General features: G+C 32.7%; 38 protein-coding genes (1 of these 38 running past the window's edge). 25 read left to right on the plus strand and 13 right to left on the minus strand.

Annotated features, from left to right (window positions below; genetic code table 11):
• The 5 genes from AC23L6_RS04460 to acs all read left to right on the plus strand — a co-directional run.
• The coding region (locus AC23L6_RS04460; RefSeq protein ID WP_487561236.1) for a T9SS type B sorting domain-containing protein at window positions 1-2382 on the plus strand (2382 nt) is incomplete at its 5' end.
• Window positions 2383-2726: 344 nt separating this feature from the next.
• Window positions 2727-9452 (plus strand): Ig-like domain-containing protein, encoded by a 6726-nt coding sequence (locus AC23L6_RS04465; protein ID WP_487561235.1) that lies wholly within the window; start codon window positions 2727-2729, stop codon window positions 9450-9452.
• Window positions 9453-9596: 144 nt separating this feature from the next.
• A complete protein-coding gene (locus tag AC23L6_RS04470) occupies window positions 9597-11105 on the plus strand; it encodes an MFS transporter (protein WP_487561234.1) in 1509 nt (502 codons plus the stop codon).
• Window positions 11106-11111: 6 nt separating this feature from the next.
• Window positions 11112-11339 (plus strand): DUF6814 family protein, encoded by a 228-nt coding sequence (locus AC23L6_RS04475; RefSeq protein ID WP_487561233.1) that lies wholly within the window; start codon window positions 11112-11114, stop codon window positions 11337-11339.
• Between the two features lie 11 nt (window positions 11340-11350).
• Entirely contained in the window at window positions 11351-13258 is a 1908-nt protein-coding gene (acs, locus tag AC23L6_RS04480) for an acetate--CoA ligase (RefSeq protein ID WP_487561232.1), read from the plus strand.
• 71 nt (window positions 13259-13329) lie between these two features.
• On the opposite strand, the gene AC23L6_RS04485 is transcribed toward acs, so the two are convergent.
• The 4 genes from AC23L6_RS04485 to AC23L6_RS04500 form a co-directional block, all read right to left on the minus strand.
• Window positions 13330-14214, minus strand: coding sequence for a carbohydrate kinase family protein (locus tag AC23L6_RS04485; protein ID WP_487561231.1), 885 nt, complete (start codon window positions 14212-14214; stop codon window positions 13330-13332).
• A gap of 28 nt (window positions 14215-14242) precedes the next feature.
• A complete protein-coding gene (locus AC23L6_RS04490; RefSeq protein ID WP_487561230.1) occupies window positions 14243-15733 on the minus strand; it encodes a glycoside hydrolase family 32 protein in 1491 nt (496 codons plus the stop codon).
• Window positions 15734-15794: 61 nt separating this feature from the next.
• The gene (locus tag AC23L6_RS04495) at window positions 15795-16394 is read right to left on the minus strand and encodes a 3'-5' exonuclease (RefSeq protein ID WP_487561229.1); all 600 of its coding nucleotides are present in this window, start codon (window positions 16392-16394) and stop codon (window positions 15795-15797) included.
• Between the two features lie 2 nt (window positions 16395-16396).
• Window positions 16397-18310, minus strand: coding sequence for a DUF294 nucleotidyltransferase-like domain-containing protein (locus tag AC23L6_RS04500; protein ID WP_487561228.1), 1914 nt, complete (start codon window positions 18308-18310; stop codon window positions 16397-16399).
• A gap of 562 nt (window positions 18311-18872) precedes the next feature.
• Here AC23L6_RS04500 and AC23L6_RS04505 point away from each other — a divergent pair.
• Window positions 18873-20516: a T9SS type A sorting domain-containing protein gene (locus AC23L6_RS04505; protein WP_487561227.1), complete on the plus strand. Its 1644-nt coding sequence runs from the start codon at window positions 18873-18875 to the stop codon at window positions 20514-20516.
• Window positions 20517-20569: 53 nt separating this feature from the next.
• Here AC23L6_RS04505 and AC23L6_RS04510 read toward each other — a convergent pair whose 3' ends face one another.
• The 7 genes from AC23L6_RS04510 to AC23L6_RS04540 form a co-directional block, all read right to left on the minus strand.
• Window positions 20570-24508, minus strand: a complete 3939-nt coding sequence (locus tag AC23L6_RS04510) for a DUF2194 domain-containing protein (protein WP_487561226.1) — start codon at window positions 24506-24508, stop codon at window positions 20570-20572.
• Window positions 24509-24510: 2 nt separating this feature from the next.
• The gene (locus tag AC23L6_RS04515; protein WP_487561225.1) at window positions 24511-26256 is read right to left on the minus strand and encodes a hypothetical protein; all 1746 of its coding nucleotides are present in this window, start codon (window positions 26254-26256) and stop codon (window positions 24511-24513) included.
• Between the two features lie 242 nt (window positions 26257-26498).
• Window positions 26499-27239, minus strand: coding sequence for an endo alpha-1,4 polygalactosaminidase (locus AC23L6_RS04520; RefSeq protein ID WP_487561224.1), 741 nt, complete (start codon window positions 27237-27239; stop codon window positions 26499-26501).
• 55 nt (window positions 27240-27294) lie between these two features.
• Window positions 27295-28908: a hypothetical protein gene (locus tag AC23L6_RS04525; protein WP_487561223.1), complete on the minus strand. Its 1614-nt coding sequence runs from the start codon at window positions 28906-28908 to the stop codon at window positions 27295-27297.
• A gap of 42 nt (window positions 28909-28950) precedes the next feature.
• Window positions 28951-30501, minus strand: coding sequence for a GT4 family glycosyltransferase PelF (gene pelF / locus AC23L6_RS04530; protein ID WP_487561222.1), 1551 nt, complete (start codon window positions 30499-30501; stop codon window positions 28951-28953).
• 343 nt (window positions 30502-30844) lie between these two features.
• A complete protein-coding gene (locus AC23L6_RS04535) occupies window positions 30845-32371 on the minus strand; it encodes a DEAD/DEAH box helicase (protein ID WP_487561221.1) in 1527 nt (508 codons plus the stop codon).
• 67 nt (window positions 32372-32438) lie between these two features.
• Window positions 32439-32951, minus strand: a complete 513-nt coding sequence (locus tag AC23L6_RS04540; RefSeq protein ID WP_487561220.1) for a DUF6155 family protein — start codon at window positions 32949-32951, stop codon at window positions 32439-32441.
• Between the two features lie 92 nt (window positions 32952-33043).
• Between AC23L6_RS04540 and AC23L6_RS04545 the strand changes: the two genes are divergently transcribed.
• The 3 genes from AC23L6_RS04545 to AC23L6_RS04555 all read left to right on the plus strand — a co-directional run bounded on the left by AC23L6_RS04545 (window position 33044) and on the right by AC23L6_RS04555 (window position 36293).
• Complete coding sequence (locus tag AC23L6_RS04545; protein WP_487561219.1) at window positions 33044-33328, plus strand: DUF3817 domain-containing protein; 285 nt, start codon at window positions 33044-33046, stop codon at window positions 33326-33328.
• On the plus strand, window positions 33321-34568 hold the full coding sequence (locus AC23L6_RS04550) for a mechanosensitive ion channel family protein (protein WP_487561218.1): 1248 nt from the start codon (window positions 33321-33323) through the stop codon (window positions 34566-34568). The genes AC23L6_RS04545 and AC23L6_RS04550 overlap by 8 nt, the downstream gene beginning before the upstream one ends.
• A gap of 339 nt (window positions 34569-34907) precedes the next feature.
• Window positions 34908-36293 (plus strand): OmpA family protein, encoded by a 1386-nt coding sequence (locus AC23L6_RS04555; RefSeq protein ID WP_487561217.1) that lies wholly within the window; start codon window positions 34908-34910, stop codon window positions 36291-36293.
• A gap of 154 nt (window positions 36294-36447) precedes the next feature.
• Here the strand turns inward: AC23L6_RS04555 and rocD are convergent, their stop codons facing one another.
• Complete coding sequence (gene rocD, locus AC23L6_RS04560) at window positions 36448-37731, minus strand: ornithine--oxo-acid transaminase (RefSeq protein WP_487561216.1); 1284 nt, start codon at window positions 37729-37731, stop codon at window positions 36448-36450.
• 286 nt (window positions 37732-38017) lie between these two features.
• On the opposite strand from rocD, the gene AC23L6_RS04565 reads away from it, so the two are divergent.
• The 6 genes from AC23L6_RS04565 to AC23L6_RS04590 all read left to right on the plus strand — a co-directional run bounded on the left by AC23L6_RS04565 (window position 38018) and on the right by AC23L6_RS04590 (window position 42647).
• Window positions 38018-38485 (plus strand): hypothetical protein, encoded by a 468-nt coding sequence (locus AC23L6_RS04565; RefSeq protein WP_487561215.1) that lies wholly within the window; start codon window positions 38018-38020, stop codon window positions 38483-38485.
• 2 nt (window positions 38486-38487) lie between these two features.
• Window positions 38488-38985, plus strand: coding sequence for a hypothetical protein (locus AC23L6_RS04570; protein WP_487561214.1), 498 nt, complete (start codon window positions 38488-38490; stop codon window positions 38983-38985).
• Between the two features lie 136 nt (window positions 38986-39121).
• The gene (epsC, locus tag AC23L6_RS04575; RefSeq protein WP_487561213.1) at window positions 39122-39910 is read left to right on the plus strand and encodes a serine O-acetyltransferase EpsC; all 789 of its coding nucleotides are present in this window, start codon (window positions 39122-39124) and stop codon (window positions 39908-39910) included.
• 7 nt (window positions 39911-39917) lie between these two features.
• Window positions 39918-40805, plus strand: coding sequence for a cysteine synthase CysM (cysM, locus tag AC23L6_RS04580; protein WP_487561212.1), 888 nt, complete (start codon window positions 39918-39920; stop codon window positions 40803-40805).
• A 203-nt stretch (window positions 40806-41008) separates the two neighbouring features.
• Complete coding sequence (locus AC23L6_RS04585) at window positions 41009-41995, plus strand: aldo/keto reductase (RefSeq protein WP_487561211.1); 987 nt, start codon at window positions 41009-41011, stop codon at window positions 41993-41995.
• 31 nt (window positions 41996-42026) lie between these two features.
• A complete protein-coding gene (locus tag AC23L6_RS04590; RefSeq protein WP_487561210.1) occupies window positions 42027-42647 on the plus strand; it encodes a hypothetical protein in 621 nt (206 codons plus the stop codon).
• Window positions 42648-42669: 22 nt separating this feature from the next.
• Here AC23L6_RS04590 and glmM read toward each other — a convergent pair whose 3' ends face one another.
• Window positions 42670-44073 (minus strand): phosphoglucosamine mutase, encoded by a 1404-nt coding sequence (gene glmM / locus AC23L6_RS04595; RefSeq protein WP_487561209.1) that lies wholly within the window; start codon window positions 44071-44073, stop codon window positions 42670-42672.
• Between the two features lie 106 nt (window positions 44074-44179).
• On the opposite strand from glmM, the gene AC23L6_RS04600 reads away from it, so the two are divergent.
• From AC23L6_RS04600 to AC23L6_RS04645, 10 genes are all read left to right on the plus strand, one after another.
• Window positions 44180-44764 (plus strand): acyl carrier protein phosphodiesterase, encoded by a 585-nt coding sequence (locus AC23L6_RS04600; RefSeq protein ID WP_487561208.1) that lies wholly within the window; start codon window positions 44180-44182, stop codon window positions 44762-44764.
• Complete coding sequence (ggt, locus tag AC23L6_RS04605) at window positions 44761-46440, plus strand: gamma-glutamyltransferase (protein WP_487561207.1); 1680 nt, start codon at window positions 44761-44763, stop codon at window positions 46438-46440. Before AC23L6_RS04600 ends, ggt begins: the two co-directional genes overlap by 4 nt.
• A 12-nt stretch (window positions 46441-46452) precedes the next feature.
• The gene (locus AC23L6_RS04610) at window positions 46453-47121 is read left to right on the plus strand and encodes a DNA alkylation repair protein (protein ID WP_487561206.1); all 669 of its coding nucleotides are present in this window, start codon (window positions 46453-46455) and stop codon (window positions 47119-47121) included.
• A 41-nt stretch (window positions 47122-47162) separates the two neighbouring features.
• Window positions 47163-48947, plus strand: a complete 1785-nt coding sequence (locus AC23L6_RS04615) for a chloride channel protein (RefSeq protein ID WP_487561205.1) — start codon at window positions 47163-47165, stop codon at window positions 48945-48947.
• Between the two features lie 61 nt (window positions 48948-49008).
• The gene (locus AC23L6_RS04620) at window positions 49009-49962 is read left to right on the plus strand and encodes a Fic family protein (protein ID WP_487561204.1); all 954 of its coding nucleotides are present in this window, start codon (window positions 49009-49011) and stop codon (window positions 49960-49962) included.
• Window positions 49963-50062: 100 nt separating this feature from the next.
• Complete coding sequence (gene uvrA / locus AC23L6_RS04625) at window positions 50063-52894, plus strand: excinuclease ABC subunit UvrA (protein ID WP_487561203.1); 2832 nt, start codon at window positions 50063-50065, stop codon at window positions 52892-52894.
• Window positions 52895-52958: 64 nt separating this feature from the next.
• The gene (locus AC23L6_RS04630) at window positions 52959-53687 is read left to right on the plus strand and encodes an LOG family protein (protein WP_487561202.1); all 729 of its coding nucleotides are present in this window, start codon (window positions 52959-52961) and stop codon (window positions 53685-53687) included.
• A 114-nt stretch (window positions 53688-53801) separates the two neighbouring features.
• On the plus strand, window positions 53802-55235 hold the full coding sequence (locus AC23L6_RS04635; RefSeq protein ID WP_487561201.1) for an MBOAT family O-acyltransferase: 1434 nt from the start codon (window positions 53802-53804) through the stop codon (window positions 55233-55235).
• A complete protein-coding gene (locus AC23L6_RS04640; RefSeq protein WP_487561200.1) occupies window positions 55235-56125 on the plus strand; it encodes a hypothetical protein in 891 nt (296 codons plus the stop codon). Before AC23L6_RS04635 ends, AC23L6_RS04640 begins: the two co-directional genes overlap by 1 nt.
• 62 nt (window positions 56126-56187) lie before the next feature.
• Window positions 56188-57671: the 5' portion of a gluzincin family metallopeptidase gene (locus tag AC23L6_RS04645; protein ID WP_487561199.1), read on the plus strand. It continues 1258 nt past the right edge of the window; the window shows 1484 of its 2742 coding nt (coding positions 1-1484); the start codon lies at window positions 56188-56190; its stop codon lies off the right edge, out of view.

The raw sequence follows: 57671 nt of genomic DNA on the forward strand, positions 1-57671 counted from the left end.
GGTTCTACAGTTGTTTGGTATGATGCAGCTACAGGAGGAAGTATTGTAGCTAGTCCAACATTGAATAGCATTGGAACGATAACTTATTATGCTGAATCAGTAAATTCAACTACTAATTGTTCGAGTTCAACAAGGACAGCAGTAACTTTAATTATATCAAAAGCCCCAATAGCAGGAACATTAAGTGGTACACAAGAAATTTGTACTGCATTGACAACTACATTTACAACTGATTCACTAGAAGCAGGAGTTTGGAGTTCATCAGATGTTTCCATAGCTACGGTAGACTCTTCAACGGGAGTAGTTACGGGAGTAGCAGCAGGTACTACAGATATACTTTATACTGTTGTTGGTACAGGAGGCTGTCAGAATGCAGTAGCCACCAGAACAGTTACAATAACCGCTGCACCAGTAGTAGGAACATTGAGTGGAACACAGAGTATATGTGTTGGATTGACCACAACTTTTTCATCGACCACTATTGGAGGCACATGGAGTTCCTCAGATGTTACAATTGCTACAATTGATTCAGCAACAGGAGTAGTCACAGGCATTTCGGCTGGTACAGCTTCAATGATATATACAGTAAAAGGGAATGGTGGTTGTATTGACGTTAATGATGCTCTAACTATAACAGTTAATGCGAATGAAACTCCTCAATTTACTGCTGTCCCACCAGTTTGCTCTGGAAATACAATTTTACCGCTACCAACAACATCAGAAAATAATATTACGGGAACTTGGTCTCCATCACTAAACAATACCAAAACTACGGTATATACTTTTACTCCAACACCTGGACTATGTGCAATTTCAAGTACACTTGAGATTGTTGTTTTGCCTTTGCCAATAGCAACTGCTACGCCTAGTTTAAAAGAAATATGTTCAAATACAGCTCCAAATATTGCATTAAATGGTGATATTTCAGGAACTACTTTTGATTGGACAGTAGTTCCAAATAAAATATCGGGCGCTACTAATAGTTCAGGAAATAGTATAAATCAAATACTAACAGCAGATAGTAATGAAAAAGGCGAAGCAATATATACAATTACTCCAATTGCCAATGGTTGTCAAGGAGCACCAATTGTCTCTAAAGTAACAGTTAATCCAATTCCTACAATATCAACTGGTGTAAATGAACCAATTTGTTCAGGAAGTACTACAGCCATTTCTCTTACTGGTACTGTTGTTGGAACAACTTTTAGTTGGAATGCAACTCCTAATAAAGTTTTAGGAGCTTTTTCTTCAACTGGAAGTAAAATTGTGCAAACATTAAAAACGGCTACTAATGTTCAGGGTTCTGTAGATTACTCGATAGTTCCTTTAAGCAATGGTTGTCTTGGTACACCAACACTGATAACGGTTGTTGTTAATCCAGTTCCAGAAGTTTTTGGTTCTTCAAAGACTACAATCTGTAGTGGAGATTCAACAAATATTATTTTATCTCCAAATATAGTAGGAACACAATTTGATTGGATAGTGGATCAAGATGGAGTTACTGGGGCATCATTAGGTACTGGAGATTTAATTAAACAAGTTTTAGTTTCAGGGAAAACCATTGGAAGTGCAACTTACACCATAACTCCAACTGTTGGAGGATGTAGCGGAACAGCTATCAAAATTAAAATAAACGTAAATCCATCTCCGATACCAGCAATAGTGGATGGAATTATATGTGTTGCATCAGATACTGGAGAAACATTAAAATCGTATATTTTAGATACTGAGCTAAGTAATAGTACTTATGATTTTAAATGGTATTTTGAAGATGAAGAAATAATAGGTGCATCAGATAATAAATATGAAGCAACAGAATCAGGAAATTATTCGGTGATAGTTACAAATAATGTGACTAGTTGTATCTCAAATGAAAAAATAGTTACAATAGTCCCAAATTTTCCTGCTGATTCAATAGAACTAGTTGTTAGTGATGCATTTGCTCAAAATGCAACAATATCAGTTAAGGTTGAAGGCGGAACAGGTCCTTATTTCTACCAATTAGATAATGGATTAGCACAAGCTTCTACTGTGTTTACAAATGTAAGTGCAGGTGAGCATACAGTAACAGTAACAGATGAACAAGGTTGTACGTCTATATCTAAGAAGATTACCATAATTGATTATCCTAAATATTTTACTCCAAATGGAGATGGCTATAATGATAAATGGAATATTGGAGGTTTAACAAACACAAATATTGATATTTATGACCGATACGGTAAATTAATAAAGCAGATTAATACATCAAATCCTGGTTGGGACGGTACATTCAATGGTCAGTTATTACCTGCTACTGATTATTGGTTTACAATCGAATATATAGAACCTAATACAAACAACACCAAAATATTTAAATCTCACTTTTCATTGAAGCGTTAGTTGTAATACTATTTATAAGTAAAAACCGATTACTGATACGTAATCGGTTTTTTTGTTTTGTGGATAATCTAATTTATATGTAGAATTAAAGTGGTAATTATTTTGTAAGGACATGAATTATTAATTAATTCATTTATATAAACTTTTCAACACTATTACGATTTCGTTAAAGGATATAAATAAACAGCTGTTAAATGATTTAAAAATTATATAAATTTAATGCTTTATTTATATTCATAAATTAGAGAAACATATTTTCAGAGTATAAATTTTTAATATTTAACAAATAAATATATTTCTGATTTATTTGGATTATTGTTTTTAAAATAATTTAATTCTTTACTATGCAATTTAAATTTTTTCAATCTTCTTTACTCTCAAGAAATACGGTTATCAAAATAGTAGTATTACTTAGCTTTTTTCTATCATCAAATGCCTATTCTCAAAATCTTATTGTGAACGGTGATTTTGGTATCTTTAATTCGGCGATATTACAACCTGCGCAATCAGGATACCAATCAAATTATAATCAAATAAATTATAATGCTGGGAATAGTAACCCGAGGCAGTTTGCTATTACAAATAATCCTAAAAGTGTAAATACAGTAAATTACAAAAGTTTATTCGATCATACAACTGGGGATGGTGCAGGAAATATGATGGTTGTTGATGGGCAAAATAATGAGATTTTTTGGAAGCAGAACCCAGATCGACAATTGCAGGGCGGTCAAACCTATACTTTTTCTTTTTGGATAATAAACGTCAATAATGTTACTAATGGCGCTAATCCAGCTCCAGTTATTCAATTCAATCCCAATTGCTCTGGTGGTTGTTCAATCCAAACTGTTAATCTCGGATCTCTTCCAGCAGGTTGGAATAAAATTACTTATACAATAACACCTGCTACTACTCAATATGTTAGAATTGAATTATCAACCGTTAATGCTGGTGGAGGAGGTAATGATTTTGCCATTGATGACATTTCTTTAACAGCTCCACCGCAACCGTTAACCATATCAAATTCATTAGTAAATCCCACTTGTCCAACATCAACAGATGGAGTTATTGTTGCTTATCCTAATGGAGGACTTGCTCCCTTTACCTATACTTTATCAGGAACTTCATCAGCTACGAATTCAACGGGAATATTTCAGGGTCTTGCTGCTGGTTCATATACTGTTTCAGTAACAGATTCAAATACACCTCCAACTACAAAATCTACTGGAATAATTTCTGTTCAAAACCCACCTGATATTACACTATCAGCTACTCCAACAGGGTGTATTTTGGCAGGAACTCCAATAACTCTCACCGCAACAAATGGTGGAGCTACCTATAGTTGGTCAGCTTCAACAGGTATTCCAATTACAGATACAGATAATGTTGTAAATGTAAATCCATTGGTGACAACTATATATACAGTTAATTCAACTACTGTCTCTCCAACAACAAATAATAATTTAATAAGAAATGCTGGTTTTGAAAATGGTACTTCAGGATTTTATTCGGATTACACCTATTCCACAATCAACACAGGTGGAGCTCAATTTGCTTATGGAATTGTTAAAAATGCCAATTCTTGGTTTAGTGGTTTTATTAATGGTCCCGATCATAGTGGCTCAGGATTTATGCTTGTAGCTGACGGTGCAACTAGTCCCAATAGTGTCATTTGGTCTCAATCCATTCCAGTAGAGACATCTAAAACGTATACCTTTTCATTTTGGGTACAAGCTTTAGTTGCTGCTAGTCCAGCTCAATTTCAAGTACTCATAAATGGTGTACCGATAACTATTTCGCCTATTTCGCCAACAAATGGCGGAAGTGCGGGTTGGAATCAAATTTCAGGAACTTGGAATTCAGGTGTTGCAACAATTGCAACAATTAAAATTATTGATACTAATATAGCTTCTGGTGGAAATGACTTCGCTTTAGATGATATTTCATTTAGCGCACCTACTTCAAAATCATGTAATTTATCAACTCAAATCACAGTAAGCATTGGGGGAAGTGTTCCTGTAACTACTTTTTCATATACCACTCCTGTTTGTAAAAATGCAACAAATCCTTCACCAACAGGGGCTGTAGGATTTGTTACTGGAGGAACTTATTCTGATGATAATGCAACAGGTTTGTTGTCTATTAATTCTTCAACAGGAGTAATCAATTTGTCTGCTTCAGCTAGTGGAACTTATACTATACGATATTCTGTTGCTGCAAATCCTGGTATTTGTCAGCTAGCAGGATCTTCAACAGCTATCATTACTATTAATAATGTTCCAACAATTACAGTTAGTCCAAATAGTAGATGTGGGACAGGGACTGTGGTTTTAGGAGCAAGTGCTAGTTCAGGAACAATTAATTGGTATGCTTCATCAGCTGGGGGTTCATCTTTAGCTACTGGTTCATCATTCACTACTCCAAGTATTTCTGCTAATACTACCTATTGGGTGGAAGCTACAGATAATGGATGTACATCTACTAGAACAGCAGTTTTAGCAACAATATCTCCAATACCCACAATAACTGCGACGACTCCAGGTAGTCGATGTGGCACAGGTTCAGTTACGATTAGTGCTACTGCAAGTTCGGGTGTTATAAACTGGTATTCATCCTCTACAGGAGGAGCATCATTAGGTAGTGGTTCATCATTCACCACCCCAAACATATCCTCTACAGCTACTTATTGGGCAGAAGCTGTAGATGGAAGTTGTATATCAACTACAAGAACATCAGTTCTAGCAACCATCTCCACTTTACCCACAATAACTGCGACGGCTCCAGGTAGTCGATGTGGCACAGGTTCAGTTACGATTAGTGCTACTGCAAGTTCGGGTGTTATAAACTGGTATTCATCCTCTACAGGAGGAGCATCATTAGGTAGTGGTTCATCATTTACCAGTCCGAGTATTTCTTCAACAACTACTTATTGGGCAGAAGCAGTTGATGGAACTTGTATTTCATCGACCAGGACTTCTGTTGCAGCGACTATAGTGTCAAGCGCCCCTTTGCCAACGGTTTCCCCAGTAGAATATTGTCAAAATAGTTCATCAGTAGCTTTGACAGCTACACCTTTATCAGGCGCGACTTTAAATTGGTATGGAACAAATGCTACAGGAGGTACAGCCTCTTCAGTTGCCCCTATACCATCTATAAGTACAGTTGGAACTATAACCTATTATGTAAGTCAAACCGTAGGTTCATGTGAGAGTGCTCGAGCTGCTATAGTTGTAAAAGTAGTGTCAAATACAGGAGGTAAAGTGGGATTGTTTTGCGATAATGTAAATTCAACGACCACTTCAGTTGCTTTAGATTGGAGTAACCCAGTTGGTTGGGCAGGCTATACCTATTCGTACTCTATTGCAGGAGGTCCTTTGGTTACAGGAACTCATATTTCTCCTTCCCATTTTGACGTTCCAGTTTCAACACCAGCAACTTCAGTAACCTTTACTATAGAATCAGTACTAGGCCTTCCTTGTGCTCCTTCTGAAACAGTTACTTGTTTTTCTAAATGTTCCACAACAGTAGCTCCAAATTTTGCTACAATTCCAGCGATTTGTTCAGGAGACAGTTCGGTTCCTACATTGTCAACTACCTCACCCAATGGTATAACAGGGACTTGGAATCCATCAACAATAGACAATACGTCGAGCAAGTCCTATGTATTTACACCAGATCCAACCAGTTTTCCATGTGCGAGTACCCAAACTTTAAATGTAACAGTAAACCCAAAAAGTACCCCTACATTTACAGGCATTCCTACTAGTTTGTGTCAAGGCGCTCCAGCTCCCATTTTACCAACTACTTCAAGTAATAGTGTAGCAGGAAGTTGGAGTCCGTCAACAGTAAATACAGCAACAGTAGGCCCAACTACGTATACTTTTACTCCTACAGCAGGTGTATGTGCTATACCAACAACTTTAACCATTACGGTAAATCCAAATATAACTCCAAGCTTTGCAGCTGTAGGGCCAATTTGTTCAGGAACAGCCTTATCTGTTTTGCCTACGACTTCTATCAATAGCATAACAGGAGTATGGTCACCTGCTTTAAACAATACAGCTACGACGACTTATACTTTCACGCCAACGGCAGGGCAGTGTGCTATTACTAACACCTTAACCATTACAGTAAATCCAAAAGTTATCCCAAGTTTTGCAGCTGTATCTCCAATTTGTTCAGGAGAGACACTAAATGCGTTACCTACAACTTCTACCAATGCAATAACAGGAGCTTGGTCACCAGCTTTAAACAATACCACCACTACAACCTATACTTTCACTCCAGCAACAGGAGTATGTGCTACGCCAACAACATTAAGTATAACGGTTAATCAGAAAGTAGTTCCTACTTTTACGGCAGTAGCGGCTATTTGTTCAGGAGCAGCCTTGTCTCCATTGCCTACAACCTCTACCAATGGGATAACAGGAACATGGTCACCCGCTTTAAACAATACCGCTACTACGACCTATACTTTTACTCCAACAACAGGAGTGTGTGCTACGTCAACAACATTAAGTATTACGGTAAATCCGATTGTCACACCGACCTTTGCAACGATAGCGCCTATTTGTTCTGGATCCACATTAACAGCCCTGCCCACGACCTCTACCAATGGTATAACAGGAACTTGGTCACCCGCTTTAAATAACACAGCAACGACCACTTATACTTTTACGCCAACAGCAGGGCAGTGTGCTATTACTAACACCTTAACCATTACAGTAAATCCAAAAGTTATCCCAAGCTTTGCACCTGTATCCCCAATTTGTTCAGGAGATGTCTTAAATGCATTACCTACCACTTCCACTAATGCAATAACAGGAACTTGGTCACCAGTTTTAAACAATACCACCACCACGACCTATACTTTCACACCAACAACAGGAGTATGTGCTACTACAGCAACATTAAGTATAACGGTTAATCAGAAGGTAGTCCCTAATTTTGCCTCAGTTGCTCCAATATGTTCAGGGACAGCCTTGTCTCCATTGCCTACAACCTCTACCAATGGCATAACAGGGACATGGTCACCCGCTTTGGACAATACAGCAACAACAGTCTATACTTTTACGCCAACATCAGGGGTATGTGCTGCTACAGCGACATTAACCATAACAGTGAATCAAAAAGTAGTTCCGGCTTTTGCAGCAGTAGCCCCTATTTGTTCAGGAACAACCTTATCTGCTTTGCCCACAACCTCTACTAATGGAGTAACAGGAACTTGGTCACCAGCTTTAAATAACACAACTACTACCACTTATACCTTTACACCCAGCTCAGGTCAATGTGCTACCACTACGACCTTAAGCATTACAGTAAATCCAGTTACAGCACCTGTATTTAGTTCTATAGGACCATTATGTTCAGGAACAATAATAAGCTTACCCACACTATCCATTAACGGAATAGCAGGAGCTTGGTTGCCCGCGTTTAATCCGACAGCGACTACTACTTATACCTTTACACCTAGCTCAGGTCAATGTGCTAGTACTACTACATTGACAATTGCAATAATTGCCTTGCCAGTAGCTACAGCTACGCCAAAAGACTCGTCTATTTGTTCAGATACCACTACTGCTATTAGTTTATCAAGTAATACTACAGGTACAACCTATATTTGGAATGTAGTTCAAACCAGTGTTACAGGAGCACTAGCAGGTTCAGGAGATAGTATTGCACAAACATTACAGACAGCAGTAGATAATAAATCAGGAGAGGCGGTATATTCCATTACTCCAACAGCCAATGGATGCCCAGGATTACCAGTATTGGCTACGGTAACTGTAAATCCTATCCCCGATGTTACTGCCAATCCATCACCAGCAACCGTTTGTTCAGGAGAGCGTACCTCCATAGTTTTAAGCAGTAAAGTAGCAGGAACTACTTTCAGTTGGACAACAGACCCATTAGCCGTTATTGGTTCTTTTCCAGATACAGGAAGTACTATTGCTCAGACATTGGTTACCAATAGTAGCATACCAGGTACGGTAGATTATACCATAACCCCAACAGCCAATAGTTGTGTTGGAGTACCTATTGTGGTGAATGTAACAGTAAATCCTACGCCAGAAGTTTTTGGTTCAGCAGGAACCGTTATTTGTAGTGGAGAGTCGACAAATATCATTTTATCACCAAAAATTTTAGGAACAGACTTTACTTGGACAGTAGTACAAAATGGAGTAACAGGAGCCGAAGACGGCGGCGGCGGTAACACAATAAATCAAATTCTTGAAGCAGGGACTACAGTAGGAACAGCAGCCTATACTATCACCCCAATTTTGAATGGATGTACAGGAGAATCGATTACCATTGTCATTACAGTAAATCCATCGCCTCAGCCAGAGATAGAAGACGGAATCATTTGTGTAGAAGAAGCAACAAATACTACCTACAAAAATTATGTATTAGACACAGGTTTAAGCGATTCGCTTTATGATTTTAATTGGTTTAAAGAATCAGTAAAAATCGATGGTGCCTCAGATAGCACTTATGAAGCCACAGCAGAAGGGCTATATTCAGTAATAGCTACCAATACACTTACAAGTTGTATTTCAGAAGAAGTATTTGCAACGGTGATACCCAATTATCCAGCAGAGTCATTAACTGCAACAGTGACAGATGCATTCACGCCAGAGGCGACCATAACAGTAAATCCTTTAGGAGGAACAGGTCCTTTCTTGTATCGATTGGATGATGGCCCTTTGCAGAGTTCCAATGTGTTTGTAGGAGTAAACAGTGGTGTTCATACAGTATGGGTTGAAGACGGTCAAGGTTGTACTCAATTATCACGAGAAGTAACAGTGATAGATTACCCAAGATATTTTACCCCAAACGGAGATGGATTTAATGATACATGGAAAATAGTAGGATTAGAAAATCAACCAGAGGCTAAAATCTATATCTTCGATAGATATGGAAAGTTGTTAAAACAAATCAGTACCATAGGAGAGGGGTGGAATGGAACTTTTAATGGTCGTGAACTTCCAGCAAGTGATTACTGGTTTACTATTGAATATCTAGAGAGTAACGCCAATAAATTATTCAAGGCGCATTTCTCTTTGAAGAGGTAGAGATAAAGAATAAAATGTAAAAAGGCTTTCATATTTTGAAAGCCTTTTTTTGTATGCAATAAGATAATAAATCATTTAAAAAAAGTAATTACTTGCATTTATTCTTTAACTATTTTTTATATTTGATACAATCAAAAAAATATAATGGGTAAAAAATCTACAAGAGCTATCTGGAAAGTGATATCAGCATCCTCGATGGGAACCATGATTGAATGGTATGATTTTTATATTTTTGGTAGTTTGGCAGTAGTAATTTCAACAAAATTTTTCCCGTCAGAAAATCCAGTAGCCGCATTTTTATCTACATTGGCAACATTTGCGGCAGGATTTGTAGTGCGACCATTTGGAGCAATTTTCTTTGGGCGTTTGGGTGATTTAATAGGGAGGAAGTATACCTTTATGGTTACATTGCTATTGATGGGTGGATCAACTTTTCTAATAGGTTGCATACCTAGTTATGAAACTATAGGATTTTTTGCACCATTACTTGTATTAATTTTAAGATTATTACAAGGTTTAGCCCTTGGAGGAGAATATGGAGGAGCAGCAACCTATGTAGCAGAGCATTCACCAGTGGGAGAGAGGGGGTATTGGACTTCTTGGATACAAACTACAGCAACAGTAGGTTTGTTTATTTCTCTTATGGTGATATTAGCAACAAAAAATGTTCTTACTCCTGAACAGTTTAATTCTTGGGGATGGAGAGTACCCTTTTGGATTTCAATACTAATGGTTATTATTTCTACTTTAATCAGAAAAAATATGGAAGAATCTCCTGTTTTTTCTAAAGCAAAAAAGGAAGGAAACACCAGTTTAAATCCATTAAAAGAAAGTTTTGGAAATCGGTATAATTTAAAATTTGTTTTGTTGGCTCTATTTGGGGCAACTATGGGGCAGGGTGTGGTTTGGTATACAGGCCAATTTTATGCGATGAATTTTATGAAAACGGTTATAAATATTGAATCATCACAAGTTGATGAATTATTAGGAATTGCATTAGTATTAGGTACCCCATTTTTTGTGTTTTTTGGATGGTTGAGTGATAAAATAGGAAGGAAATATATCATGATGACTGGGATGCTATTGGCAATTTTATTCTATAGACCAATTTACAAATCAATGTATGAAACTGTCAATGTGAAAAATAAAATAGTTTCTATAACTGAAGAAAATATTCTAATACGTGCTGATTTTAATAAAAGAGAAGCTTATTTTATTACTACAACCGAATATAAGGATGGAACAAAAGCAATTAAAACCTTTACTACTCAATTGGGTAGCGGAAAAATAAATACAGATTCAGAAAAAACAACTATTACTATTAATAGTAGCGATAAATGGTGGTTGGTACTAATGGTATTTGTTCAGGTACTATTTGTAACAATGGTGTATGGTCCAATTGCCGCTTTTTTAGTTGAAATGTTTCCAGCTAGAATTCGATATACTTCAATGTCATTACCTTATCATATTGGAAATGGAATCTTTGGTGGATTACTTCCTGCTATTTCAACTTATTTAGTGATTAATGGTAAAGAAACGGGTGATGTAGAATTTTATCTTGAAGGGTTATGGTATCCAATCATTATCGCATCAGTAAGTTTAGTGATAGGGATGATTTATATTGATAATACCAATAAAAATAAACATATATAAAATAGGATGAACCAATTAAAAAGAAGTTTAGGTATGATTTGGATAGCTCTAGCTGTCGCTGCTGCCTATTTTTGTATTTTTGAATTTGGATTACCAAAATTAACATCAGGAAAACAAGAAGATTTAGTGTTCGGAATCATAATACTTTTTACATTGACACCACTTATAGTTGTCGGATTAGGTACATTTGGTTATTATGCCCTGATGGGAGATTATGATAAAAAAAATAAATAATATTAGTCACTATGAGCTATTACAAAATTGACAATCTTGAGCAATACTTCAAGCATTACAATAAATCTATAAGAGAACCCAGAAAATTTTGGGGTAAAATTGCTGAAGAAAATTTTACTTGGTATCAACAATGGGATAAAGTTGTGGAATTCAATATGGGTGAAGCCGAAATAAAATGGTTTACTGAGGCTAAAGTGAATATCGTAAAAAATGCTATAGATAGACATTTAGCAAGACGTGGAAATAAAACGGCTATTATTTTTGAACCTAACGATCCAAAAGAAAAATCATTACACATTACTTATAATGAGTTACACGAACGAGTGTCAAAAATGGCAAATGTGCTTAGAGAACAAGGCATTCAAAAAGGAGATAGAGTTTGTATTTATTTACCCATGATACCAGAATTAGCAGTTTCAGTATTGGCTTGTGCTAGGATTGGAGCTATTCATTCTGTTGTTTTTGCGGGATTCTCCTCATCGGCAGTGGCAGCAAGAATAAATGATAGTGAATGCAAAATGGTCATTACATCTGATGGCGGTTATCGAGGAAATAAATCCATAGATTTAAAAGGAATCATTGACGAGGCATTAGAAAAATGTCCTTGTGTAACAAAAGTTTTGGTAGCAAAAAGAACAAATAGTTCTGTTTCTATGAAAGCAGGTCGCGACCAATGGTTACAACCTCTTTTAGATGAGGCTTCAGATAATAATGTAGCTGAAATTATGGATGCAGAAGATCCATTATTTATTTTATATACTTCAGGTTCAACAGGTAAACCTAAGGGAATGGTTCATACCACAGCTGGTTATATGGTATATACTGCTTACACCTTTAAAAATGTTTTTAATTATGAAGAAAATGATATTTTTTGGTGTACTGCTGACATTGGTTGGATTACGGGGCATTCTTACATTCTATATGGACCTTTGTTAAATGGAGCTACTACAGTAATTTTTGAAGGAGTTCCGTCATATCCTGATTTTAGTCGTTTTTGGGAAATTATTGAAAAACATAAAGTAACCCAATTTTATACTGCTCCAACAGCCATTAGGGCTTTAGCAAAAGAGAATTTAGAATTTGTTCAAAAGTATCCTTTGGAAACATTAAAAGTCATAGGTTCTGTAGGTGAACCAATTAACGAGGAGGCTTGGCATTGGTATAATGACCATGTAGGAGGGAAGCGCTGTCCAGTAGTTGATACTTGGTGGCAGACCGAAACAGGTGGAATTATGATTTCGCCTATAGCGTTCGTCACACCAACAAAACCAACATATGCTTCATTACCATTACCGGGGATTCAACCCGTACTCATGGATGAAAAACGCAATGAAATAGAAGGCAATCAAGTTACAGGAAGTTTGTGTATTAAATTTCCTTGGCCAGGAATTGCAAGAACTATTTGGGGAGATCATAAACGCTATAAAGAAACTTATTTTAGTACCTTTCCAGGTAAATATTTTACTGGAGACGGAGCTTTACGTGATGAAGTAGAATATTACAGAATTACTGGTAGAGTGGATGATGTTGTGATTGTTTCTGGACATAATCTTGGCACTGCCCCTATTGAAGATGCTATAAATGAGCATCCTGCAATTGCAGAAAGTGCCATTGTTGGTTTTCCACATGATATTAAAGGCAACGCTTTATATGGTTTTGTAATATTGAAAGAATCTGGAGAATATCGTGATAGAGATAATTTGAGCAAAGAGATTAATCAACAAATTTCAGATCACATTGGACCAATAGCAAAACTAGATAAAATTCAGTTTGTTTCTGGTTTACCAAAAACCCGTTCCGGAAAAATCATGCGTAGAATTTTGCGAAAAATAGCTGAAGGTGATTTTTCAAACTTTGGTGATACATCAACACTCTTAAATCCTGAAATCGTTGAAGAAATAAAAGAAGGAAGAGTATAATTTTATATACTAAAATAAGGAATTGGGAATATTGTTATGATATTCCCTTTTTTTATTTTGAGTGATAATGATTAGTTATTCCAAAATCTTTCGATTTCTTCTTGTAATATTTCTGGATTAGCACCTTTATGTGAGGCAACAAGGGCTCCCACTGCACATCCATAGGCAATAGCTTTTTTATAATCATTGGTATATATGATTTTTGATAATAAAGCCGCCAAAAAACTATCTCCAGCTCCGATGGTATCGGTTACACGAACAGAAAATCCTTTGTGATAATAAAATTGATTATCAATATACAACACAGCTCCATCTTTGCCTTTAGTTACACAAATTGTACTGGTATTTGTTCGTTTTGAAAGATATAAAATATTGGCTTCAATTTCATTGGTTTTAGAACCTAATGATTGGGCTATTTCTTTTAATTCATCATCATTTAGCTTGATAACATTTGCAAGTAGCATTAGTTCTTCTAACAATGCAAGCGTATAGAAAGGAGGACGGATATTAACATCAAAAACTTTGTATTTTGCAACTTTCAAAAGTTCTAAAAGTGTTGTTCTGGAAACTTTATCTCTACATGCTAAAGAACCAAATACAAAGGCATCAGCTTTTTCAACAGCATTTTTGCTAGCTTCTGTAAGCATAATTTTATCCCAAGCTGATGGATAAACAATATCGTAGGTAGCATTTCCTTTTTCATCCAAATTAACCAAAACTTCACCTGTGGCAACAGTCTCATCAATTTGTAGTAATGAAGTGTCTACATTTTTATTTTTAAATATAGTGACTAAATCATTTCCTGACTTGTCTATGCCTATTTTAGAAATAATCTTAGTATTTACTCCTAAGGATTGCAAACGTATGGCTACATTCATAGGAGCACCACCTGCTATTTTTTCAGTGGGCAAAATATCCCACAATATTTCACCAAAACAGACAACATTTCCACTCATCTTCTATCGTTTTTCTAATAAATACTATTTATTTCCAAACTCGTGAAATACTGTTAATTTTTAAATCACGAATTGGTTTATCTTCTTTACTAATTATAGTAAGAGTCGAATAATTTTCTGTTGGAAAAATGAGATTGGTCATAGAAAATTGTCCATCATTTAATAAAATTTCTATTGATGATTTGTCAATGATGAGTTGAAAAGAATCAATTTTTTTATCATTTAAAGACATTACTTGTGGTTTAGCCGTAAAAGTAGGGTTGAAATCTTTTAAACCTGAATTACTTCTGTCTGTAACTAGCTTATTATCAGAAACTATAACATTAAAAATTTCACCTTTTGAATTAGATATGGAAATAATGATATCTCTGGCATCTCCAGCATTGAATGTTATTTCAGTTTGGGATAAATCCACGGATTTATTTACAAATGGTGTAGCGACTTCGTTCAATTCAAAAACAGTTTTTTTTAAAGAGGAAAATTCAGGAATTATTTTTTGAGTAACGAGATACGTATTTTTTTCTTTTACTAATTGTAATTCTCTTGGTAGTGTCATAGCACTTCTCCAAACTTCTGTTGGAACTTTAGTAGCATATTGCCAGTTACTCATCCATCCCAAAAGAATTTTTTTATCGTTTGGAGTATTAGAGTAGGTAACAGCGGCATAAAAATCTGTTCCGCAATCCATCCAAATGGCTTTTTGTGTAGCGTTAAATGTTTTACCATCAAAATCTCCGATAAAATAACGTGTTCCTGAACCTCCATTGGGAGCTTTATCGCCATGATTGACTATCATTAACCATTTAATTTCATTTGAATTTTCCACTTTCATAGGCAATAAATCAGGACATTCCCAGACACCTAAATCTTTATCGTCATCTAAGGGTTTAAAATCACTTTCAAATTGCCATTTTTTTAAATTCATCGAAGAAAAAATTTTGATTTTGTCTCCAGCTGCTAAAACCATATTCCATCTGGCTGATGATTCATTCCAAAAAACTTTAGGGTCTCTAAAATCTTGTTCTCCAGAATTATTCAAAACAGGATTTCCTTTATATTTTAACCATGTTTTACCTTCATCTAGACTATAGGCAAGTGCTTGACTTTCGGTGTTTTTTTTACCTGATTTCCAAATTGCATCGTTGTGATACGTAAAAATTGCTATCAAGGCATTTTTACCAAATCCAGCTGTGTTTTCTTTGTCAACTATAGCACTTCCTGAAAAAATCCAACCTAATTTATCAGGATACAAAGCAATAGGTAAATGTTTCCAATGCAGCAAATCAACGCTCTCTGCATGACCCCAATGCATTGGTCCCCAAACAACTCCATCTGGAAAATATTGATAAAATAAATGGTATTTTCCATTAAAATAAACCATCCCGTTAGGATCGTTCATCCAATTTTTTTCAGGGGTAAAATGAAATTGAGGGCGGTAAGTTTCAGAATAGTAACTATTCGCTTGTGATAAAACATATTGATGAATTAATAAGTAAAAAATGATAGTTAGATTTTTCATTAAATTGTGTCTTATTTAAGTAAAAAACGATTCACAAAATCTTGATTAAAGAAAAATGCAACTATAAAGTTATTCCTAATCTTGATTTTAATTTTAGAAATAATAATGCAATTGTGTAAGCATCTTCGGCAGATGAATGTCTATCACTTTTTACTACTTTAAATCGCGAACATAATTCGTCTATTGAAAATTGTTTATCAGAGATATCCATAAGTTTACGATACATGATTTCAATATCTAAGGCTTCATTTTTGAGTCGACCGCAATCCATACGTTCTAAAGCCTCATTTATCATATCTACATCAAAATGTATTCGATGACCTACCAAAACAGCATTTCCAATATATTCTATGAATGCTTGTATTGCTTCACGTTCTCCCAATTTAGGTTGTTTACTCTCGATTATAAATTCATTTGAGAGACCATTATCATGCAAAAATTTATATTGCAAAAGAACCACTTCAAAACTATCTCCAATAACAATACTATCCTTAATTACAGCAATTGCTCCAAAAGATAGAATGACATCTTTGTCAGGGCTTAGTCCTGTGGTTTCTGTACTAAGAATAACATATCTATTGGGCTTTTTTTCAAACTTAGAAAGATAATTTTTCCAAAATTCAGGATATTCCTTATTAATATTTTTTATCCAGTCTAACATAATTATGAAAATTGCGTCAATTGAAATGTATCTTTTATTAATTCTTCTAATTCTCTCATTGGTGCCAAAGCGTTCTTTAAAGTTTCTTTATCTACCTTTGATAGCTCGTCTAAATTAATGTATTGACCATCATTGTCATTTTTCAATCCTTCAAGAGTTCTATATTTTGAGAGTGTGAGAAAAGCATCAGCACAATTCAAATATATTTCTGAATGTTTTGGGTCAACGATAGCTAATTGTTTGAAACGTAAATAGGTGTTATTAATTCCTCTAATATTATGACTGATTGTAAACAGACGAGCCCCATCGATAAGAGGCATCAAAGCTCGTAATTTGATGTCAAATTTATCTTTATTTATACCATCTTCTTCAACGTTAAATTTTTTGAAGAAACTAAGAGGTGATGGCTTTCTCAGGGCATCATTTCCTAAATAATCAAAAAACAATTTATTTTTAAGGGCATTTTTGAAGATGGTATCTGTAATTGCTTCTTCAATTTTTTCCTCACCAAATGCAATCTCATAATCAAAGAAAATACTGCTAATTTCATTACTTACTTCTCCTGGAGTATTTATCCAATTACTGTATTGTTTTATCCAGTCAGTCAGTGATTTACACCAATGCAAATTACTTGAAATATGACCATTTTTACAGGGTTGATAGCCTACTTTTTCTAATGTTTCAACTGTCTTTTTTGCTAGTTTTATAAAATAATCTTTAACATCACGGTATTTATCTGCTGCGACATCTTCAAAAACCAAAATACTGTCTTGGTCTGTAATTAATAATTGTTCTTTTCTACCTTGACTTCCAATACTTAACCAAGCAAATCGAGCAGGAGGAGACCCTAAATCTAATATAGCTAATTCAACTGAGCGTTTTATTAGCGCTAAATTAATTTCACCTGTAATATTTGTTAAATGTAATAAAGGAATGTTTTTGGCAATGGAAGTTTGAATCAAATCGGACAACTTAGCTCTAACTTTCCTCAAATCTTTTGCATCTTGCGATCGTTTAATTTCTTTTATTAAAATGCCTGGATTACTTGCTTGCGCCACAACCAAATCATGTTCTGAAATTATCCCTTTGATTTCTGATTTTTCTGATCCATCTTGCGTAACGCATAAATGACTAACATTGTATCTTAACAACAATAATTGTGCTTCGGCAAGTGAAACATTTTCAGGGACAGTAATTACAGGCGAAGACATTATTTTATCAACCGAAGAGTTAATAGAGTTCCTTCCTGTGGCAATTTTGGAACGCATATCTGTATCGGTAACAATGCCAATAGGAAAATTTTTGTCTATGATAAGAGCATTATCAAGTAAATTATCCGTCATGAGTTGAGCGACATCTTTTATGAGCGATGGAGGGGTAACTTTTAAAGGAGTTCGATTATAGGATAATGATTGAAAATATTGAATTTCAGAGGGTTTTGAGGCTAAAACAACATTATCGGATAGTAATTTTCCTTTATTTTCTCGATCATTTGGATTTGCAGTATTGCTCGCAAAACTCTCTAATAGAAAATTCAAAACTTCTCCATTTTGTGCTACAAATGGACGGAAAGTAGCGATAGGAATAGCATAGACAATACTTTCTTCTCTAGCTTTTGCCGTCATCATATAATTATTTTTAGCGAAGAAAGGGCGTAAACCAAAAACATCACCTTCAATACATTTATTTAAGAGTGTTTCCTCAGCATCAGCAATTACAGATAAATTAATAACACCAGATGCAACTACATAAAAACTGTCATGCAAAGGATCATCAATTTGAAATAACGTTTTGTTTTTTTCTAAATTTAAAACACGAATACTTAAAGCAACTAATGTTAATTCTTGAAAGGAAAGAATATTGAATGGTGGATATTCCTTTAAAAAATCAGCAATTCGTTCTGTGATGGCGTTCATAATTAATTTAATTACGTAAAAGAAAAATTTATTAATCTTAGGATTAAGATTACTATGCAAAAATAGTAAACGATTTGTTGATAGAATAGCTTATTTATAAAAAGTAATAAGCATTTGATTAACATTTTTTAGTTAGAAGTAGAAGTAAGATATTTTTTCTATTTTACATAATATAAATTATAGTTCAATTTATTTACTTTTTTATTAATTCATTTTATAAATTAAAACACCAATTTTTTGCCACTCTTTACAAATTTAAAATTTCTATACTGTGAAACAATTCTTATTAATAATTGAGTTGTCAACAAAACTATAAAAAAATGTTAAAAACTTATTCTTGTAATTCTTTGGATGTATTCTTACAACATGGTCAATTCTTGTAGTATAATTTTTATAAAAGATAAATATTAATGCACTTAATCGATAAAAAAAGGAATTTTAACATTTTCGTCGATAAAATTTACATTTAATCTTATAAATTTGTCAAGTGTGATGATGAACCCAAATTCATTAATCAAGCACCTAAATAAATTACGTTTAAAATCTTAACCTACTATACGTTATGAAGAAATTTTTTATTTTTCTTGCAATTCTTCTATTTCAGTTTGGTAATACTCAAACTACAAATGTTACTTATAAAACTTCTACTTTAAATTTTCCTAATCCGGAAAGAGGATTTTATAAGCATACATCAGCACACTCTGGCACTTATCAGCTTTTGAATCAGTCTTCACTTACGAATTACAGAGTAACAAGTGGTATAACTCTCATTTATAGAGCTTTTCCTCTTGATGATTATATTAATTCTCCAATAGCGGATGGTTATTTAGCCAACATGCAAAAAGATTTTAATGCTATTAGAAATGCTGGATTAAAATGTATAATTCGTTTTACTTATTCTGATGATCAAGATGCAACTCCAAGAGATGCATCAAAAGCTACAATATTATCCCACTTGCAACAATTAAAGCCTTTATTACAAGCTAATGAAGACGTTATCAGTGTTATGCAAGCAGGTTTTATAGGCGCTTGGGGAGAATGGTATTATACTAGTCAAGCTGAATTTGGAGGTTATGGATACAACCAAACAAATTTAACCGCAACAAACATTGCTAACAGAAAAGAAGTTGTCGAAGCTATTTTAAGTGCATTACCTAAAAGCAGAATGATACAGATTAGAACCCCAACTTTCAAACAAGGGTTGTATTCTAAAAGTGCTCTAACTAATACTCAAGCTTTTTCTGAGTCTAGTTTAGCTAGGATAGGTCATCATAATGATTGTTTTTTAGCAAGTTCTAGTGATTTTGGAACCTATGACAATGTGACTACTCAATATCCGTATTTAGAACAAGACACTAAGTTTGTTCCTATGGGAGGCGAAACATGTGCTTTAAATTCTCCAAGAACAGATTGTACAACAGCTGTGGCTGAAATGACAAAATTTCATTGGTCTTTTCTTAACATCGATTATTATCCAGCAGTAATAGATGGTTTTGAAACTGACAATTGCTTTGAAACTGTTCAGAAGAGTCTTGGATATCGATTTGAGTTAACCTCGGCTACTTTTCCACAAGCTGTAAATTTAGGAACAACTCTTCCAGTAACTATTAATTTAAAAAATTCAGGATTTTCTTCACCTTTCAATGAAAGAAATACTTACCTCGTATTAAAAAATACAACAACAAATCAGGTTTTTCCAATACTCATGAATGTTGATGTTAGAAAATTATTGGGAACAAGTGAATTAACTATTAAAGAAGATTTACAACTTCCTACAAATCTGACGACGGGTAATTACAAAATGTATTTGCATATGCCTGATTTGTCTAGCACACTAGCAAAAAAGCCTGAGTATGCTATCCGTTTTGCTAACGAAAATGTTTGGGATAGTACTACAGGTTATAATGATTTAAATTATACACTTAATGTGGTTAATGGTACTACTTTAGGAACTTCAAATCATTCAAAACTTAATATGACTATTTATCCTGTTCCAGCTAATGACGAGATAGCTATTGAATTACAAAATATTCAAGATTATAATGTTGCTGTGATAAATTCTATAGGTCAAAAAGTAAAAGTTTCTAGTATTTTAGATAAAGACAAAATGATTATCGATACAAATAGCTTGAGCAATGGATTGTATTTTATAGAATTTACAAAAGATTCATTCTTAGATGTTCGTAAAATTATTGTAAAACATTAATTTAAATAAATCATAAAAAAAGGGCGACCATTGGTTCGCCCTTTTTTTATGATTTATTTTTTATACTTTCTTTTCAAGTTATGTTTTATACCAATTTGAAAAGAATTCGAATAATATTTGTCTTGGTTGAATAACTCCATGTTAAGAGTTAATGCGGTAAAATCAAATATTTGATAGCTAATTATTCCTGAAAATCTTTCAAAATGATCACTAAAAGTATCTAAAAAATATCCTGCTTCAATTCGAGAATGGAAGTTTGTTGTACCAAATTCCCAACCCAGTCCTGCTCCACCATAGAAACGGTCTTTAATCATCCAATATGGATATCCACTTGTTAAATCTTTTGTACCATAAGATACTTGACTTTCTATGAAAGGAATTAGTTTTGATTTTTTGACTTCACCGTCATTCAACATCATTCTCAACGTTAGTGCTCCATCCATGGCATCTCCTGATTCTTCTATAACAGTATCCCCGTTATCAAGTTGAGTATAGATTTTCCTAGCCATCATACGGTTAGGATTAATTATAGGAGTTATGGTATCTCTTGATAGTAATCCTTTTGTATAATAATTACTTTCAAAAGAAAGTGTTGTATTTATTTTTTTGAATAAATAAAACTCATTGTATAAATTCAGCTTCATTTGATACATTTTTTGATTAAGTCCTGAGGCAGTTTCTACTGGCATCAAGTTAAAATCAGCTGATTTATAATTATTGTTTTTTGAATGATTAATACCTGCTCCAAATTGAAAATAGGGATTTGTTTTTCTGTCTACTTCTACCCTAGCACTTGACCAATACTGTGGTTTTTCATCTTTTATCGCCGAGGTATATTTATATTGTAGACCCATTGTTGAATTGTCCTTATTTTCATCATATTCTTTACCTCCAAGGTCTAGTTTATAATATTTGTCATAACTCACTGATAAACCATGTAAGCTTCCTTTTTTATTATAAAAGTGATAGGACAACAAATTTTTGATAGTTGTTGGATCATTTTGATTCGTTTCGACAAAACTATTTATATCAATAAAATTTCCTTTGGCTAAACGACTTTCTTTAATCAATTTTTTTAATACGTTAGGATAAAACAACTCTGAATGATTCGCAATTAAATCTTGTTGCAATGCATCTTCTTCGTAGACAACATCTTTATTTAGCGTTTTTCTCAATTCTTCCTTTTCGGGCATTTCAGGCAATGAATTTGCAAGCACCCATGCTTCTTTAAATCGTCCTTGCTCGTGATATACATTACTCATTATAACCTTAGCAGCATAATCATCCGGATGAGAGGCTATGTACTTTAGGTATTCTGCTTCTAATAATTTTGTTTTACCCGAATCGATATACCAATTCATCTTAGTGACAAAATCAATTTCATTACTGTATGGAGACCATTCAATAGCCTTTTTATATTCAGCATTATCAGCAAATAACCAAATTATAGGTGTTGCAAGTTCTTTTAAATTGTCATCAGGTTTTTTATCCTTTAATTCGACAAGAGCTTCATCGGGATAATAATTTAAGAGATGACGTATGTAGTTTTTATAATTTTCTGGCGAATTTTCCAGAGTGTATAAGGTTTTTAATACATTTTTAATCTTGTCTTTATATTCGTCAGTATCAAAATTAACATAATAACTTTTTAGTAATTCTTTATCATTAGGATTAATTTTGATTTGTTCTGACATCCATTTTTCTTTCATTTCGTCTGTCATATATCCTATGACTCTATCCAATTCTCCAGAATACATAATATTATTTGAATTTGGATTTTTAGAAACATAATTTTCATACATTTTCCAAACTTCACCTCCCTTATTTTCCCATGACATGTATTTAGCATATTTATTCCAAAGTACTGAATCTATAACGGAACTTGATAACAATTTTGTTTTCAATTCATCCATTTTTAATTTTAATTTTTCATCAAAATCATCGTTCCAAGTTGCACCACTAATAAAATCTTTGACTAAAACATTAAATTTTGCATAATCAGCTTTAACTAACTTATTTATAGCAATCATTTTTGCTCTTTCTTCAGGTTTTTTATAATATAAATCAACTGAAGTTAAACTTGTTTTAGTGCTGTAAACAGAATATAAAAATCCGTCCATAAATGGAGTTTTTGCAAATAAAACTTTTTGATTTTTTAATTGCAATTCAATTTTGTCAGTATTTACTGAACTTCCATACAAAAACCAATACTGTTTATTATCATCTGGATTGACTTCTTTAACGGTGTACAGTCCGTGTTCTGAATTGTGATTGTATCTCGAAGCTCTCCAATCATTAACAATAGCTCCTCCATCACTACCGTTTACAAAGCGCATTTGAGGAAAAGTATTGGTTAATTGTTTCAAATAATTTTTAAATTCTGGAAATGTAGCTTTATTAGAGCCTTTAGATTTTTTCCATCCATAATTTAAGCTATTTCTTAATCCATATCCTCCAGCAGTTTTATCTGATCTATCAGGAATTTGATATACATCATCAGGATGTACAAAGTGTGTCCAAATTCCAGTATATAAATACATAGATTGAATGGTATATTTTTCTTCTTCTTTGAAATAAAAACCACTAGAAATTCGAGGATAATCGAATAATTTTTTTTCAAACGGATCAAAATCAAATTCGCGATTACCACCATCTTCTAAATTACCTATGTACAAACTGCACATATATTTTATGGAAGGCATTGCTTTTTTCAATTCTACCACCCCCATTCTATCAATATCATTTGATGGAGGAACATAAGTAACAGGTAAATTTCCGTAATTGCTAATTTCCCATTTTTTCTTTACGGTATTCATTGAGGTTGTAATGAATTTTGGGTTTTTCCAATCTTTTTTTAATAATGAAACGTGATTATAGCCATGAAATGCAAGTTCGTGTCCGTGTTTTGCTACATCTTTTACTAGCCAATCTGGAAGTGGCTCTACCTTATCTTTTGTTTTTCTCTTTTTATAATTCCATTGGTCTAAGGTAAATGGCGGAACGATTTTATTTCTGTAGTCGAATGTTAGCATTGCAGCATAAGGAATCTTAAATTCTTTAGCCAAATCTCGCATATCGGGCCACCATACTTTTTCGACAAAATCAGATGTTGTGAGATTCATTTCTGATTTTATTGGTTCGGCAAGTATCTCATATTGCGGAGCTGGAAAATCGTCTAGAAAGATGGTTGCGGTATTAGCAATTGGATATGGAATACCTTCTAATCCTCTTAAAACTCCAGCAAATAGAAAGCCACGATCCATTTTACTAAAATCGCTAGAGGTATTGTATAAAATTACTTTGCCATTTCCTATCTGATTTTCAATTACTGTTGGATACTTAGCATCGTTAGCGGCTGTGGCTAATACTTTTATTTTATTAGAAAAATTATCTGCAGAAAATCCGTATAATTTTATATTTGAGAAATAGGTTTTATTTTTTAAATTAGGTAAAATGGGTGTGCTAAAATGGTACCCTGCTGCATTTGTATTTACTCCATATTCTGCTTCGGGTTTAAAACCTAATAAATAAGACATTCTTTTGTCTTCGCAGGCAAAAGGAATAAATAATGTTCCACCATTGGAAACAAAATCTAATAAAACAGGTATTGAAGCATCATTGAGTTTCTTTGTATCATAAACTACAAAGACTCTTGTTGTTGGAGCTATTTTTAATGAGCTATTCCAAGTACTTATTGACATGGAATGAAACGGCATTTTGGTATAATCACATGATTTTTTTATTTCATTGTGATACAAAGCACTAAACTTGGCACTAGGATCATAAATGAATTCTATGACTGGCTGAGAGCTTAACCCCGGCAGTGTATATCTTTTAAGAGCTTTTTGACCTTGATCATTATTTTTAGTATTGAATAAATCAATGCTTTGTAATTCAGTCCAATCATCTAATCCCTCACAGCTGAATAATAGAACCGAAAGGCTTAGTGATAATATGTAAGGTAAATATGTATGTAGAATTATTTTTTTCATTTCTAAAAAATTAAATCCGAAATTTTACTTTCTCGAGGTTCATTTACAATTTCATACACTTTAAGAACTTCTGTTTCATAAAAAAGTTTAACTGTTCTTTTTCGATGTCTTAAAAGTTTAATTGTATTGACTAATTCATCCTGTATGTATTTATTTTCAGCAAAAGTATTTTTTTCATCCGCATGACTTTTTTTAAGTACAAAAACTAAAACACTTTTTGATAAAGAATATTCTGGATTCTTAACTAAAAAATTGGGGTCTTTTTTGTGAGCAGTATTGATAGAATCAATTCTTGGATAGTCTTTCATGAAAAAGTCATAGTTCATAAAAAAATGCGAATTATTACTAATTACCTGCGTGGCAGGGTCATTAACAACGCAATATGAATTCTTGAAAAAGGTTCTTGAAATCATATCATAAGCATGTAAAATGTCTTTAGGGGTTTGCTCTGAAACAGTTAACGAATTTATATTTTTTTGTTGATAGAAAACTGCTGCATAAATCATTGCTCCGATAACCAAGCTAACAGAAACTGGACTAAATCGTTCAAATCGGTACAAGACCAAATTAAAAATTCGAATTACTACAGCTGCATTAAGACCAATAATTATTGGTATAAAAACTGAAATTGAGTTATTTACTAAATCAATATCCAACCATTCGCTTTTAATAAAAGTTAAAAGAATTAGAAAATTAAAGTATAGGTAAAAAATTAATGAGGCTCTCCAACTTCCTTTTTTAAAAATAGCTAAAAGCAGTACTAATGCTGCACTTATTATGGTGCTCCATTGTGCATATCTAATAATCTCACTATATGGTAAAATTAATTGTGGAACATAAGTGTATGAACTTACCGAAAGTAAATTGTTTTGAAGATATTCAATAATATTGGCTCTATGATAGTAGCAAGCATAGCTATAGACTGCAAATAGTAATAACAAAGCAATTATATAAGCCAACAAGCAAAGTAAATTGTATATTTTAAATTTCTTTTGGGTCAATATCAACCCGATGATTAAGAAAGGAGGAATCAGTATACAAAGTGTAAATAAATCTGTTAGACCTATCGTAATAAAAAGGAACAGATAACAAAGCCAATAACTTAGTTTTCCTAATTTACTGACACTAGGGTTGACATAAAAAACAAAAGCTGGTAAGGCAAAGGTTAATGCTAGAAAAGTTGGGTTTCCTTTTAACAGAAAGTAAACATTTAAAGGAGTTAATACATATACTAAACTAAAGAAAAGTGCCGCAATTGTTGGAGCAAGAAATTTTGATGGAGTTACATTACGAATAACCCAAAAAATAATAATTGATAAAAGTGTTGACTCTAAAATTGCAATAACCTGTAGAGCAATAGTTGGACTAACATCAGTAATTTTTCCATAAAAATTTACTACTGCTAATTCAGCATCTGTTGCTAATTCATAGGTAAACCAAAACTGATTGTCAAATTGAATTACCTTAAATAAATCATATATCCAAGCATCAGACAGCGAATAATTGTCATAAATAATAAAATAGTACCTACTTAAAAAAGTAATACCTCCTATTACAGCTGTCAATAGTAATAAAAAAGTATTATCATTCTTTTTACTCTTTTTACTTTTATCTAAGGAAAACCAAAACCAAAATGATTTTTTATTTTCAATGTTTCTAAGTAAGTTTAGAAGGGATGTCTTAATTTTTTTAGTAAAGTATTCTCGAGGTCTTTTGAGATTTTCAACACCAACCAAATCTACAATCATTAGAATTGTAAAAACAAAAAAACAATTAAACAAGTTATAGGCATTTACCTCAACAAGTATAAAAATTACAATTATCATGACACTACCGTAGCGGAACCAATTTTTTACAATAAAATCTAAAAAATTTTCATGGTTTTTAACATTGATAAATTTTCTATTCAAGTAGAATAAAAAAAGTAGTATAAGACAAAGTCTTATAAAACCTAATAGTATTGAACTTGTTAAAAAAGTTATCATTTGGCTTAGTGTATAAAATTGGGTATAGACTGTAAATCTATATTACCTATAAAATATTCAAAATCAGTGTACTTAATGCGATCTTCAACCTGCTTTGCTAGCAATGAGGTGTTGGCATATTCTATTAATAAAATAGGCTCATTGTAGGTTGTATGTATTGACTGTAATCGATTCATTAAGGTTTCATATTGTGATTTCTCTCTAAGGCTGTATTTTTTTTGTTTAAAACTATAATCAGTTGCAATAGATTCTATCGCAATAGCATCGACATAGTTTGTTGTTTCAGCAATTAAATCCAAACCAGCATTTTGAATAAATGATTTATTCGGATATTTTTCTTTTATCATTTTTAACAAATTAACTATGGCTGCCTTTTGTTCTTTTTGAGGTCCATGAATGGTAAAGTTATCAAAATTATCAAGAAATAAACCATCATATCCTTTTGCAAAAAGTTCATCGACCAAAATCATTAAAATTTCTATAGTCTTTTTTGAGTTTAAATCCAGATAATAACTATCCCAAATTTTGTTTTTCCCCAAGGTATTATTTTTTAAAATAGAATAGTGAGGAGCATTTTTATTTACCTCGCCTAGGCTAATATAGGCAAATACTTTCTCGTTTTGAGATTTTAATACTCTAATATTGCTTGGTAAATAATGTTTAGATTCAAGAATAACATATTTATAGTTTTTTACCAATTCTGGTTTCATTTTTCCATAACAAACTAAAACGGTATTTTTTTTCATATCGCTTTGAACAGAATTAGTAAATAAAAATAAAAAGGAAATAAAAAATAGATACTTAATACGCTGCATAATAATAATAATCTAAACTCTTGAAATAATTGATATTTGCTTTTAAAGTTAAAATCGTAAAGATAGCTGCTCCACAAAGCATTCCTACAACGCTATACTCATAAGCAAAAAATCGACTTAAAACAAAACCCAAAGATATATTAATTATACAAGCATAAATTATGGCTTTCAAAGGTTTTAAAGTTTGACCTAGTGTAAATAAATACAATGAATTCAACATTCCCCAAGCCAATAAAACATATCCTATTCCGCCAATAACACTAACTTTAATACTCAATCGAACCAATGTTTCTTTAAACTGACCCTGAAATCCCCAAGGGGCATTTATGATATAATAAATAAACACAAACGCTAGCGCACTAGTTGCAAATAACATAAGTACTTGTTGCCAGTACATTTTACGAAGTTGATTATTAAACACTTCAGGGGTTTTATGATCCGTAATTTTTTGACCTATATCAATAAATCTTGTAAATGATGCTATACTGTACTCTAAAACTCCAGCTAATAATAAAAAAACTAAAATAGCTAAATCCATTCCTAATTCATAATTTTTTTCAAAATAAACTAAAAAAGGTAAATTTCCATTAATTCCTGATGACCAAGCCATGATTCTATCAATAAAGATAAAAACATAAATAAATACACCATAAAAAAAGAATTGATAATTGTGATACAACAATACAGGTGCTTTTATCTTATTTCCGCTTATTGATTTTTTATTTTTAGTTAAATTATGAAAATAAACAACTAGAAATAATTTGGCTATTATAACTGTAATTCCAATTCCTATCCAATGTGTAGCAAATATTAACAAAGACGTAGTCTCTTTTAAATAAATTGCAACAGCTGTTCCAATGAATATAGAAAACGTAATTACCCAACGTTGTTTGATAGTATGTAAAGGTGCTAAAACAAGCAATAGTAGTCCTATGAAAAATGCATAAGCAAAAACTACAAATAAGATTTCATAAGGATAAATATGAAAAAATAAATTGATGAGAAAAATAGAAGTTAAAACAAAAAAAATAGAAAGAATGCCTTTCTTTAACAAATAATTTATTGTTTTGTTGGTCATCAAATAATCCTCATAATTCCAATAAAAAGAAGCTTGTCTACCTATAACTTGAACAAATCCTCCAGTAGAAACCAAACCTACAACAACTCCTAAAACCACAGCGGTCGATTGAATTTCATTAAAACCTACATAAGTCCATAATGAATATCCAAACAAAATAATAGCTGCGATTTGTATTAAAACAGGTAGTAGATGAAAAATTCCTAGGGAATAATATTGAGCAAAAATTTTAGCTTTTACCCTTAGATAATCAGAAATTTGAATCGTTTTTGGCTGGGTAGCTTCTGCTTCAAGTTCTTTAGCATTTTTTGCACCAATATAATATTTATCAGTGGTCAGTTCATAGAAAACTAATTCTGCTAATTCTTGAATAGACGGGAAACCATAATCGGTCATGGTGTCTTTTTCGCGAATACCAAGTGATTCGATTGTAGCAGCAACAACTTGGCTACTAACGGGTTTGCCGATTTTGTCTTTAGTATTTTCTATTAAAGACTTAATGTTTCTGTAGTGATTTTCCATAGTAGATTGGGGGTTCTATTTTTGGTTAATAAAATAAACTTTCTATGATGCTTCCATCGCTTCTTCTTGCTGTAATTGAGTATTTAAGTAAATTGGTTCTTGAACTTCTTTGTTTACAATATATTCGTATGCAACTTCATATTCTTTTATGAATTTGTCAATCGTAAAATTATCAATAACTTTCTTACGAGCATTCGCACCCATTTGTTTTCTTAAGGCTTCATCTTGCAACAAAGTAACAACACTTTGTCCTAAAGCTTCAAAATCTTTTGGTTTACAAATAAATCCACATTTTTCGTCTAAAGCTTCTGTTACTCCTCCTACATCAGTTGCAACAACTGGAATACCACAACTCATTGACTCTAAAACGGTATAAGGAAATCCTTCAGAAATAGAAGTTAAAATTGAAATATCTCCTTCACAAAAAAGTTGATGTGGTTTGTCGTGATAACCTGCTAATGAAAAATTGTCTTGAAGTCCAAGTTTTTCGATAAGCGCCATACATTCTTGAGTATATTCAGGAACGGCATTATTATCACCATAAACCAAATATTTAACATTTGGAATAGACCTTTTTGCTACTTCACAAGATTTAATCATTGTGATAATATCTTTTAATTCAAATATTCTAGCAGCAGCAACAACAGTTGGGACATTTTCTAAATGTGCAGGTTTAGCACCAGGAACAAAAAGATCAGCATCAATACCATTGTAAATAACATCTATTTTGTTAGGATTGGCTCCATACATTTTTTCCCAAGACATGTTAAACTTGTTTACTGATAAAATAAGATCTGATTTGTAGTAAACAACCTTAGTTATACATTCAGAAAATTTAATCAATAAATTTTTTAAGAAAAATGAATATTCAGATGAATTAATTGCAATTAATCTTTCTCTAATGAATACTCCATGCTCTGTAGCAATAATTGGAGTACCATATTTATATTTTAAAACTAATGCAGGTATAACTGGGAAACCTGATAAAGTTAAATGTGAAACATCAACTTTAGGAACATCAATAGAAATTGGTATTAAAAAACGATAAATCCAACGCATACCAACCGTAAAATCATATAAAGTCGCTTCATAATGATTGTCTTTTGCTATGATTGCTGATACTGTTTCACAAAAAGTTTTCCATACAGCAACACTTTTCATTGTTTTTTTGTAGTCGTGTTTTTGAAAAAATTGCCACATGTCAAATATGGTATCATCAATTTCTTCTGCATGGACATTGGTATCGTAAATATTGCTTAGTAATCTTTTGAATATTGGAACAAATTTTTCTACAATTTCAGTTTCGTCATTTTGCTCTTTTCTATTTACTGTTTTGTAGAATTTTTTTCCGTAACTCAATAACTCCTGAGGCTCTAGTGGAGACCATAACGGAACTTGAATTACGTTTTTTACATTTTCGCTCAATTCATATTTTGGCTTTTGTTCAAAATCGGCATTAATCGAATACAGTGTATAATTAACATTTTTTACTTTATTGCATAACATGTGTGCCCAAGTTGAAACACCTCCGCCATTAAAAGGATAGGTACCTTCTAATATTAACATCACATCGTATTTGTCTTTAACTCTCATAAAGTACTCAATTAAAATTGGCTTTTTGGGGCCAGTTTGTTTAACATTTTATTTTTTAGCTGGTGGCATTTCTAAAAAAAACAATATTATTTTTTTTAATTTCAAACTAACTTAAAATCATCCTCAAAAACATCTGTAATTGTCGTTTTATCAACTGATTCTTTTACAAAGGTATTTTGTCTTTATTTAATAAAAAAAAAAAGCGCGTGAAATCTGTTGTAAACACTGATAATCTCGATGAAATACACAATTTGTGTCGATAAAAGAGAGACTAAAAAACGGTAAAAAAAAAAAGAGGGAAAGTACATCGGTAAAATGATGTATTTCATCGAGTTGAAAAAAATTAAAACAGTTTTTCTCTGAATTTTTTTCCTATGAGTAAAATTAATTTCAATTTGTAATCTTCAATCAACCATTCGCGATAATTTTTGCTGCAATGGCTTAAACAATTTGAGTACCGTTTCATTCTTGACTCAATATCATCGTGAAGTTCTTTTGCTAATTGTTTAGCTTCATATAAATCCTCGGTATTATCTACACACATTGAGGCATGTTGCTCCAATGATTTTTCGACAACCACTTTAGAACGAAGATTTCTGGAAATTGCAAGTTTATGCTCTTCATCAACATCAAAACTAACGTCAGGCGTCTTACTAAACTTTGCCCTTAATTCGGGAGGCATTTCATATTTAAAATGCATTTCAATTTCAATATCGTCACGTAAATTTTCTAAATAAAATTCAGGTGATTTAAAAATATGTTGCCAGTCTACAGGTTCACTCCAAAGTCCAAATCGAGCAGCATTATTACCTAAATCAATGACAGTAAATGTATCTTTATTGGGTAGTTTTCTTGAACCTCGCCCTATCATTTGATAGTACAGTGTCAATGATTTTGTGGCTCTATTTAAAATTATACTTTCCACTGTAGGTTCATCAAAACCTGTTGTCAAAATACCCACAGAAGTTAATATGGCATCGGGAGTTTTTTTGAACCAAGATAAGATTTGTCTTCTGTCTTCAGGGCTACTGGTATTATCTAAATGTCTAATGGGATAGCCAGCCTCTCTAAAAGTGTCGTATACATATAAAGAGGTGTTTATTCCGTTATTGAAAATTAAGGTTTTTTTACCTAATGATTTTTCAGTGTAGGCGTGCAATAATTTTTCTTGCATTGCCATATTTGAATATAAGTCATCAGACGATTTAACGGTGTAATCTCCATTAATTCCTACTTTTAAAGAAGTTAGTCCAACATTATAACTATAGGTTGTTGCTTTTGCCAAAAATCCATTTTCAATCAATGAGGCAATGGTGTCACCAACAATTAATTCATCATAATTTTGATTCATTGGCAATTTAATGTTGGAACTCAAAGGTGTAGCTGTAACACCGAGAATGAAGGCATTTTTAAAAGAACTCAATAATTTTCGAAAAGAATTATAATGTGCTTCATCTATAATCACTAAACCTATATTGTCTAGATGCAGTTTTTTATCATTAATTCTGTTTTTTAAGGTCTCTACCATTGCCACAAAGCAAGAGTAATCATTTTGATCGGGAAGTTCTTTTACCTTACTGTTAATGATTTTATTTTTTACTTCAAAAGTTTTAAGCATCCTAGAAGTTTGCTTGCAAAGCTCAATTCGATGCGTTAAAACCACAACTTTTTTATCGTGTTTTGATAAATATCGTCTTACAATTTCAGAGAAAATAACTGTTTTGCCTCCACCGGTAGGCAATTGATATAGTAGGTGGTAATTGCTAGGGGCGTTATCTAGACGCTCAAAAATAGCATTTATATCACCTTGTTGGTAACCATAAAGCTGTTTTTTATCTTCTATTTCTAGTTCTAAATTTTTTTGAGACATCCCAATGCTATCAATTTTGCAAAAGTACGTCTAAAAAAAGGTTTTTAAAAAATTTATAAAAAAAATACTATTCTAAACGCTCAACGATAGTATTAAACTCATACTGATTTATCCAATTTTGTTCTCTTGTTTTATTTGCGATAACCCCTACTCTACTTTTGAAATCATTTAAAATATTTTTTTCGATCATGAATTCGATACATTGTTCAAATGAATGGAGCATACTTTTATAAAATAATTCTTGTTTGATGTATTTTTTTGAGGAATAGGTTTGAGCAATTTCGATGTTGTAAAGCATTACATCAGCAATGATGAAAGTATCTACGCCAAGTGTAATAAAATGTTTGATTATCTTTTGTGCGGTTGAACGTCTTAATTTTGCTTTTTTTCCTCTAACAGGAAAATATTCATTAGAAATTTTGAGTTTGGCCTCACGAAACAATTTATCTTCATTTGGATTAAATACAAAATTATAGTATACCTTCACGTCACTGAACTTAGAGTATAAGTCTATAATTTGCTCCTCTAATTGTTCTTTGTTAAGTATGCTCAGGTATTTTTTTAAATCTCGTTTACTCATTATCTATTAAATTTTGTATAAAAGTAAAATGTTTTTGTTGTAAGTTAATCAATGATTATAATTAATTTTGCACTTCAAATAAATGGAAGAAAATGACAAAATTTTTCAAATTTACAGCAATTTCAGAGGGGATTTCTTATATTGTGTTACTCATAAACATGCTTTTTATAAAACCATCAAACATCGATTTGTATAAATCATTATTATTTCCAATAGGTATGACTCATGGTATACTTTTTATGGCATACATCTATTTGGCATTTATGATAAAAGACAAACAAAATTGGTCTCTCAGAGATTTATTTATAGTCATACTGGGTTCGATTGTGCCGTTTGGAACTTTTTATATAGAAAGAAAATACATAATCAATGAATAAGTTCATAGAAAAGATATTTGGTTGGTGTTACCCTTTATTTAAAAAATGGGAATTTCACGATACATTGGCTTCCTACTTGGGACTGATAATTAACATCATATTGTTGTGGTTTTTTTCATATCTAATATACATAATCTTTAGATTTATATTAGTCAGTTTAATGGAAATTGTGGCTAAAAAAACCAAAACTAAATTTGATGATTTATTAATTACTAATAAAACAACAAAGTACCTCTCTTATCTCATTCCTTTATTATTTATTTATAAATCTGTTCCCATAATTTTAAATGACTTTGTGTATTGGGAATCTATCTTTGGGAAATTAGTTGGAATTTATATTGTATTATTAGTACTGTGGATTGTCCGTACTATTTTTAATGCATTTCGAGATTATTTAAAGCAAAATCCCGTATACAGTGACAAGCCAATAGATAGTTACATTCAAGTAATCATGATTATTTTATGGATGATTGGTATTACTGTCATGATTTCGGAATTATTTGAAATAAAACCCAATACTTTATTTACAACAATTGGAGCAGTTTCGGCAATAATCATTTTAATTTTTAGAGATACCATTTTGGGATTTGTAGCCAGCGTTCAAGTTTCTTTGAATGATATGGTTAGAATTGGGGATTGGATTACCTTTGAAAAATTTGGAGCCGACGGAGATGTAATAGAAATTAATCTCGCAACAGTTAAAGTTAGAAATTTTGACAATACGACAACTACCATCCCTACCTATAGTATGATTTCAGATTCTTTTAGAAATTGGAGAGGAATGCTAAATTCAGATGGAAGAAGAATTAAAAGACATATTCTCATTAAAGCTAGAAGTATTAAATTCCTTAGTGATGAAGAGATTGAGAACATGAAAAAAATTCAATTAATAACTCCTTATATTGAAAGTAGACAAGCTGAGATTCACAAATACAATGCAAATAATAATATTGACAAATCGTTACCTGTGAACGGAAGAAATCTAACAAATTTTGGATTATTCAGAAAATATCTAACTCAGTATCTTCAAAACTATCCTGGTCTAAATAAGGAAATGATACTATTATGCAGACAATTACAGCCTACAGCTCAGGGAATTCCTTTAGAAATTTATGCTTTCACAAAAGACAAACGATTTGAAAATTACGAATACATCATGTCGGATATTTTCGATCATATATTTGCTTCAGTTGTGTTTTTTGACTTAGAAATATTTGAATTACCTTCAGAAAAAAAATAATTTTTTCTGTAAACACAACTTTATATTTTTTATTATTTTTTTGCAATTTTATGGTTTTCAATAATTTATTGATTTTTTTGAGATAAATTTCTTAAAAAATAAAATTTTACATATGCCAAGTAAATTCAAATTATTTAAACACAAATGTTTGAAATCCATTTTTAAAGCAAAAAAGAAAACTTAATTTTGCATTAACTTCAATATTTATTCTTATCAGTATCAATTATTTAAAAATACCTAGTTATTGATAAAAACATTGTATTTTTAAACTAAAATCTTATATTTGCAAAATATCTGTCAAGATTATAAATTCATTATTCGCACTAATTTAAACAAACTATGAAAAAAAGTTTATTATTATTAACTTTTAGCTTACTAGCAATAACAAATGGTATTGCACAAGAAAAAGATAAAAAAGAGATTTCAAATGAAGCAAATGATGCCAAAATTGTAAAAAACACCTACAATAAATGGACTGTTGAAGTAAATGCTGGTCAAAGTAAGGGTATAAAACCATATAGTGAAGGTTATTTCTCTAGTAATCCTGAGCATTATTTTGGTACTTATAAATTTAATAATTGGGGAGTTGGTGCTCGTTATATGTTTAGTCCTAAATTTGGAATTAAATTGGATTTTAATTCAGACTTGATGCAAAACTCTAAAGGATCAGAAAGTTTGGATTTTAAAATGCAACAATACAGAATAAGTGTTCAAGGGGTTATAAATTCAGCTAGGCTTTTTAATATTGAAAAAGAATTAGGAAGATTTAATTTCTTGATTCATGGAGGACTTCAAGTGTCTCAACGTACTCCTAAAAATGAAAACTTATATAATAAGACTACAAAAGCATATGATATTTCAAATCCATGGTACAATCATACTGAGGATGATGGTGGTGTAGTTATTGGTATCTCTCCTGAATTCAGAGTTTTTAAAGATTTTTCAGTTATAGTTGATTATAGCATGTTTTTAAATTTCAGACAACATTACACTTGGAATGGTGTTCAAGCAGATAGAGCTCTTTATAATTTAACTGGACAAATGTCAAATCTTTCTGTTGGTTTAACCTATTCATTCGGTAAAGATGATTTACATGGAGATTGGGCTATAATTACTAGCAAGGAAATGGAGGCATTAGATGCTTTAGACAAAAAAATAGGTGAATTAGAAGCCATGATGAATGATGTTGACAAAGATGGTGTTCCTGATTATTTAGATATCGAAAACAATTCTATAGCAGGTGTTGCGGTAGATACTAAAGGTAGAATGATTGATATTAACAAAAATGGTGTGCCAGATGAGTTGGAGAAATACTTAGCGAATTCATACATCGATAAATCTGAAATTAATAATACTATAGAGGGTGCTAATTCTGAACTAATTAAAAAATTAATCAATGAAGGATATGTAGCTGCTTATTTTGAATTTAATGTTGTAAAACCAACAGATATGTCATCTGACGGAATTGGTTATGTATTAAATTATCTAAGAGCAAATCCTACAGCTAGTGTAGATATTGTTGGACATGCTGATGAAATTGGAAGAACTAAATACAATGAGAAATTAGCTACTAACAGAGCAAATGCCGTTAAAGACATTTTGATTAAATCTGGAATTAATCCATACAGATTGAATGTAATTCCTGGCGGAATTGATAAGTCAGTAGATCCTAAATCTCCTGAAGCTAGAAGATTAGTTCGAAAAGTTACTTTCAAAATTAAATAATTAATAGATAATAAAATCTTTATCTACAAAAAAGCCTCTGAAATCAGAGGCTTTTTTATTTATAAATTATTCCATATTTTTCTATTATATCAATATAAGGTTATAACAAATAAATATTTTTTTGCTTACTTGATTTAATCATAGAAAGATAATTCTATATCTCAAATTGTTTTAAAGTATTTATGATTATAGAAACACAATCTAATAATTGCTCTTCATTCATTACTAATGGAGGAGCAAATCGGATAATGTTTCCATGAGTAGGTTTTGCTAAAAGACCATTATCTCGTAAAGCTAAACATATTTTCCAAGCTGTATCGCTTTCTTCAGTATCATTAATAACAACTGCATTAAGTAATCCTCTTCCTCTAACTAAACTTGCAATTGAGCTCGTTTTTATGTATTCATTTAATTTGCTTCTAAACAATTTTCCAAGTGATTGAGCATTTTGCGCTAAACGTTCCTCTTTAACAACCTCTAATGCAGCCATAGCAACTGCTGCAGCGACAGGATTTCCACCAAAGGTAGATCCATGCTGACCTGGTTTGATTACATTCATAATTGAATTATTTGCCAAAACTGCTGAAACAGGATAAGCTCCACCAGATAAAGCCTTGCCAAGGATTAGAATGTCAGGAGTTGCATAAAAATTGGCCTGTCTCTCACAATGATTTTCACAGGTACAATTACCACAAACTGCCAATAATGAACCTGTGCGAGCAATTCCAGTTTGAATTTCATCAGCTATAAACAACACATTGTGTTTGTTACATAATTCTTTAGCTAACATCATATAATCATCCTCTGGTGTATAAACTCCAGCTTCTCCTTGTATAGGCTCAACCAAAAATCCTGCAATATTAGTTGTAGATTCTAGAACTTTTTCCAGAGCTTCGATAGAATTATAAGGGATTTTTATAAAACCTTCTGTGTAGGGACCAAAATTTTTGCGAGCATTCTCATCATTAGAAAATGAAATAATAGTAGTTGTTCTACCATGAAAATTTCCATCACAAACAATAATTTTTGCCTCTTGTTCGGCTATTCCTTTTACTTCATAAGCCCATTTACGTGCTAATTTTAATGCAGTTTCAACAGCTTCTGCTCCAGTGTTCATGGGCAAAACTTTATCAAAACCAAAATAGTTAGCCATATAGGCTTCATAAGGTCCTAATTGATTGTTATAAAAAGCTCGAGAAGTGAGCGTTAGTGTCTGTGCTTGTTTTACCATTGCATCAACTATCTTCGGATGGCAATGACCTTGATTTACTGCCGAATAGGCTGACAAGAAATCATAATATTTTTTTCCATCAACATCCCACACATAAACTCCTTCACCCCTACTCAAAACTACAGGTAAAGGATTGTAATTGTGAGCACCATATTTATCTTCCAAATCAATTAAAACCTGCGACTTTGCTTTTTCGATTACTGACATTGTAATTATTTTAAAAATTTATAGTTACAATTCCTACTTGTAGAGAGAAATCATCTTTTTTTTTCAAAATTAATGAATATTATCTAAGATTTATATTCAAATAACTCTTTATTTTGAGAATCAAACATAATTATTTTGAATATTCATGTTACAAAAATGGGACTTATTCAATTTATAGTTTATTTTTATTTCATATTAGTAATTCTTAATAAAATGTAGATAACTTAAAGAAATTCTACTCATTTATATTTGTAACTTTATATAAATTTGTAAAAAAAGATTTATAATGAAAAAGATATTTGTATTATTTACCCTATTTGTATTCGCCTTTTTATCATCTTGCGATTCTAAAGATAATGACGATTCTCAATCTACTAATTTTTTAAAAGCCACTATAAATGGTACTGAAATTGTTTTTGATACCTTTAATATTGAAAAAACAGATTATCCTGATGACGGATATTCTGATATTCAAGTGACAGCAACAAAAAGTGGAGATCCTTCTAAAAAAATTATTTTAGAAATGGAATATTTAGCAACAGGAACTGAGCCATGCTTTGAATTCCAGTATGTTGATGGAGATACCTATTATATTATTAATCCGAGAGATAATAGCTCATTAGTAGTTGATGTTACTGAAAATATTGCCAACAAACTTAGAGGGACAATTGTTGGTACAGTTGCCGAATATGAAGGAACTGGTTCAGTTGTAATTACCGGAGGAAGTTTTGATATTGTTTACCAAATAAAATAAAAATGAAAAAAATAATAGCTTTTTTTATAGTTATATTTTCTGTTGTTTTCTTTTCTTGTGATTCAGGTAATAATCCTGCAGACACAAAAGTTATTGCTTTGAGAGCTAATATCAATGGAGTCCCTCTTTATTTTGATACAGTTAAGATTGAAAAAGAAAATATTGTTCCAACCAACGGAAATCCTCCGTACACTGACTTGGTAGCTACTTTAACAATCAGTAATGATGCAACTAAAAGAATTATAATCCGACTAGCAGACAAAGAAATAGGAACTGAAACTTGCTATTATTTTGCTTATACTGGTGATATTGACCCAAGTGACCCTGACGATGTTGGAACTGATTATCAATACGTAAGAAGATTCGATAGAGACAAATTCAGTATTGACGTAACAGAGAATTCTGAAAATAATTTAAAAGGAACTTTTTCAGGTAGACTTTTAAATTTTAAATCCGAATCGATTTTAGTTTCTGAAGGAAGCTTCGATATAAAATACTAGATTCCATTCCGATAAACGATAACGTTTATTTTCAAAATCTTTTTATCATACAATTGATATAATTTTATTAAGTATAGATAGTTACTAAAAAACGTCTTACTTTTATCCCATTCTATTAACAATCAATTTTACAATTGTGTCAAAAAACCAGATTATCAATAGCATCAATTCATTAAAGAATCACTCTTGTCTGAATTATGGTATTAAAACAAAAACAGAGACTTTTACAGAAAAATTATTCTATACCTTGTTTGATTCCAATGCTCCTTTAGACAAAAGCATTGACGAAATCGAAAAACAATTCAAAGAAATAGCTTCAATAGCTTGCAAAAAAACAAATGAACTTTGTGATTCAGTTTGGGAAAAATTTCTTGAGAAATTACCAATTGTACTCGAAAAATTAAATCAAGACGCAGCCTATATCTTAGAAAATGATCCTGCATCAAATACTATTGAGGAGATTTATTTGGCTTATCCTGGTTTTTATGCTATTGCAATTTATAGATTAAGTCATGAACTCTATTTGCTTGATTTACTGTTATTTTCGAGAATAATGAGTGAATATGCTCATCGAATAACAGGTACCGATATTCATGCTGGAGCGACTATTGCTTCACCTTTTTTTATTGATCATGCAACTGGAATCGTAATAGGGGAAACAACCGTTATAGAAAAGAATGTAAAAATATACCAAGGCGTTACTCTTGGAGCATTGAGTGTTAATAAGGACATGAAAAACTCCAAGAGACATCCAACTGTTGAAAAAAATGTGTGTATCTATGCTAATGCAACCATATTAGGAGGAGGAACAACCATTGGTAAAAATAGCATCATAGGTGGTAATACTTGGATTACAAAATCCATTCCTTCAAATTCAGTTGTAACCAATACTACCATTACAGAAGTAAAAATAAAAGAATTATAAAAAGCGAATGAAGCCTAAGAGATTATTAGACTTGGTAGGAAACACTCCTTTGATGGAAACAACTACCCTATTAAGAAATAAAAATGTAAAACTTTTATTGAAACTTGAAGGGAATAATCCTGGAGGCAGTGTTAAAGATCGTGCTGCTTATAATATGATTGCGTCAGCAATAGAAAGAGGAGACATTAAAAAAGGAGATAAACTAATCGAGGCTACTAGTGGTAACACAGGTATTGCTCTAGCCATGATTGCTAAATTATTCAATATAGAAATTGAACTAGTACTTCCTGAGGATGCCACGAAAGAGCGAACACAAACGATGCAAGCCTATGGAGCAACAGTAATTTTGACACCTGCAAAAGAAGGAATTATTGGTTCTAGAGATTATGCAGATAAAAAAGTGGCAGAAGGCGGTTATCTCATGTTAAATCAATTTTCTAACGACGATAACTGGAAAGCACATTACAAAACTACAGGTCCTGAAATATGGAACGATACTGAAGGTAGTGTGACTCATTTTGTCTCCGCAATGGGAACTACAGGAACCATTATGGGTACATCAACCTATCTAAAAGAAAAAAATCCAAACATTCAAATCATTGGAGCACAGCCTAGTGATGGTTCACAAATTCCGGGAATACGAAAATGGCCTCAAGAATATTTACCTAAAATCTTCGACGCTTCAAAAGTAGACACCATAATAGAAGTTAGCGAACAAGAGGCGCGTGAAATGACTAAACGATTAGCACGTGAGGAGGGCGTTTTTGCAGGAATGAGCAGCGGAGGTTCGGTTGCTGCGGCGCTCAAAATAGCTAACCAAATAGAATCTGGAGTTATAGTAGCTATTATTTGTGATCGTGGAGATAGGTATCTGTCTTCTGATTTATTTGACTAATTTTTGTAAAAAAATAAAATTGGTTCTATTGATTTTTGTTTGTAGGTTAAAACAATTAAAATAAATTTACACCTGTTTTAAGTCTCTAAAATAATCAAGCTTTGCATTTCACTCAATGTAACCATGAATATCTCAATGGCTTGAAAAAAATTAAATGTTCATAACATTTCTAGTACCCTTTTTATAAATTATAAAAAAACAAAATGAACTATCGTAAACTTGGAAAAACAAATTTCAATATTTCTGAAATAGCACTTGGTACTTGGCAGGTTGGCGGAAAATGGGGATCACCATTTAATGATAAAACAGCCGATGAACTACTTCATACCGCTATAGACAACGGTGTAAATTTTATTGATACAGCCGATGTTTATGAAAACGGACTCAGTGAAACTGCAGTAGGTCGAGTTGTTCGCTCCCGTTCCGAAAGAATATATGTAGCTACTAAGTGTGGTCGACACATAAATCCGCATGTGAATGAAGGATATCAGCCCAAAGCACTTCAAAAATTTGTAGAAGATAGCCTCAAAAGAATGGGATTAGAAACATTGGATCTCATTCAATTGCATTGTCCACCCAATCAAGTATTTTACAGACCCGAAATTTTCGAATTATTTGATAGATTGAAAGAACAAGGTAAAATTTTAAATTTAGGAGTCAGTGTAGAAAAAGTTGAAGAAGCTATAAAAGCGATTGAATTTTCTAATGTTACATCCGTTCAAATAATTTTTAATCTTTTTCGCCAACGTCCATCGGAATTGTTTTTTTCGGAGGCACAAAAGAAAGACATTGGAATTATTGCGAGAGTCCCTTTAGCCAGCGGATTATTGACTGGATTATTTGATTCCAAAACTAATTTTGGAGACCAGGACCATCGCAACTTTAATCGTGATGGTGCTGCATTTGACAAAGGTGAAACCTTTTCGGGTATTAATTACGACTTGGGACTAAAAGCTGTTCAAGCATTAAAAGAGATTTTTCCTGAAGCAACGAATCTAGCACCATTCGCCCTTCAATGGATTTTATCCCATCACGAAATAAGTTGTATTATTCCGGGATCATCAAAAGCGAGTCATGTAATGTCAAACCTTTCACTTTATGGGATGCCTGAGCTAACACCAGAAAAAATAACTGCCATGAATGCTGTTTATGAGCAGTATATAAAAACAGAAGTTCACCAGCTTTGGTAATTCAATATCTTTACTAAAAATATTAAGTGTTATGCAAATCGACTTTTTACAATGGATGGGCTATGTTGCATCCGTAATGATAATGGTATCCATGATGATGAATTCAATTATCAAGTTTAGATGGATTAATCTGGGAGGGGCACTACTGTTTTCTACTTATGGCTTTTTGATTCACGCCTACCCTGTTGGTATTCTTAACGGAATAATTGTGTTGGTAGATGTTTACTATTTGATAAACATTTATTCCAAAAAAGAGACATTTGAAATACTAGAAATAAATTCTGAAAGTGAATACCTCAAATTATTTTTAAAATTTCATGATGCTCGAATTCAAAAAATACTACCTGGATTCCAATACAATCCCGATAGAAATACCGTCAGCTTCTTTATATTGCGAAATACAGCTGTAGCTGGAATGTTTTTAGCACATCGCGAAAACGAAACGGTGCTTCATGTGGGTTTAGATTATGTATTGCCGGAATACAAAGATTTTAAAAACGGGAAATACGTATACTTCAAACTCAAACAAAAATTTATCGACGCTGGATATACCAGTGTGGTTGCCAAAGGCAATAATCAAAACTATTTCAAATACCTTAAAAAATTAGGATTTAAAGAAGTTAGTCCCGGCACTTTTACTAAAGAGTTGTAAATTAGTTATAATTTACATATAATTAAATCCCAGCTATAACCTTAATCTCATTTATAATTCTAATTGCCAAGTCATCGGCTAGTTGTTGGGTAGCGGCTTCGGTATAAATTCTAATAATAGGTTCCGTATTGGATTTACGCAAATGCACCCAGTTTTCGGCAAAGTCAATTTTTACACCGTCAATGGTCGTGATGTTTTCATTTTTATATTTCTCGGTCATGGCAACAAGAATCGCATCTACATCAATTTGAGGCGTCAATTCGATTTTGTTTTTGCTCATGTAATATTGTGGGTAACTGGCTCGTAATTCGGCAACTGTTTTGTCTTGATTGGCTAAATAGGTTAAGAACAAAGCCACACCCACCAAGCTATCGCGTCCGTAATGCAACTCTGGATAAATGATTCCGCCGTTTCCTTCACCCCCAATAATGGCATTATTTTTCTTCATCAATTCTACCACGTTCACCTCGCCTACTGCACTCGCCTCGTACTTTCCGTGGTATTTGTTGGTTATATCGCGCAACGCACGTGATGAACTCATATTAGACACCGTGTTTCCTGGAGTTTTGCTCAATACATAATCGGCACAAGCCACAAGCGTATATTCTTCTCCAAACATTTCTCCATCATTTGAAATAAAAGCCAATCTATCTACATCAGGGTCTACCACAATCCCGAAATCGGCTTTTTCATCGATAACTAATTGGCAGATATCTCCAAGATGTTCTTTTAAAGGTTCTGGATTGTGAGGAAAATGACCATTGGGTTCACAGTACAGTTTAACCACCTCTACTCCCATTTGCTCCAGCAGGTTTGGAATAATAATCCCTCCCGATGAATTTACGGCATCTACCACCACTTTGAACTTTTTGGTTTTTACCAAATCGGCATCTACTAGAGGTAATTCCAATACTTCATCAATATGAATGTCCATGTAAGCATCGTTTACAGTAACGGTTCCAAGGCTATCCACATCAGAAAAATCAAAGGCTTCGGCTTCGGCAATTTCAAGAATTTTTTCTCCTTCGGCTCCGCTTAAAAATTCACCTTTTTCGTTCAATAATTTCAAGGCATTCCATTGTTTCGGATTGTGAGAGGCGGTTAGGATAATTCCACCGTCGGCTTTTTCTAGAGGAACAGCCACTTCTACAGTTGGCGTCGTAGAAAGCCCTAAATCAATAACATCGATTCCTAAACCAATCAAGGTATTTACTACCAAATTATGTATCATGGGGCCAGAAATACGAGCGTCGCGACCTATAACAACCTTTAATTTGTCATTCTGACGTGAGGAAGAATCTCTACTGTTTTTTAAAAATGTTCCATAGGCCGAAGCGAATTTTACAGCATCAACAGGAGTAAGATTATCGCCTACTTTCCCGCCTATAGTTCCTCGAATTCCTGATATTGATTTTATTAAAGTCATTGGTATTTATTTTAAATTTTGAATTATAAAGTTTAACTTGCTGACAAATATAATAATTGAAGGATAATAAAAGTCTTTTGAAAATTAAAATTGTTATAGTAGACGAATGAACTTTCTAGCACACATCTATCTTTCGGGAGACAATAGTTTGATTAAAATTGGCAATTTCATGGCCGATGGGATTCGTGGTAAGCATTTTGAACGTTTTCCTCCTGATGTTCAAAAAGGCATCGTCTTGCATCGCGCTATTGATACCTTCACCGATGCTCACCCTATTTTTAGAGAAAGTACAAAACGTTTACATGGAAAGTTTCATCACTATTCAGGGGTTATTGTAGATGTGTTTTACGACCATTTTCTGGCTAAAAATTGGACGCGCTATACATCGGAAGACTTGGTCTCTTTTGCTGAAAATTTTTATCAATCCTTACAAGATAATCATGAAATGCTAACGGATAAAACCAAAGGAATGCTGCCTTATATGATGCAATACAATTGGTTGGTAAGCTATGAAACGGTAACTGGTATAGAACGTATTCTAACCCAAATGGATCATCGAATAAAAAACAACTCCAACATGCGTTTTTCAATTGAAGATTTAAAGTTGTTTTATACTGAATTTGAAGAAGAATTTACTTTGTTTTTTGAAGAATTGAGGGCTTATTGTTCAGAAAAATTACTTTCACTATGAGAAAAAGAATGTTGCTTTTTTCTATTTTACTTTGTTTACTTTCTGCTAAAATAGTGGCTCAAACTGGACTCATTGCTTCAAAAGCGATGGTCGTTTCTGCTCGAGAGGAAGCATCACAAATTGGTGTTAGTATTATGAAACAAGGAGGCAACGCCTTTGATGCTATGGTGGCAACAGAATTAGCATTGGCAGTTGCTTACCCCTATGCAGGCAATATTGGTGGTGGTGGTTTTATGGTGTACAGAAAAGCAAATGGCGAAATAGGAGCTTTAGACTACCGAGAAAAAGCCCCTTTGTTAGCTTCAAAAGACATGTATCTGGATAAAAATGGGACTATAATTCCTAATTTAAGCGTAAACGGCGCATTGGCCATTGGCGTTCCTGGGACTATTGCTGGAATTTTTGCTGTTCATGAAAAATTCGGAAAACTTTCCATTGAAGAAATTATGAAGCCCGTGATTGATTTGGCTAAAAAAGGGATTATTGTAACCCCTAAACAAGAAAAACAATTGCAAACTTACTATGTCGATATCATTAGAATTAGTGGAAAAGAAACGCTTCTAGCGCATCCATATAAGACTGGAGATACTATAAAATATCCGGCATTAGCAGCAACATTAACCCGAATCATGCAAAAGGGTAAGGATGAATTTTATAAAGGAGAAACAGCAGAAAAAATGGTTGCATTTATACAAAAAAATGGAGGCATTATCTCCTTGGACGATTTGTCAAAATACGAAGCCAAATGGAGAACTCCCATCACTTTTGCATACAAAGATTTAAAAGTTATTTCCATGTCTCCACCATCTAGTGGAGGAATTACTTTAGGGCAAATAATGAAAATGATTGAGCCTTATTCACTTTCAAAATTCGGGCATAATTCTGAAAAATCAATACAAATTATCACGGAAGCGGAACGCAGGGCTTATGCTGATAGGAATTATTTTCTTGGTGACCCTGATTTCATTAAAATTCCTCAAAATAAAATACTTAACAGACGTTATTTAAAAAATAGAATGAAATCTTTTGATTGGAATAAAGCGACACCTTCTTCAGAAGTTTCACACGGTAACATCACCATTTCAGAAAGTAACGAAACCACACATTATTCCATAATTGACACTGAAGGAAACTCGGTTTCAGCCACCACAACTTTAAATGGAGCGTATGGTTCCAAATTATATTGTGACGAATTAGGCTTTTTTTTCAATAATCAAATGGATGACTTTAGTGCTAAACCAGGTGCAGCAAATTCCTATGGTTTAGTTGGCGCAGAAGCGAATAGTATTGCACCAGAAAAAAGAATGTTGAGCTCTATGACTCCGACCATCATTGAAAAAAACGGCAAACTCTCTATGGTACTCGGCACTCCGGGAGGTTCTACAATTATTACTTCAGTTTTACAAACGATTCTAAATGTTTACGAATACAAAATGAGTATGCAAGAGACTGTGAATGCTCCTCGATTTCATCATCAATGGTTACCTGATGAAGTTATTCTCGACCCAAAAGGATTTTCAGAAGAGGTTATTTCCAATTTAAGTAAAAAAGGCTATTCAATCAATCTAAAGACCACTCCTGTTATTGGAAAAGTTGATGCGATATTCGTCTTACCTGATAACAATTTAGAAGGCGGAGCAGATTATCGAGGTGATGATAAGGCCGTTGGATATTAAAAAAAAGTAAATATGGGTTTTATTACTGAACTAGAAACAGCATTTGATGAAAGGAGAAATAATGGTGATGCTATTCCTATGGAAAAGTATATGAAGAATCATTTCCCTTTTTTCGGTATCAAAACAGAGGAAAGGAGAGCTATTTTTAAAGCTATTTTCAAGAAAAACAAAGAGGAAATAGTAGCTAATTCAAGGACAATTGCAGCGGAATTATATCTAAAAAAAGAGCGGGAATTTCATTATTGTGCCATAGAAATTTTAATTCAAACGCTAAAAAATAAATATACAAGAGAGGATATTCATCTCATTGAAAAACTATTGGTAACCAATTCCTGGTGGGACAGTGTGGACACTATTTCTAAGTTTGTATTAGGTCAATATTTACTAGAGTTTCCCGATGAAACCGAAACTGTCATTAAGCAATTTTCAAATTCTGAAAATATGTGGTTAAATAGAAGTGCTATTTTGTTTCAATTGGGCTATAAACAAAAAACAAATCAAACTATTCTATTCAGGGAATGCAGTAAACATTCACAATCCAATGCGTTTTTTATTCAAAAAGCGATTGGGTGGGCTTTGAGAGAATTTGGTAAAACAAATCCTGAAGCAGTGAAAGCTTTTGTTGGACAATCAAAATTAAAAGCATTGAGCAGAAAAGAAGCTATGAAAAATTTATCTTAGAGCTAAATTAGTGGTAAATTTGCCCCTTTCACAGAAAACCCATGTTTAAAAAATTATTTTACAAATTAGAAGAACTTATTGTTTGGGGCCAAAGTAAGCTCACTAACAAGCAATTTATATTCTTGTCTAGTGTTTTGGTTGGTATTTCTGTCGCCATAGCTGTAATAGTTTTAAAAACTTTCGCACACTGGGTTTACGCTTTTGCCATACGTATTAATAAAATCTTGAATTTGAATTTTATTGATAGTATCTTACCCATACTGGGAATTTTACTCACCGTTTTTGTTGTAAAAAAAGTATTAGGTGGCACCATCGAAAAAGGGACTTCCCAGATTCTATATGCTGTTGCTAAAAAAGCAAGTATTATTCCTAAAAAACAGATGTACGCTCAGATTGTAACTAGCTCGCTAACGGTAGGTTTAGGAGGCTCTGCTGGTTTAGAAAGTCCCATTGTAATTACTGGTGCTGCATTTGGTTCCAATTATGCTCAAAAATATAAATTGCGATACAAAGACCGTACACTTCTCATTGGTTGTGGGGTTGCAGCAGGAATTGCAGCCGCTTTTAATGCACCCATTGCTGGTGTTCTATTTGCCATAGAAGTCTTGTTGGTTGATGTGAGTATTTCTGCATTTACACCTATAATGATTGCAGCTGCCACTGGTGCTTTAGTTTCTGCAATCGCATTGGATGAGACGATACTTTTGTCATTTAAACAGCAGCAAAGTTTTAATTATCATAATATCCCATATTACGTTATATTAGGTTTATGTACTGGTTTTATTTCAGTTTACTATTCTAGAAATTTTCAAAGAGTAGAGCATCTTTTTTCAAGATTGCGAATGTCTCCATACAAAAAAGGGCTGTTTGGTGCTTCTATATTAGCGGTATTGATTTTTATTTTTCCAACTCTTTTTGGAGAAGGTTATGAAAGCATAAAAATATTATCCGAGAGCGATCCGGGTCAATTATTAGAGAATACTTTATTCAGTAGTTTTAGAAACAACAATTGGGCTTTACTTCTTTTTGTGGGCTCTGCGGTATTGATTAAAGCTTTTGCTACTGGAATTACAATTGGTAGCGGAGGTAATGGAGGTAACTTTGCTCCTTCTCTATTCCTTGGCTCTTATGTTGGTTTTTTCTTCTCTAAGCTTTTAGGTCTAATAGGAATAGTAAAACTACCTGTAAGTAATTTTACCATGGTAGGTATGGCAGGAATCCTGAGCGGCTTATTTCATGCTCCACTAACAGCGATATTTCTTATTGCAGAAATTACTGGAGGCTACGACTTAATGATTCCCTTGATGATTGTATCTTCAATAAGTTTTGCAATTTCAAAACGCTTTGAAAAACATTCATTGGATGTAAAAAATTTAGCTCGAAAAGGAAATGCTTTTACCAGCAATAAAGACACGAATATTTTATCGACAATTGATACTGAAAAAATAATTCAAACCGACTATTTGACTGTTACAGCTGATGAAAATTTAGAAAAATTAGTTGATCTAATTTCACATTCCAACCAAGTTGTATTTGCAGTCGTTAATTCTGATAAAGAATTGCTGGGAGTGATACATTTTAATGACATTCGAGAAATTATATTCAGTACTTTTAAAGTAAAATATACCTCTATAAAAGAAGTCATGAGTGCCCCAAAAGAAATTATCTATCCCTCAGATAGTATGGAAACGGTAATGAACAAATTTGAAACTTCAAAAGTAGCGTTCTTACCAGTACTCAAAAACGGAAAATATTTTGGATTTATCTCCAAATCAATTGCTCTTGAAGAATATCGAAGCCGATTAAAATCAATGACAATAGATTAATTTATTATCGGATAAGTATTTTTTTTAATATTACCGATATTTTTTGTATCTTTGTGGGGTTATGTGGGAAATTAATTTAGATTATCGAGCAGAGATGCAAACAACCTTTGATAGATTGTTTGAAAAAAAGCAAATTTTGCAATCCAGCAGACCTTTGCCTACTATTGCTTTACAAAAAATCAAAGAAAGTTTATCCATAGAATGGACGTATAACTCTAATAGTATAGAAGGAAATACTTTAAGTCTTCGAGAAACTCAAATGGTTATTCAAGAAGGAATAACTATTAAAGGTAAATCGCTCAGAGAACATTTTGAAACGCATAACCACGATAAAGCAATTGACTATTTGTACTCTATAGTTAATGATAAATACATATTGCGTTCAATTGATATTCTTGAGCTTCATAGATTAGTTTTACGTTCCATCGAAGATGATTTTGCAGGTCGAATTCGCAATGGTGGAGTTCGTATTTCTGGCGCAAATTTTACACCACCAAACGCCAGTAAGGTTTCGAATTTATTAGATGATTTAATTCATTTTGTAAATACTAATCCGCTATCGCTGAATACAATTGAACTGGCTACTGTATTTCATCACAAATTGGTTTGGATTCATCCTTTTTTTGATGGCAATGGAAGAACAGTTCGATTGGCTATGAATTTACTCTTGATGCGTTGTGGTTTCCCGCCTGCAATAATTTTAAAAAATGACAGAAAAAAATATTACGAAGCCTTAAATCAGGCCAATAATGGTAACTATCAAAAATTAACCTTATTGATGTCACAAGCCTTAGAGAGAACTTTAAATATTTATATTAATGCTTTACCAGATAATGATAAAGAATATATTGAAATATCTAATTTAGTTAGCGAACCCAATATGGCCTATGGTCAGGAATACATTAGTTTACTCGCCAGACAAGGTAAAATAGACGCCTACAAAGAAGGCCGAAACTGGTTAACAACCAGAGAGGCAGTAGAAAACTACATCCTTAATCGAAAAAGAAAACGATAACTTGAGTTGTCGATTTCTTATTTTCCATTTAACAAAATCTTCTCAACCGTTGTATCAAAAGAATAAACCAAAATGATACCTTTGCATTTTGCCAAAAATTATGCTAGAAAACGACAATACTATTGAAGTATTAGGAGCGCGAGTTCACAATCTTAAAAACATCGATGTTTCCATTCCAAGAGAGAAATTGGTAGTCATTACTGGACTTTCGGGTTCAGGAAAGTCTTCTTTGGCTTTTGATACCATTTATGCCGAAGGACAACGTCGTTATGTAGAAACCTTCTCGGCCTATGCCAGACAGTTCTTAGGCGGATTAGAACGTCCTGATGTTGATAAAATTGATGGACTGTCGCCAGTAATTGCTATTGAACAAAAAACAACAAGTAAAAGCCCCCGATCTACAGTGGGTACCATTACTGAAATTTATGATTTTCTTCGATTGCTTTTTGCTCGAGCTGCTGACGCCTACAGCTATAACACGGGTGAAAAAATGGTTTCGTATAGTGACGAACAAATTAAGGAACTAATCACAAATGATTTTAAAGGAAAGCGAATCAATATTTTAGCTCCAGTAATTAGAGCTAGAAAAGGACATTATGGAGAATTATTCCAACAAATTGCCAAGCAAGGTTTTTTGAAAGTTAGAATAAATGGAGAAATAAAAGACATTACTCCTGGAATGAAATTGGATCGATACAAAACTCATGATATTGAAATTGTTATTGATAGAATGGTAATTGAAGATTCCGCAGAGAATGAAAAACGATTAAATGAAAGTATCAAAACAGCTATGTATCATGGCGAAAATGTTTTAATGGTACTTGATCAAGATTCAGAAAAAATTCGCTTTTTTAGTAGAAATTTGATGTGTCCTACAACGGGAATCTCCTATCAAAATCCAGAACCCAACCTGTTTTCGTTCAATTCCCCAAAAGGAGCTTGCGAGCATTGTAATGGACTTGGTACAATAAATGAAATTAATTTAAAAAAGATAATTCCTAACCCAAATTTATCAATTAAAAATGGAGGTTTTGCTCCATTGGGCGAATATAAATCGTCTTGGATTTTTAAACAATTAGAGATTATTGGGGAAAAATATAATTTTAAATTAACAGATGCTATTGAGACCATTTCTGAGGAAGCCATGGAAATGATACTGAATGGCGGCAAAGAAAAATTCTCGGTAGAATCTAAAACATTAGGCATTACTAAAGAATATAAAATTGAATTTGAAGGAATTTCGCATTTCATAAAAAATCAACACGACGAAAGCGGTTCGGCTACCATAAAACGTTGGGCAAAAGAATTTATGGACGAAGTAAAATGTCCTGTTTGCGAAGGTTCTCGATTAAAAAAAGAAGCCCTATTTTTTAAAATTAATGGAAAAAATATTTCAGAGTTATGCGATTTAGACATTTCAGACTTGACCAATTGGTTCGGAAATATAAATTCATATTTATCTAATAAACAAAATATTATAGCTTCTGAAATAATTAAAGAGATTAAAGACCGATTGAATTTTTTGATGAATGTAGGATTGAATTATTTGGCTCTTAGCCGAAGTTCAAAATCGCTTTCTGGTGGTGAGGCGCAACGCATTCGGTTGGCTACTCAAATTGGTTCTCAATTGGTTGGGGTTTTATACATTTTAGATGAGCCCAGTATTGGATTGCATCAACGGGATAATGAAAAATTGATTCATTCTTTGGAACAACTACGAGATATTGGAAATTCTGTGATTGTGGTGGAACACGATAAAGACATGATTGAGCGAGCCGATTATGTTATTGACATAGGTCCAAAAGCTGGAAAATATGGCGGGGAGATTATCAGCAAGGGAACACCTGATGAAATTTTGAAAGATCATACAACGACAGCCATGTATTTGAATGGAGAGATGAAAATTGAGATTCCTAAAAAACGACGCCCAGGAAATGGAAAATTTCTAAAATTAATTGGAGCTACGGGAAATAATCTCAAAAATGTTTCTATAGAATTGCCTTTGGGAAAAATGATATGCGTTACAGGAGTTTCTGGGAGCGGAAAATCTACTTTAATCAATGAAACACTCTACCCTATTTTAAATGAATTTTATTTTAACGGAGTAAAGAAACCACAACCGTATAAAAAAATTGAAGGATTAGAACATATTGACAAGGTTATCGATATTGACCAAAGCCCTATTGGCAGAACGCCTCGTTCTAATCCTGCAACCTACACCGAAGTTTTTACAGAAATTAGAAATCTATTTACAATGACTTCAGAAAGTATGATTAGGGGATACAAAGCGGGACGTTTCAGTTTTAATGTAAAAGGTGGTCGATGTGAAACCTGCGAGGGTGCTGGAGTTCGAACTATTGAAATGAATTTTTTACCAGATGTATATGTAGAATGTGAAACCTGTCAGGGCAAACGTTTTAACAGAGAAACATTAGAGATTCGTTACAAAGGAAAATCCATTTCAGATGTGTTAAATATGACCGTTGATGAAGCAGTTCCTTTCTTTGAAAACATTCCGAAAATTTACCGAAAAGTAAAGACCATTCAAGATGTTGGATTGGGTTATATCACTCTAGGTCAACAAAGCACAACACTTTCGGGTGGTGAAGCCCAACGTATTAAATTAGCCGGTGAATTGTCTAAAAAAGATACTGGAAATACATTGTATATTCTGGATGAGCCCACAACTGGATTGCATTTTGAAGATATTAGAGTTTTAATGGATGTAATAAATAAATTAGTTGACAAGGGCAATACTATTCTAATTATAGAGCATAATTTAGACGTAATTAAATTGGCTGATTACATCATAGACATTGGTCCAGAGGGTGGTAAAGGTGGCGGACAAGTCGTTGCTCAGGGCACACCTGAAGAAATTGTAAAAAATAAAAAAGGATACACTGCTCAGTTTTTGAAAAAAGAATTACTTTAGCGGGCTTTTTTTATGAATTTATATACTGTTTATAAAAAATTTAATTGAAAAATGAATTAAAAATATGAAATTACAAGATTTTGATAATGATGAGGAAAAAGTCATTCAAGACAAGTTGAAACAAAAAACTTGGAACGAAATTAGAACGAATGACAGTTGGGCAATTTTTAAAATTATGTCTGAGTTTGTTAATGGTTATGAGACCATGGCACGAATCGGACCCTGCGTAACTATTTTTGGTTCAGCTCGAATTAAGCCTGAGCACGAATACTATAAATTAGCCGAAAAAATTGCTTACAAAATCAGTAAAGCTGGATATGGCGTAATCACTGGTGGAGGACCTGGTATAATGGAAGCAGGAAATAAAGGAGCTCACAATGGTGGTGGGACTTCTGTTGGTTTGAATATTGAATTGCCATTCGAGCAACATTTTAATCCGTACATTGATAAAGATAAAAACCTGAATTTTGATTATTTCTTTGTTCGTAAAGTAATTTTCGTGAAATATTCTCAAGGTTTTGTGGTTATGCCTGGAGGTTTCGGAACTTTAGACGAAATGTTTGAAGCGTTAACTTTAATCCAAACTAAAAAAATTGGTAAGTTTCCAATCATTCTTGTGGGTTCAAGTTTTTGGGCTGGATTAATCGATTGGATTAAAGCAGTTTTAGTCGAGCAAGAAAGAACAGTAAATGCAGAAGATTTAAATTTATTTAAAGTTGTTGACTCTGCTGACGAGGTACTAGAAACACTGGATAATTTCTATAAAAAATACAATCTAAGTCCTAATTTCTAGAAAGAATTCAACATTTTAGATTCCAAATCCCAATACTTTTAATTGATTGGAATTTAGCTACGCTTAATTCGTCTTTGGCTTGGGTGGAATTTGATTTTTGTTTATTTTTAATATATGTTTTTCAATTCCATACATTTCGCTATTTTTCTTCCAATTGTTTTTGTGTTGTATTGGTTTGTATGTAACAAATCAAGATCGGCACAAAATGGTGTATTGATTCTCGCTAGTTATTACTTCTACTCCTGCTGGGATTGGCGATTTTTGTTTCTGTTGATTTTCTCTACCGTATTGTGTTATTATGGAGCCTTGAAAATCGAAAAAAATGAAAATCCATCTTCAAGAAAATTTTGGCTTTGGTTAAGCATTTTTATCAACCTAGGCTTTCTAGGAATTTTTAAATATTACAACTTTTTTGCAAGTTCCTTTTCAGAGCTATTGAATTCATTTGGACTACATTCTAGTCCCATTTTACTTCAATTGATTCTTCCTGTTGGGATTTCATTCTATACGTTTCATGGCTTGTCATATATTATTGACATCTATTATAAACGAATACAATCCGAAAAGAATTTCGTTGATTATTCCTTATTCGTGAGTTATTTTCCCCTTTTGGTTGCTGGACCTATAGAGCGTGCGACACATCTTTTACCTCAATTAAAAGTCAAAAGAGAATTTAATTTTGAAAAAGCCAAAGAAGGGATTTACCAGATTTTTTGGGGTCTAGTAAAAAAAGTAGTGATTGCAGATTCTTGTGCTAATTATGCCAACGAAGTTTTCAATCATTACCCAACAATGAATTCTTTCTCCTTGTTTTTGGGCGCAATTTATTTTGCTTTTCAAATTTATGGGGATTTTTCGGGTTATTCCGATATTGCACTTGGAACTTCAAAACTATTTGGAATTGACCTATTAAAAAACTTCAATTATCCTTATTTTTCTAGAGATATCGCTGAGTTTTGGCGAAGATGGCACATTTCGCTTACCACCTGGTTTCGGGATTATTTATACATTCCTCTGGGAGGAAGCAAAGGTTCTAAATGGTTTCAGGTTAGAAATACTTTTATCATTTTCTTAGTAAGTGGTTTTTGGCACGGAGCAAGTTGGACATACATTTTTTGGGGTTTTATTAATGCCTTGTATTTTATTCCTCTTTTATTATTAAAACGGAATAGAAAAAACCTTGACGATATTTCAATAGGATTAGATTTAGAATCAGCAAAAAACATATTCAATATTCTACTAACATTTTTGATTACTTGCTTTGCTTGGATATTTTTCAGAGCAAAAACCATTCACGATGCTTTTGCCTATATTCAAAGAATGTTTGAGGATTTAAATTTTAGCAAACAATATTTTAGCATTGAACGCTACAACTATGATTTACTTCCCTTGGTGTTACTATTTGTAATTGTAGAGTGGAATAATCGAACTAAAATTGAACCCATTTCAGGAAAATACAGTTGGGTTAAATTGAGTCTATGTCTGGCAGCAATTTTGGCTTTAGGTGTCTTTTCAGATTACAAAGAATTTATTTATTTTCAGTTTTAATGAAACAGTTTTTACTATTTATTACCAAAACTTTAGCCATTCTTTTACTGACAATGGTGATGCTAGATGTAATCTATACTGCGATTTATTTAAATTCCAATTCAAGAAGTAAAATAGATTTTTTGTACAATTCTAAAGATAAAAATTATGATGTGGTTTTTCTGGGTTCTTCAAGAGTTAACAATCATTTTGTTCCTGAAATTTTTAATACTCAAGGATACAAAACCTTCAATTTTGGTATTACTCGTTCCCGATTGGATGAGTCGGCTTTGATGCTAAAACTAATGGTAGAACGGAATTACAAAATCAAGAATCTCATTCTTCAAGTCGATTTAAATATCAATACGAATGATCATTCAGAAGCGATACGGTCTTTGTTTATGCCCTATTTGCATTTTTCTAAAACCATTCGCGACCATTATAAAACCATTCCGGAATATAACAAATTGCTCTACATTCCGTTTTACAGATACATGAATTATGATGCTAGAATCGGATTTAAAGAAGCTTTTAATGCTGCTATACATAAAAAAACAAATGCTTTAGATAACGATGGCTTTTATCCTTTGATTAAAAATCAAAAGCACTTGATTCCTGCAGATTTGTCTAAATATTACCCAAAAAGAAATAAAGCCTATGAAGAAATTAAGGCAATTTGTAAAAAAAACAACATCAATTTAATTGCAATGACAACTCCAATGTGCATGAATACCATTAACAGAGATTATTTCAATCATATCAAGTCTGTTTACCCAGAAATTCATAACTTTGAAAATGCAGTTACTGATGATAAATATTTTGCTAGCTGTGGACACATGAATAGAGATGGTGCGATAGAATTTACAAAAATTGTTTTCAATGCCTTTTTCAAACCCAAAACTACCCCTTGAATAAACTAATTTGCATACTACTAGTATTCACCTTTTCTGCACACGCTCAACATTACTCAAAAATGGCTGTTGGGATAAATGTTCAGGACAAAACAGCTTCTGTTTTTCAAGAATTAACATACTATAATCAATCTACTGATACTTTATCGACCATTATTTTAAACGATTGGAATAACTCCTATTCTTCGGAAAATTCATTATTAGCAAAAAGGTTCTCTGATGAATTTAGCCGCAGTTTTTATCTAGCAAATGATAAGGCCAAAGGATTTACGAAAAACATTTCCATTTTTGATGAGAATAAATCATTTCTTGTTTGGAATAGAGATGAAGCAGTAGATCTAATTGAATTAAAACTCAACGAAAAATTGGCTCCCAATGAAAAAATACGATTATACCTCACCTACACCATTAAGCTCCCAAGCGATGAGTTTACCAAATACGGATATGGCAATTATGGCAATATCAATTTCAAGAATTGTTTTCTAACACCATCCCGATACGAAAATCATTCATTTGTAAAATACAGCAATGCGAATCTTGATGATATTGCTAACGGACTTTCCGATTATGATATCGAAGTCAAAATTCCTCTCAATTTCGAATTGACTTCAGATTTGGATGAGATAGCGAAAACAAGAACAAAAGAAAATACTAAATATCATTTTTTTGGAAAAAACAGACTCGATTTCAGTCTATTTCTTGAGCCCGTTTCAAGCTTTTATAGTTTTAAAAACAATTCTGTTGAGGTTATAACCAATTTAAGAGAAAATAAACTAGATAACATTCATAAAGCCATCGTTATTGATAGAATAGTCAATTTTGTGAACGCAGAGCTGGGTGAATATCCTCATAAAAAAATTAGTGTTTCACAAGTAGATTATGAGAGAAATCCATTCTATGGATTAAATCAATTACCTTCATTTATAAGTCCATTTTCAGACGAATTTTTGTACGAACTTAAATTTTTAAAAACCTATCTCAACAATTATCTTAGGAATACCTTAAACATAGATATTCGCAAGGATAATTGGATTTTTGATGGATTTCAAGTCTACATCATGATGCAATACATTGAGAAAAATCATCCTGAAGCCAAGATGATGGGAAATTTGTCTAAGATGAAATTACTAAAAAGTTACAATCTTATTAATCTTGATTTTAACGAGCAATACAGTTACTACTATATGCTCATGGCGAGAAAAAATTTAGATCAGCCATTGAGTGAATCCAAAGAAAAACTGATTCGTTTTAATGAAAAAATTGCCTCAAAATATCGAGCGGGACTAAGTTTTGAATACTTAGATAACTATTTAGAAAATGACATTGTTCCCGCCACTATCAAGCAATTCTATGCTATCAACAAGCAAAAACAGACATCAAGAGCCTTATTTGAAGAATTACTCAAAAAAAATGCCGATAAAAATATCAATTGGTTTTTTAATACCATCATCGATTCCCGAGCGATTATTGACTACAAGTTTAGTGACTTTTCCAAAACAAAAGACAGCGTTTCCTTTACCATAAAAAATAAAACAGGAACAATCGT

The organism is Flavobacterium sp. R1_16 (genome assembly GCF_057652095.1).

Excerpts from the sequence above, each read along its gene's own strand:
- AC23L6_RS04465 (WP_487561235.1), top strand. The coding sequence starts at position 2,727 with ATGCAATTTAAATTTTTTCAATCTTCTTTACTCTCAAGAAATACGGTT.
- AC23L6_RS04470 (WP_487561234.1), top strand. The coding sequence starts at position 9,597 with ATGGGTAAAAAATCTACAAGAGCTATCTGGAAAGTGATATCAGCATCC.
- AC23L6_RS04475 (WP_487561233.1), top strand. The coding sequence starts at position 11,112 with ATGAACCAATTAAAAAGAAGTTTAGGTATGATTTGGATAGCTCTAGCT.
- acs (WP_487561232.1), top strand. The coding sequence starts at position 11,351 with ATGAGCTATTACAAAATTGACAATCTTGAGCAATACTTCAAGCATTAC.
- AC23L6_RS04485 (WP_487561231.1), bottom strand. The coding sequence starts at position 14,214 with ATGAGTGGAAATGTTGTCTGTTTTGGTGAAATATTGTGGGATATTTTG.
- AC23L6_RS04490 (WP_487561230.1), bottom strand. The coding sequence starts at position 15,733 with ATGAAAAATCTAACTATCATTTTTTACTTATTAATTCATCAATATGTT.
- AC23L6_RS04495 (WP_487561229.1), bottom strand. The coding sequence starts at position 16,394 with ATGTTAGACTGGATAAAAAATATTAATAAGGAATATCCTGAATTTTGG.
- AC23L6_RS04500 (WP_487561228.1), bottom strand. The coding sequence starts at position 18,310 with ATGAACGCCATCACAGAACGAATTGCTGATTTTTTAAAGGAATATCCA.
- AC23L6_RS04505 (WP_487561227.1), top strand. The coding sequence starts at position 18,873 with ATGAAGAAATTTTTTATTTTTCTTGCAATTCTTCTATTTCAGTTTGGT.
- AC23L6_RS04510 (WP_487561226.1), bottom strand. The coding sequence starts at position 24,508 with ATGAAAAAAATAATTCTACATACATATTTACCTTACATATTATCACTA.
- AC23L6_RS04515 (WP_487561225.1), bottom strand. The coding sequence starts at position 26,256 with ATGATTGTAGATTTGGTTGGTGTTGAAAATCTCAAAAGACCTCGAGAA.
- AC23L6_RS04520 (WP_487561224.1), bottom strand. The coding sequence starts at position 27,239 with ATGAAAAAAAATACCGTTTTAGTTTGTTATGGAAAAATGAAACCAGAA.
- AC23L6_RS04525 (WP_487561223.1), bottom strand. The coding sequence starts at position 28,908 with ATGGAAAATCACTACAGAAACATTAAGTCTTTAATAGAAAATACTAAA.
- pelF (WP_487561222.1), bottom strand. The coding sequence starts at position 30,501 with ATGAGAGTTAAAGACAAATACGATGTGATGTTAATATTAGAAGGTACC.
- AC23L6_RS04535 (WP_487561221.1), bottom strand. The coding sequence starts at position 32,371 with ATGTCTCAAAAAAATTTAGAACTAGAAATAGAAGATAAAAAACAGCTT.
- AC23L6_RS04540 (WP_487561220.1), bottom strand. The coding sequence starts at position 32,951 with ATGAGTAAACGAGATTTAAAAAAATACCTGAGCATACTTAACAAAGAA.
- AC23L6_RS04545 (WP_487561219.1), top strand. The coding sequence starts at position 33,044 with ATGACAAAATTTTTCAAATTTACAGCAATTTCAGAGGGGATTTCTTAT.
- AC23L6_RS04550 (WP_487561218.1), top strand. The coding sequence starts at position 33,321 with ATGAATAAGTTCATAGAAAAGATATTTGGTTGGTGTTACCCTTTATTT.
- AC23L6_RS04555 (WP_487561217.1), top strand. The coding sequence starts at position 34,908 with ATGAAAAAAAGTTTATTATTATTAACTTTTAGCTTACTAGCAATAACA.
- rocD (WP_487561216.1), bottom strand. The coding sequence starts at position 37,731 with ATGTCAGTAATCGAAAAAGCAAAGTCGCAGGTTTTAATTGATTTGGAA.
- AC23L6_RS04565 (WP_487561215.1), top strand. The coding sequence starts at position 38,018 with ATGAAAAAGATATTTGTATTATTTACCCTATTTGTATTCGCCTTTTTA.
- AC23L6_RS04570 (WP_487561214.1), top strand. The coding sequence starts at position 38,488 with ATGAAAAAAATAATAGCTTTTTTTATAGTTATATTTTCTGTTGTTTTC.
- cysM (WP_487561212.1), top strand. The coding sequence starts at position 39,918 with ATGAAGCCTAAGAGATTATTAGACTTGGTAGGAAACACTCCTTTGATG.
- AC23L6_RS04585 (WP_487561211.1), top strand. The coding sequence starts at position 41,009 with ATGAACTATCGTAAACTTGGAAAAACAAATTTCAATATTTCTGAAATA.
- AC23L6_RS04590 (WP_487561210.1), top strand. The coding sequence starts at position 42,027 with ATGCAAATCGACTTTTTACAATGGATGGGCTATGTTGCATCCGTAATG.
- glmM (WP_487561209.1), bottom strand. The coding sequence starts at position 44,073 with ATGACTTTAATAAAATCAATATCAGGAATTCGAGGAACTATAGGCGGG.
- AC23L6_RS04600 (WP_487561208.1), top strand. The coding sequence starts at position 44,180 with ATGAACTTTCTAGCACACATCTATCTTTCGGGAGACAATAGTTTGATT.
- ggt (WP_487561207.1), top strand. The coding sequence starts at position 44,761 with ATGAGAAAAAGAATGTTGCTTTTTTCTATTTTACTTTGTTTACTTTCT.
- AC23L6_RS04610 (WP_487561206.1), top strand. The coding sequence starts at position 46,453 with ATGGGTTTTATTACTGAACTAGAAACAGCATTTGATGAAAGGAGAAAT.
- AC23L6_RS04615 (WP_487561205.1), top strand. The coding sequence starts at position 47,163 with ATGTTTAAAAAATTATTTTACAAATTAGAAGAACTTATTGTTTGGGGC.
- AC23L6_RS04620 (WP_487561204.1), top strand. The coding sequence starts at position 49,009 with ATGTGGGAAATTAATTTAGATTATCGAGCAGAGATGCAAACAACCTTT.
- uvrA (WP_487561203.1), top strand. The coding sequence starts at position 50,063 with ATGCTAGAAAACGACAATACTATTGAAGTATTAGGAGCGCGAGTTCAC.
- AC23L6_RS04630 (WP_487561202.1), top strand. The coding sequence starts at position 52,959 with ATGAAATTACAAGATTTTGATAATGATGAGGAAAAAGTCATTCAAGAC.
- AC23L6_RS04635 (WP_487561201.1), top strand. The coding sequence starts at position 53,802 with ATGTTTTTCAATTCCATACATTTCGCTATTTTTCTTCCAATTGTTTTT.
- AC23L6_RS04640 (WP_487561200.1), top strand. The coding sequence starts at position 55,235 with ATGAAACAGTTTTTACTATTTATTACCAAAACTTTAGCCATTCTTTTA.